Annotated in this window: 44 protein-coding genes (2 of these 44 running past the window's edge); 12 read left to right on the forward strand and 32 right to left on the reverse strand. The window is 69.9% G+C overall.

What is annotated here, in order from left to right; translation table 11 throughout:
- Window positions 1-420 carry the 3' portion of a response regulator gene (locus CP983_RS11415; RefSeq protein WP_030945089.1) on the forward strand. It extends 261 nt beyond the left edge of the window, so the window shows 420 of its 681 coding nt (coding positions 262-681); its start codon lies beyond the left edge, outside the window; it ends in the stop codon at window positions 418-420.
- Between the two features lie 183 nt (window positions 421-603).
- Here CP983_RS11415 and CP983_RS11420 read toward each other — a convergent pair whose 3' ends face one another.
- From CP983_RS11420 to CP983_RS11435, 3 genes are all read right to left on the reverse strand, one after another.
- Complete coding sequence (locus CP983_RS11420; protein WP_125528635.1) at window positions 604-2196, reverse strand: solute symporter family protein; 1593 nt, start codon at window positions 2194-2196, stop codon at window positions 604-606.
- Window positions 2193-2654, reverse strand: coding sequence for a DUF485 domain-containing protein (locus tag CP983_RS11425; protein WP_150499527.1), 462 nt, complete (start codon window positions 2652-2654; stop codon window positions 2193-2195). Before CP983_RS11425 ends, CP983_RS11420 begins: the two co-directional genes overlap by 4 nt.
- A 248-nt stretch (window positions 2655-2902) precedes the next feature.
- Window positions 2903-5026: a DNA gyrase/topoisomerase IV subunit B gene (locus CP983_RS11435; protein WP_107907480.1), complete on the reverse strand. Its 2124-nt coding sequence runs from the start codon at window positions 5024-5026 to the stop codon at window positions 2903-2905.
- A 445-nt stretch (window positions 5027-5471) separates the two neighbouring features.
- Between CP983_RS11435 and CP983_RS11440 the strand changes: the two genes are divergently transcribed.
- Complete coding sequence (locus CP983_RS11440; RefSeq protein ID WP_030945102.1) at window positions 5472-5702, forward strand: DUF7455 domain-containing protein; 231 nt, start codon at window positions 5472-5474, stop codon at window positions 5700-5702.
- Between the two features lie 114 nt (window positions 5703-5816).
- Here CP983_RS11440 and CP983_RS11445 read toward each other — a convergent pair whose 3' ends face one another.
- From CP983_RS11445 to CP983_RS11475, 7 genes are all read right to left on the reverse strand, one after another.
- The gene (locus tag CP983_RS11445) at window positions 5817-6674 is read right to left on the reverse strand and encodes a serine protease (RefSeq protein ID WP_150499528.1); all 858 of its coding nucleotides are present in this window, start codon (window positions 6672-6674) and stop codon (window positions 5817-5819) included.
- A gap of 142 nt (window positions 6675-6816) precedes the next feature.
- Window positions 6817-8361 carry an RNA polymerase sigma factor gene (locus CP983_RS11450; RefSeq protein ID WP_107908333.1) on the reverse strand — a complete coding sequence of 515 codons (1545 nt, stop codon included), beginning with the start codon at window positions 8359-8361 and terminating at the stop codon, window positions 6817-6819.
- A 426-nt stretch (window positions 8362-8787) separates the two neighbouring features.
- On the reverse strand, window positions 8788-9675 hold the full coding sequence (locus CP983_RS11455) for a FadR/GntR family transcriptional regulator (protein WP_107907478.1): 888 nt from the start codon (window positions 9673-9675) through the stop codon (window positions 8788-8790).
- Window positions 9676-9838: 163 nt separating this feature from the next.
- Window positions 9839-11824, reverse strand: coding sequence for an ABC transporter ATP-binding protein (locus CP983_RS11460; protein WP_150499529.1), 1986 nt, complete (start codon window positions 11822-11824; stop codon window positions 9839-9841).
- A gap of 166 nt (window positions 11825-11990) precedes the next feature.
- A complete protein-coding gene (locus CP983_RS11465; RefSeq protein WP_030950575.1) occupies window positions 11991-12749 on the reverse strand; it encodes an NUDIX hydrolase in 759 nt (252 codons plus the stop codon).
- Window positions 12750-13081: 332 nt separating this feature from the next.
- Window positions 13082-14992 carry a glycogen debranching N-terminal domain-containing protein gene (locus CP983_RS11470; protein ID WP_229914694.1) on the reverse strand — a complete coding sequence of 637 codons (1911 nt, stop codon included), beginning with the start codon at window positions 14990-14992 and terminating at the stop codon, window positions 13082-13084.
- 614 nt (window positions 14993-15606) lie between these two features.
- Window positions 15607-17391 (reverse strand): DUF4192 domain-containing protein, encoded by a 1785-nt coding sequence (locus CP983_RS11475; RefSeq protein WP_150499530.1) that lies wholly within the window; start codon window positions 17389-17391, stop codon window positions 15607-15609.
- A 143-nt stretch (window positions 17392-17534) separates the two neighbouring features.
- Between CP983_RS11475 and CP983_RS11480 the strand changes: the two genes are divergently transcribed.
- Together CP983_RS11480 and CP983_RS11485 are read left to right on the forward strand one after the other, a co-directional pair.
- The gene (locus tag CP983_RS11480; protein WP_150499531.1) at window positions 17535-19700 is read left to right on the forward strand and encodes a RecQ family ATP-dependent DNA helicase; all 2166 of its coding nucleotides are present in this window, start codon (window positions 17535-17537) and stop codon (window positions 19698-19700) included.
- Window positions 19701-20014: 314 nt separating this feature from the next.
- On the forward strand, window positions 20015-20650 hold the full coding sequence (locus CP983_RS11485) for a hypothetical protein (protein WP_125527928.1): 636 nt from the start codon (window positions 20015-20017) through the stop codon (window positions 20648-20650).
- Window positions 20651-20971: 321 nt separating this feature from the next.
- On the opposite strand, the gene CP983_RS11490 is transcribed toward CP983_RS11485, so the two are convergent.
- From CP983_RS11490 to CP983_RS11500, 3 genes are all read right to left on the reverse strand, one after another.
- Window positions 20972-21613, reverse strand: a complete 642-nt coding sequence (locus tag CP983_RS11490; protein WP_150499532.1) for a hypothetical protein — start codon at window positions 21611-21613, stop codon at window positions 20972-20974.
- A gap of 68 nt (window positions 21614-21681) precedes the next feature.
- Window positions 21682-22383 (reverse strand): ribonuclease HII, encoded by a 702-nt coding sequence (locus CP983_RS11495; RefSeq protein ID WP_150499533.1) that lies wholly within the window; start codon window positions 22381-22383, stop codon window positions 21682-21684.
- An 82-nt stretch (window positions 22384-22465) separates the two neighbouring features.
- Window positions 22466-23089 (reverse strand): TetR/AcrR family transcriptional regulator, encoded by a 624-nt coding sequence (locus CP983_RS11500; protein WP_150499534.1) that lies wholly within the window; start codon window positions 23087-23089, stop codon window positions 22466-22468.
- Between the two features lie 187 nt (window positions 23090-23276).
- Between CP983_RS11500 and CP983_RS11510 the strand changes: the two genes are divergently transcribed.
- On the forward strand, window positions 23277-24824 hold the full coding sequence (locus CP983_RS11510) for an MFS transporter (RefSeq protein WP_125527926.1): 1548 nt from the start codon (window positions 23277-23279) through the stop codon (window positions 24822-24824).
- Window positions 24825-25225: 401 nt separating this feature from the next.
- Here the strand turns inward: CP983_RS11510 and CP983_RS11515 are convergent, their stop codons facing one another.
- The 3 genes from CP983_RS11515 to CP983_RS11525 all read right to left on the reverse strand — a co-directional run bounded on the left by CP983_RS11515 (window position 25226) and on the right by CP983_RS11525 (window position 27544).
- Entirely contained in the window at window positions 25226-26137 is a 912-nt protein-coding gene (locus CP983_RS11515) for an ADP-ribosylglycohydrolase family protein (RefSeq protein ID WP_150499535.1), read from the reverse strand.
- Between the two features lie 12 nt (window positions 26138-26149).
- Window positions 26150-26809: a histidine phosphatase family protein gene (locus tag CP983_RS11520; RefSeq protein ID WP_030944720.1), complete on the reverse strand. Its 660-nt coding sequence runs from the start codon at window positions 26807-26809 to the stop codon at window positions 26150-26152.
- A gap of 129 nt (window positions 26810-26938) precedes the next feature.
- On the reverse strand, window positions 26939-27544 hold the full coding sequence (locus CP983_RS11525) for a YdbC family protein (protein ID WP_150499536.1): 606 nt from the start codon (window positions 27542-27544) through the stop codon (window positions 26939-26941).
- Window positions 27545-27700: 156 nt separating this feature from the next.
- Here CP983_RS11525 and CP983_RS11530 point away from each other — a divergent pair, with 156 nt between their 5' ends.
- Window positions 27701-28234, forward strand: a complete 534-nt coding sequence (locus CP983_RS11530; protein ID WP_150499537.1) for a TerD family protein — start codon at window positions 27701-27703, stop codon at window positions 28232-28234.
- A 155-nt stretch (window positions 28235-28389) separates the two neighbouring features.
- Here CP983_RS11530 and CP983_RS11535 read toward each other — a convergent pair whose 3' ends face one another.
- Both CP983_RS11535 and nrdR read right to left on the reverse strand, forming a co-directional pair.
- Window positions 28390-31284: a vitamin B12-dependent ribonucleotide reductase gene (locus tag CP983_RS11535; RefSeq protein ID WP_107907466.1), complete on the reverse strand. Its 2895-nt coding sequence runs from the start codon at window positions 31282-31284 to the stop codon at window positions 28390-28392.
- 163 nt (window positions 31285-31447) lie between these two features.
- Window positions 31448-32017: a transcriptional regulator NrdR gene (gene nrdR / locus CP983_RS11540; RefSeq protein WP_030944710.1), complete on the reverse strand. Its 570-nt coding sequence runs from the start codon at window positions 32015-32017 to the stop codon at window positions 31448-31450.
- Between the two features lie 564 nt (window positions 32018-32581).
- Between nrdR and lexA the strand changes: the two genes are divergently transcribed.
- Complete coding sequence (lexA, locus tag CP983_RS11545) at window positions 32582-33361, forward strand: transcriptional repressor LexA (protein ID WP_030944708.1); 780 nt, start codon at window positions 32582-32584, stop codon at window positions 33359-33361.
- A 203-nt stretch (window positions 33362-33564) separates the two neighbouring features.
- Here lexA and CP983_RS11550 read toward each other — a convergent pair whose 3' ends face one another.
- The 4 genes from CP983_RS11550 to CP983_RS11565 all read right to left on the reverse strand — a co-directional run bounded on the left by CP983_RS11550 (window position 33565) and on the right by CP983_RS11565 (window position 40992).
- Window positions 33565-35553 (reverse strand): ATP-dependent DNA helicase, encoded by a 1989-nt coding sequence (locus tag CP983_RS11550; RefSeq protein ID WP_107907464.1) that lies wholly within the window; start codon window positions 35551-35553, stop codon window positions 33565-33567.
- A gap of 440 nt (window positions 35554-35993) precedes the next feature.
- Window positions 35994-36914: a GNAT family N-acetyltransferase gene (locus CP983_RS11555; RefSeq protein ID WP_150499538.1), complete on the reverse strand. Its 921-nt coding sequence runs from the start codon at window positions 36912-36914 to the stop codon at window positions 35994-35996.
- A gap of 39 nt (window positions 36915-36953) precedes the next feature.
- Entirely contained in the window at window positions 36954-38969 is a 2016-nt protein-coding gene (locus CP983_RS11560; RefSeq protein ID WP_373309798.1) for an IucA/IucC family protein, read from the reverse strand.
- Between the two features lie 250 nt (window positions 38970-39219).
- Window positions 39220-40992 (reverse strand): diaminobutyrate--2-oxoglutarate transaminase family protein, encoded by a 1773-nt coding sequence (locus tag CP983_RS11565; protein ID WP_150499539.1) that lies wholly within the window; start codon window positions 40990-40992, stop codon window positions 39220-39222.
- Window positions 40993-41747: 755 nt separating this feature from the next.
- Between CP983_RS11565 and CP983_RS11570 the strand changes: the two genes are divergently transcribed.
- Together CP983_RS11570 and CP983_RS11575 are read left to right on the forward strand one after the other, a co-directional pair.
- Window positions 41748-42968, forward strand: coding sequence for a trypsin-like serine peptidase (locus tag CP983_RS11570; RefSeq protein WP_150499540.1), 1221 nt, complete (start codon window positions 41748-41750; stop codon window positions 42966-42968).
- Between the two features lie 288 nt (window positions 42969-43256).
- On the forward strand, window positions 43257-44486 hold the full coding sequence (locus CP983_RS11575) for a trypsin-like serine peptidase (RefSeq protein WP_150499541.1): 1230 nt from the start codon (window positions 43257-43259) through the stop codon (window positions 44484-44486).
- Between the two features lie 104 nt (window positions 44487-44590).
- On the opposite strand, the gene hflX is transcribed toward CP983_RS11575, so the two are convergent.
- From hflX to miaA, 6 genes are all read right to left on the reverse strand, one after another.
- Window positions 44591-46084 carry a GTPase HflX gene (hflX, locus tag CP983_RS11580; RefSeq protein WP_150499542.1) on the reverse strand — a complete coding sequence of 498 codons (1494 nt, stop codon included), beginning with the start codon at window positions 46082-46084 and terminating at the stop codon, window positions 44591-44593.
- 203 nt (window positions 46085-46287) lie between these two features.
- Window positions 46288-47868: a M1 family metallopeptidase gene (locus CP983_RS11585; protein ID WP_150499543.1), complete on the reverse strand. Its 1581-nt coding sequence runs from the start codon at window positions 47866-47868 to the stop codon at window positions 46288-46290.
- Window positions 47869-47984: 116 nt separating this feature from the next.
- On the reverse strand, window positions 47985-50156 hold the full coding sequence (locus tag CP983_RS11590) for a RelA/SpoT family protein (protein ID WP_150499544.1): 2172 nt from the start codon (window positions 50154-50156) through the stop codon (window positions 47985-47987).
- A gap of 297 nt (window positions 50157-50453) precedes the next feature.
- On the reverse strand, window positions 50454-51329 hold the full coding sequence (gene dapF, locus CP983_RS11595; protein WP_150499545.1) for a diaminopimelate epimerase: 876 nt from the start codon (window positions 51327-51329) through the stop codon (window positions 50454-50456).
- A 103-nt stretch (window positions 51330-51432) separates the two neighbouring features.
- On the reverse strand, window positions 51433-51936 hold the full coding sequence (locus tag CP983_RS11600; RefSeq protein ID WP_150506553.1) for a hypothetical protein: 504 nt from the start codon (window positions 51934-51936) through the stop codon (window positions 51433-51435).
- 108 nt (window positions 51937-52044) lie between these two features.
- Complete coding sequence (gene miaA, locus CP983_RS11605; protein ID WP_150499546.1) at window positions 52045-52983, reverse strand: tRNA (adenosine(37)-N6)-dimethylallyltransferase MiaA; 939 nt, start codon at window positions 52981-52983, stop codon at window positions 52045-52047.
- A gap of 182 nt (window positions 52984-53165) precedes the next feature.
- On the opposite strand from miaA, the gene CP983_RS11610 reads away from it, so the two are divergent.
- A complete protein-coding gene (locus CP983_RS11610) occupies window positions 53166-53435 on the forward strand; it encodes a hypothetical protein (protein WP_150499547.1) in 270 nt (89 codons plus the stop codon).
- A gap of 24 nt (window positions 53436-53459) precedes the next feature.
- Window positions 53460-53732 carry an antitoxin gene (locus tag CP983_RS11615; protein ID WP_107907455.1) on the forward strand — a complete coding sequence of 91 codons (273 nt, stop codon included), beginning with the start codon at window positions 53460-53462 and terminating at the stop codon, window positions 53730-53732.
- A gap of 103 nt (window positions 53733-53835) precedes the next feature.
- Here the strand turns inward: CP983_RS11615 and CP983_RS11620 are convergent, their stop codons facing one another.
- The 4 genes from CP983_RS11620 to CP983_RS11635 all read right to left on the reverse strand — a co-directional run bounded on the left by CP983_RS11620 (window position 53836) and on the right by CP983_RS11635 (window position 56981).
- Window positions 53836-54558, reverse strand: coding sequence for a class III extradiol dioxygenase subunit B-like domain-containing protein (locus CP983_RS11620; protein ID WP_150499548.1), 723 nt, complete (start codon window positions 54556-54558; stop codon window positions 53836-53838).
- 10 nt (window positions 54559-54568) lie between these two features.
- Window positions 54569-54859 (reverse strand): hypothetical protein, encoded by a 291-nt coding sequence (locus tag CP983_RS11625; protein ID WP_107907453.1) that lies wholly within the window; start codon window positions 54857-54859, stop codon window positions 54569-54571.
- Window positions 54860-54904: 45 nt separating this feature from the next.
- Entirely contained in the window at window positions 54905-56431 is a 1527-nt protein-coding gene (gene miaB, locus CP983_RS11630; protein WP_125527780.1) for a tRNA (N6-isopentenyl adenosine(37)-C2)-methylthiotransferase MiaB, read from the reverse strand.
- Between the two features lie 70 nt (window positions 56432-56501).
- Window positions 56502-56981 carry a MarR family winged helix-turn-helix transcriptional regulator gene (locus CP983_RS11635; protein WP_150499549.1) on the reverse strand — a complete coding sequence of 160 codons (480 nt, stop codon included), beginning with the start codon at window positions 56979-56981 and terminating at the stop codon, window positions 56502-56504.
- 165 nt (window positions 56982-57146) lie between these two features.
- On the opposite strand from CP983_RS11635, the gene CP983_RS11640 reads away from it, so the two are divergent.
- Window positions 57147-57671, forward strand: the 5' portion of a protein-coding gene (locus CP983_RS11640) for a GTP cyclohydrolase II (RefSeq protein WP_150499550.1). The gene runs 168 nt beyond the window's last position; the window shows 525 of its 693 coding nt (coding positions 1-525); it begins with the start codon at window positions 57147-57149; its stop codon lies off the right edge, out of view.

A 57671-nucleotide genomic window follows, 5' to 3' on the forward strand; every position in this document is an offset into this window, starting at 1 on the left:
ATCACGACCGTGCAGGCGGCGATGCGGCAGGGCGCGCTCCAGTACCTGGTCAAGCCGTTCGCCTTCGCCGGCCTGCGCGCCAAGCTGGAGGCGTACGCGGAGCTGCGCCGCACCCTCGACGGCGGCGGCGAGGCGGAACAGGCCGAGGTCGACAAGATCTTCGGCGCCCTGTCCGCCCCCACGGAGCCCGACCTGCCCAAGGGGCACTCCCCCACCACCGCGGAACTCGTACGGCAGGCCCTGATGAACTCCGAAGGCCCCCTGTCGGCCCAGGAGATCGCCGAACGGACCGGGGTGAGCCGACAGACCGCCCAGCGCTATCTCAAGCTCCTGGAACGCACCGGCCGCGCCCGTCTGACCCTGAAGTACGGGGACGCGGGTCGCCCGGAACACCGTTACGTGTGGGCGACCCGCGCCTGAGGCACGGCCCGTGGGGGCGGGGGAAGGAACCGTGCCACCTCTTCATACGGACGCCGACCGCCGAATCGTCAGCCGCCGGCCGGCCAGGCCGCGGAGGGCTTGGCCATACATGGGCGCCGGGGACAGCCGTACGACGACGGAGAGAGCCGTACAACGGCTACGGCGACGGAACATCGGCCCGCTCTAGACCGCCCCCGCCCCCGTCAGCGCCCGCACCTCGGTCTCCGCGTGCTTTGCCTCGTCGGGGACCTCCGCCGAGGTGACGGTGCCGAGCCAGCCCGCGACGAAGCCCAGGGGGATCGAGACGAGGCCGGGGTTCTGGAGGGGGAAGTACTGGAAGTCGACCGCGGGGAACAGCGATTCGGGGCTGCCGGACACCACCGGCGACAGCACCACGAGGACCACGGCCGGGATGAGCCCTCCGTACACGGACCAGACGGCTCCCCGTGTGGTGAAGCCCCGCCAGAACAGCGAGTACAGCAGCACCGGAAGGTTGGCGGACGCGGCGACGGCGAAGGCGAGGCCCACGAGGAACGCGACGTTCATGTCGCGGGCCAGCAGTCCGAGGCCGATCGCGACCACGCCGATGCCGACGGCTGCAACGCGGGCCACGGCCACCTCACTGCGGGGCTTGGAGTTCCGGCGGCGTAGCGAGGCGTACAGGTCGTGGGCCACGGAGGCCGATGACGAGAGTGTGATGCCGGCGACCACGGCGAGGATCGTGGCGAAGGCGATGGCGGCGACCACGGCGAACAGAACCGTTCCACCGGTGGAGTCCGCGCCGCCGCCGAGGTCGAGGGCGAGGAGCGGTACGGCCGTGTTCCCGGCCGCGTTCGACCCGCGTACCGCCTCGGGGCCGACGATCGCCGCCGCGCCGAACCCGAGGACGATCGTCATCAGGTAGAAGCCGCCGATGAGCCCGATCGCCCAGACCACCGAACGCCGGGCCGCACGGGCGGTGGGCACGGTGTAGAAGCGGGACAGGATGTGCGGCAGCCCGGCGGTGCCCAGCACGAGGGCGAGACCGAGGCTGATGAAGTCGAAGCGGGCGGTCCAGTCGCCGCCGTACTTCAGGCCGGGCGCGAGGAACGCGTCCCCGTGGCCGCTGCGTTCGGCCGCCGTGAGCAGCAGTTGGTCGAAGTCGCCGTGGAAGCGCAGCAGGACGAGCACGGTCAACGCGACGGTGCCGCCGAGCAGCAGGACCGATTTGACGATCTGGATCCAGGTGGTGGCCCGCATCCCTCCCAACGACACATAGATCACCATGAGCGCGCCGACGCCGATGACGGTCCAGGACTGCGCCGCCTCGCCCTTGCCCCCGAGCAGCAGCGCGACCAGCGTGCCCGCGCCCACCATCTGCGCCACCAGATACAGAACGGACACGGTGACCGAGGAAGTTCCCGCCGCGATCCGCACGGGCCGCTCGCTCATCCGAGAGGCGACCACGTCGGCGAGCGTGAACCGCCCGCAGTTGCGCACCAGTTCGGCGACGAGGAACAGCACGACGAGCCAGGCCACGAGGAAGCCCACCGAGTACAGCAGCCCGTCGTAGCCGAAGAGGGCGATGAGGCCGGAGATGCCGAGGAAGGAGGCGGCGGACATGTAGTCGCCGGCGATGGCAAAACCATTCTCCGCGGGCGTGAAGAGCCGGCCGCCCGCGTAGAACTCCTCGGCGGAGCCACGCCGGTTGCGGCTCACCCAGGTGGTGATCCCGAGCGTGATCGCGACGAACGCACTGAAGAGCAGCAGCGACAGCGTCTGATGGTCGACCGTCACGCGGCACCGCCCTTCGCGACGCGCGTCAACTCCTGGGTGTCCCAGCGCAATTCGAGCGCCGCGCGGTCCCGGCGCAGGCGCGCGTGACGGGCGTAGGCCCAGGTCAGCAGGAAGGTCGTGAGGAACTGCCCGAGCCCGGCGAGCATCGCGACGTTCACGGCGCCCATGACGGGGCGGGCCATCAGCCCCGGTGCGGTCGTGGCCGCCACCACGTACGCCACGTACCAGGAGAGGAACACGACGACCGCCGGCACCACGAACCGCCGGTAGCGGCTGCGCACTTCGCGGAAGGCGGCGCTGCGCTGCACCTCCAGGTACACATCACCGGCGGGAGGCGGGGCGGCTTCGGGGGCGCCCGGAGCGTCCGACTCCCCCCATCCGGAGGCGAGGGCGTCGTACCAGGGATCGTCGTACCGCGCACCTGTGGCTTCGCGGGGACGACCATCGCTTGAGTGCATGCCCAAGCATGGACAGAACGGAAAGATCGCCGACCCGGCTTCTCCGCCCGCTTCACCCCATCAGGTGATTCAAACCGGAAGGACCAGGCAAGTCGGTAAATGTTCCCTGCACCCGCCGACGACGGTCGACCCCCACAGGGGCCACCCGCACCCGCCGGCGAAAGCAGCACGGGCGGTGCGGGTGGGAACCCAAAAAACAGCCGAAGGCGAAGCCGAGGCCGAAACCCCGGCCCAAGCCGAGCGCAGCGCTACGCGTCGATACGCGACCGGTCCAGCGTCGCCGCCGAGCTGGAGATGAACTCCTTGCGCGGCGCCACGTCGTTGCCCATCAGCAGATCGAAGACCCGCTCAGCGGCCTCCAGATCGGTCAGACTGATCCGCCGCAGCGTCCGATGCCGCGGATCCATCGTCGTCTCGGCCAGCTGGTCGGCGTCCATCTCGCCCAGACCCTTGTAGCGCTGGATGGTGTCCTTGTAGCGCACACCCTTGCTCTGGAACTCCATGAGCTTGTCACGCAGCTCGCGGTCCGAGTACGTGTACACGTACTTGTCCTGCCCCTTCTTGGGCTGGACGAGCTCGATCCGGTGCAGCGGGGGCACGGCCGCGAACACCCGGCCCGCCTCGATCATCGGCCGCATGTAGCGCTGGAACAGCGTCAGCAGCAGCGTCCGGATGTGGGAGCCGTCGACGTCGGCGTCGGTCATCATGATGATCTTGCCGTAGCGGGCGGCGTCGATGTCGAAGGTCCGGCCGGACCCCGCTCCTATGACCTGGATGATCGCGCCGCACTCGGCGTTCTTGAGCATGTCGGTCACGGACGACTTCTGGACGTTGAGGATCTTGCCGCGGATCGGCAGCAGCGCCTGGAACTCGGAGTTCCGGGCGAGCTTGGCGGTGCCGAGCGCGGAGTCTCCCTCGACGATGAACAGCTCGCTGCGGTCGACGTCGTCGCTGCGGCAGTCGGCGAGCTTGGCGGGGAGCGACGAGGACTCCAGGGCCGTCTTGCGGCGCTGCGCGTCCTTGTGCTGGCGGGCGGCGATGCGCGTACGGGCCGCCGCGACGGCCTTTTCGAGCACCACGCGCGCCTGTGCCGCCGCGTCCCGCTTGGTGGACGTCAGGAACGCCTTGAGCTCCTTGGCGATCACCGTGTTCACGATGCGCCGGGCCGCCGAGGTGCCGAGGACCTCCTTGGTCTGGCCCTCGAACTGCGGCTCGGCGAGCCGGACGGTGACGACCGCGGTCAGGCCCTCCAGGGCGTCGTCCTTGACGATGTCGTCCTCGGCGACGCGCAGCATCTTCTTGGTGCGCAGGACCTCGTTCATGGTGGCGGCGACGGCCGTCTCGAAGCCCGCGACGTGGGTGCCGCCCTTGGGGGTGGCGATGATGTTCACGAACGACTTCAGGGTCGTGTCGTAGCCCGTGCCCCAGCGCATGGCGACGTCGACGACGAGCTCGCGGGTGACCTGGGTCGGCGTCATCTGGCCGTGCTCGTCCAGGACCGGGACCGTCTCCTTGAAGGTGCCCTGACCGGTGAAGCGGAGGACGTCGCAGACGGGCTTGTCGGTGGCCAGGTACTCGCAGAACTCGCTGATCCCGCCGTCGAAGCGGAAGGACTCCTCGCCCTTGCTGCCGCCGTCGCCGAGGCCGAATTCGTCGCGGACGACGATGGTCAGGCCGGGCACCAGGAACGCGGTCTGGCGGGCGCGCTGGTGGAGGTTCTCCAGGGAGAGCTTGGCGTCCTTGAGGAAGATCTGGCGGTCGGCCCAGTACCGCACGCGCGTGCCGTTGCGCGTCTTGGGGATCTTCTTGGTCTTGCGCAGGCCGCTCTTGGCCTCGAACTTCGCGTCGGGGCCGTCGGTGGCGAAGGCCCCGGGGACACCGCGCCGGAAGCTGATGGCGTGGGTGTGACCGCTGCGGTCCACCTCGACGTCCAGCCGCGCGGACAGGGCGTTCACCACGGAGGCGCCCACGCCGTGCAGACCGCCGGAGGCGGCGTAGGAGCCGCCGCCGAACTTGCCGCCGGCGTGCAGCTTGGTCATCACGACCTCGACGCCGGACATGCCGGTCTTGGGCTCGACGTCGACCGGGATGCCCCGGCCGTTGTCGCGGACCTCCACGGACCCGTCGTCGTGCAGGATCACCTCGATGTGATCGCAGTAGCCGCCGAGGGCCTCGTCGACGGAGTTGTCGATGATCTCCCACAGGCAGTGCATAAGACCGCGGCTGTCGGTCGACCCGATGTACATACCCGGGCGCTTGCGCACGGCCTCGAGGCCCTCGAGGACGAGCAGGTGCCGCGCGGTGTAGTTGGAACCGTCCCGGTCTGCTCCTGCCAGCAGCGCTGTGGACGGCACGGACGTCTCGGCGGTCACGCGGTTCGCTCCTCGCTGAATTTCAGGTTGCGCCCTGGTGGGTAAGGGCGCGGCTTCGGTCGCCGTCAAGAGGGTACCGAGGCCTGGTAGAGCCGTTGTAACGCCACCCTCGTACGAAACACAGACTAGTCCACGGTCGCATAGGTGTTCGATCCCTCTATGGGGTGAAGTACATATCACGTTCCCTTCCAGGCATGAACCATTTAGGCTCCGGGCACGTCCTCATGAACAAACCGGCAAGCCAGCCGGGTGGGACCGACCTTGACCAACAGCGCGAAACCGTAAGCAAGACACCGACGCAATACGGCACATTCGCCGCCAAGCCGGCAGCAGCCGGCCGCCTCCAAAAAATTTCTCTCTGGGTGAAGCCACGAGCGGGAACGTTTTGGGGCTGGTTGGATGTTGACCCTGGTACGACAGCTCGTCGAGCTAGAGAAGAGGCGACGTGACTACTGTTCTGACCCCCGCGAGCCCGCTGACGGCCGCTGACCGCTGCGACCGTTGCGGCGCCCAGGCGTACGTGCGCGTCGTCCTGCTCAGCGGCGGAGAGCTGCTCTTCTGCGCCCACCACGGTCGCAAGTTCGAGCCGGAACTCAAGAAGATCGCCGCTGAGATACAGGACGAGACGGAGCGGCTTACGTCCGTTCCCGCATCGGCGTCCGAAGAAGAGCGCTGACACCTCGCAACAAACGACGAGCCAGCTTCCGGCACAGGCCGGTCGACGGGCGGCCGCCCCTGACATCAGGGACGGCCGCCCGCGCTCATATCCCGCTCGTATCCCCGCGAGGCCTCAGCCGCCCGCCGCGGACTCCTGCGCCCCGGCCCGCGAGCCCATGGCCCGCACGATGTCGGACACCCGCGTGTAGACGCCGGGGCTGCCCGCACGGCCGCACCCGTTCCCCCAGGACACGAGCCCGATCAGCTTCCCCTGGGCGACCAGCGGCCCTCCGCTGTCCCCCTGGCAGGCGTCCCTGCCACCCGTCCGCTCCCCCGCGCAGAGCATGCTGCCGGCCATGTACCTGCCGTCACCACCGCCCGGATACGCCTGGCTGCACAGCGCGTCGGGCAGCACGTGCACCCGCGCCGCCCGCAGCCCCCGCGGATAGTCGCCCGCGCCCGTGACGTCCCCCCACCCGTAGACCAGCGCTGGCGTCCCCGGCACATAGGCAGGGTCGCCGGGACCGGCCATCCCGATCACCGCACTGGCGGGAAGGGCCTGCGACAGACTCACCACGGCGAAGTCGCCGCTGTTGCTGTCCTCGTCGTAGTCAGGGTTCACCCAGGCGCCCCGGACGGGAATCTCGTGCCCCGAGCCCGACAGCAGGTCCGAGCGACCGGTGATGACCTTGAAGTCGCGCACCTGTTCCGGCGCCGACCCGAGGACCCCCTCGCTCAGGCAGTGGGCCGCGGTCAGCACGGTGGTCCGGCCGACCGCCACACCTACGCAGAACTGACCGGCCCGCGTACCCCCGAACCGGTCACGGCTGGACAGCGCCACGGTCCAGGGGCTGTCGGACACATCGACCGGGAACCCACCTACGACGACGCTGTCGGCGGCCGCGGGGGCTGCGGTCGCCAGCGGTACGGCGGTCGCCACTGCCGCCATAACCAGCGGCCGGGCCAGCGCCCGGGCAAAGGGACGACGCATGGCGCTCCTCACTCTCGGGTGGTCATGGGAAACCCAGAGTGAGTCAGCCCGCCGCACCCCGCACCCGCGGGCAAACGCAAAGGCCCGGCCCCACTCGGGGACCGGGCCTTTCGCGTCGTGAAACGCGTGGTGCGTGTGCGACTTAGTCGAGGTAGTCGCGCAGCACCTGCGAGCGCGACGGGTGGCGCAGCTTCGACATGGTCTTCGACTCGATCTGGCGGATGCGCTCACGCGTCACGCCGTAGACCTTGCCGATCTCGTCGAGGGTCTTCGGCTGACCGTCGGTGAGGCCGAAGCGCATGGAGACCACGCCCGCCTCGCGCTCGGACAGGGTGTCGAGGACCGAGTGCAGCTGCTCCTGGAGGAGCGTGAAGCTGACGGCGTCGGCCGGGACGACGGCCTCGGAGTCCTCGATGAGGTCACCGAACTCGCTGTCGCCGTCCTCGCCCAGCGGGGTGTGCAGGGAGATGGGCTCGCGGCCGTACTTCTGGACCTCGATGACCTTCTCGGGGGTCATGTCGAGTTCCTTGGCCAGCTCCTCCGGGGTGGGCTCGCGGCCCAGGTCCTGGAGCATCTGGCGCTGCACGCGGGCGAGCTTGTTGATGACCTCGACCATGTGCACCGGGATACGGATGGTGCGGGCCTGGTCGGCCATGGCGCGGGTGATCGCCTGACGGATCCACCAGGTGGCGTACGTGGAGAACTTGTAGCCCTTGGTGTAGTCGAACTTCTCGACCGCGCGGATCAGACCGAGGTTGCCCTCCTGGATGAGGTCCAGGAAGAGCATGCCGCGGCCGGTGTAGCGCTTGGCCAGGGAGACCACGAGGCGGAGGTTGGCCTCCAGCAGGTGGTTCTTGGCGCGGCGGCCGTCCTCGGCGATGATCTCCAGCTCGCGCTTCAGCTTCGGGGCGAGCTTGTCGGCGTTGGCGAGCTTGTCCTCGGCGAACAGACCGGCCTCGATGCGCTTGGCGAGTTCGACCTCCTGCTCGGCGTTGAGCAGCGGGACCTTACCGATCTGCTTGAGGTAGTCCTTGACCGGGTCGGCGGTGGCACCGGCGGCGGCGACCTGCTGCGCGGGCGCGTCGTCCTCGTCCTCGTCGGAGAGCACGAAACCGGCGCTCTCGGCACCCTCGGGCTCGTCGCCGGCCTTGCCGCCGGGCGCCGCCTCTTCGAGACCCTCGTCCTCGGGAAGCTCGGCGTCGTCCTTCTTGGCGGTCGTCTTCTTGGCAGCGGTCTTCTTGGCTGCCGTCGTCTTCTTCGCCGCAGTCTTCTTGGCGGTCGTCTTCTTGGCGGCGGCCTTCTTCGCGGGGGCCTCGTCCTCGACGGCGGGTTCGGCGGTGGGCGCCGCGGGCGTGGCGGTGGCGGTGGCCTTCTTGGCGGTCACCGTCTTGGCCGCGACCGTCTTGGTGGCGGTGCGCTTGGCCGGACTCTTCGCTGCGACGCTCTTTCGGGTGCGCTTGGGCTCCGCGGCACTGACCATCAGCGTCACACCCTCTTCCTCGAGGATCTGGTTGAGGCTGCGCAGTACGTTCTTCCACTGAGTGGCCGGAATCTGGTCGGCTTCGAAGGCCCGACGCACATCGTCGCCGGCGATCTGCCCCTCAGCCTTTCCCCGCTCGATAAGAGCCATGACAGAGACGGACTCGGCGATCTCCGGCGGGAGCGTACGGGATGTGCTGGCCGACACGAACAACCTCTCGGAACGTTGGAAAACGGCTTCCGGCCCCGTCCACTACGGACAGGAGCCGACCACCGGCCTGGGGATTGGACCGACGGTGCGGGCGGGGGCCGGGAAGATTCACAGCGCCTGAAACGGCGTCCGTATTCCCTCCGCGGCTGTCACCTCTTAGGTCATCGCGCTGTTTCCCCGAGTGTTACGCCCAATCTGCGTGGCCCGAGTCACATCCCGTAACCGATCAAAAGCATGCAGACACGGACAGAACCGGTCGCCAGCTGCTTCGACCAAGCACTGTACGGCGTTTCCACCGCCCCTCGCACCGTCGGACCCGCAGGATCCGCGCGGGATCCTGCGGGTCCGACGGGAGGGGGCTGCGCAGACCGGGAGCGCCACAGGAGGGGGAGGCGCCCCTGGCCGCGTCACCCTGGCGCGCGGTCAGTGCTCGCGGGGTGCGGGCACCACGCGCTCCACCTCGGGATGGACCGTGAGCAGCTGACGCATGGCGTTCTCGGCCGCCGCCCCGTCGCCGGTGGCGAGGGCGTCGACGATCCTGCTGTGCAGTGTCAGCGAGGTCTCGTTCGGCCGGTCACAGCCGGTCACGGGGCCGCCGGAGACCTGGAGGGCGGCCGAGACGATCCCGGAGAGGTGCTCCAGCATGCGGTTGCCGGCGACCTGGATGAGCAGCGAGTGGAACTCGGTGTCGGCGCGGGAGAAGGTGAGGACGTCACCCTGCCCCATCGCATGGCTCATGATCTCGACCATGTCGGCGAGCCGCTGCTGAACGTCGTCGCGCCCGTGCCCGGCGGCGAGGCGGGCGGCGAGCGGCTCGATCGTCCAGCGCAGCTCGCTCAGCTCCCGGCGCTGGTCGTCGCGCTGCGGTCCGAAGGCCCGCCACTCGATGATGTCCGGGTCGAGGAGGTTCCAGTCACTGACGGGGCGCACGCGCGTGCCGACGTTCGGGCGCGCGCTGACCAGGCCCTTGGCCTCCAGTACGCGCAGCGACTCGCGGACGACGGTGCGGGAGACCTCGAAACGCTGGCCGATCTCCTCCGGGACCAGCGGGCGGTCGGCGCCCAGGTCTCCGGAGACGATCATCTGGCCGAGCTGTTGGACGAGTTGGCCGTGCAGCCCGCGTCCGCGGCTGCCCGCGGCGCGTCGGCCGACACGGCCCAGTTCCGGCTCAGCGCTGTCCCAGGCGGGGACTCCGACGCGGTCGGCGACGGAGGCCTCGGCGTAGGGGTAGCGGTCGAGATCGCCCGGGCCGGCAAGACCGGAGTCGGCGGCGCGGGCGGCGGTCATCATGGTGTGCGCAAGGGTACTCACGGTTCCTTTGTCGGCGGTCTCCTCAACTCCCTTGAGGTCTTTGGTGAAAAGCACACGAAAGGGTGATCGCTCACCCCGTCGCAATTGACGCCTTATCGGAAAGAAATGGGCTTTCCCCGGGGAGTTGCGAGCACGACAGGTCGGGGAACGCCACGGACGGTCGTCATCGGACCCTGCTCCTCAGGGTCGTGAACAGATAGGCGCAGAGCAGAGCGGCCAGCGACAACGTCATTGCGCCACCCACGGGTTGACTTACGACCCGCGCGACCGCCGCGAGATACCGCTCTCCTCCGAACGGCCACTGCGACAGGAGCACCTCCCGCAGCCGCAGCGGAAATCCAGCCGCCGTTCGCACAGATGGTCCCTCCAAGACCTTTTGTACGAGGGGTACGACGACAATGGGCACGGTGACCACCGCGGCGAGCCCGGCCGTGGTCGACCGGAAAAGGCCGGCGGCGAGCACCCCGGCCCAGGAACAGCCGACGACGAGTCCGATCCAACTCGCGCTCAGCGAAAGCCAGTCCGCGGGAACTTCCGCGAGCTCCCGTCCGTAGACGAGATAGAGCACCTCGATGTTGCAGCCCACGGTGAGGACGGCCAGCACCAGGGCGGTGGCCGAGGCGACGAGGAGTTTCGCAGCCAGCAGCCCCAGCCGACGGGGCACGGTGCCGCGATCCGCTGCCAGGGCGGGGTGGCGGAACTCGTCACCGAACGCGATCGCCCCGAGCAGCCCCGCACCGAGCGCCGCGGGCGGCAGCGGCAGCTCGCGCGGCCACGCTGCCAGCAGGCGCGCATGCGGCGTGTGCCCGATGCGGGCGAGCACCACGGCGGTGAGCGCGGACACCACGAGCACGACACCCGCGGTGACGAACCCTGTGCCGACGCCGAGTGCGCGACGGAGTTCGTAACGGAGGGGGCGGAGGGGGCTGGGGGCGGGGCGGACGGAGATGGGGGGCGGGAGATCGGGCAGATCATGGGCGGGGTGGTCGGAGGCGCGTGAGCCGTCGTCCCGCCCCGAAGGCTCGTCCCCGGTCCCTTGCGAGGTCTCGTGGGCCTCGACCCCGTCCTGCCCTTCGTCCGGCGCCTGCGACCTCTCGGGGGCAGACGCGAGATCCCCGGCCGGGGTCCGCCTCTCACCCCGCCTCGGCGCTGAGCCCCTGCGCCGCCGACTGCTGACTCCGGCATCGGCCTTGGTCGGCGCGGCATCCCCGTAGGCCGACCGCGACTCCTCGTCGACTCGCGACTCGATCCCGTCGGGATCCATGTCAGGCCCCGGCCCCATGTCCCCGATCTCGTCGGCGAGTTGGTGTACGAGGATGCCGTTGCGGAACGCGATCTCGCCGACGTCGGCGCAGCTACTGCCGTACACCGAGAGACGGTTGCCGCTCTCACGGACGACCTCGACGGAACGGTGGGCGGTACGCGCCTGCTTGCCGAGCAGGGTGGCCAGCCGCGAGGCGTGCGGGGTGCGCACGGCGACGCGAGGACGCAGCCTGGTGCGTGCGAACTCGGCGGCGTCCTGGTCGGCGACGAGCCTGCCTCGCTCCAACGTGACGACACGGTCTGCGGTGCGCGCGGCTTCCTTGGCGTCGGCCGTGGTCAGCAGGACCGTTCCGCCCTGGGCCGCGTGTGCGTGCAGCGCGCCGTGCAGCCAGCGGCGCTCGCGGGTGGTGAGCCCTTCCGCGGGGTCGTCGAGCACGAGCGTGTGCGGGTCGGCGAGAAGGGTGCAGGCCAGGCCGAGGCGGCGGTCCATGCCGCGCGAGAGGGTGCCGAGGCGTTCGTCGCGCAGGCTGACGAGGCCGACCACCTCCAGAACCTCGTCGGCACGCCGGGCCGGTACGCCCGCCGCGGCGCACAGCATGCGCAGATGACCGCGCACCGAGCGCGCCGGATGCCCGGGAACGTCGCCCAGAAGCACACCGACCTCGCGCGACGGATGCGCCATGCGATGCAGGGGGCGGCCTCTGAAGAAGGTGACTCCACGGCCCTGTTGGAGTTCGAGCATGAGTCTGAGCGCTGTGGTCTTGCCCGCTCCCGCCCCTCCGAGCAGCGCGGTGACACAGCCCGCCTGAGCCTCGAAGGACACGTCGTCGAGGGCGGGGGGAAACTCCTTGCGAGGGTTGCTGGTCAGTCCGATCGCCTGGATCACCCGCAGCAAGATAGCGCGCTATGTCCGTTTTTTCCGGTAGGGCAAGGCCCTCTCGCCCGACGGTATTCCGCCCGGTCAGCCATCTGCACGGCCGCTCGTTCGCCCGGCTCTCGGTCGGGCTGCGTCGGACCGCCTCCGGACCGGCGTCGCGCCTTCGCCTCGCGCGTCAGACTTCGGGGCGCAGCATCGGCGGGTTGAGCAGGGTCGCACCACCGGCCCGGAAGAGCTGGGCGGGCCTGCCTCCCTGGCGGGTGGTGGTTCCACCGGTGGGCACGAGGAAGCCGGGCGTACCGGTCACCTTGCGGTGAAAGTTGCGCGGGTCGAGCGCCACACCCCACACCGCCTCGTAGACCCGACGCAGCTCTCCGACCGTGAACTCGGTCGGGCAGAACGCCGTGGCCAACGACGAGTACTCGATCTTGGAGCGTGCCCTCTCCACACCGTCGGCCAGGATCTGCGCGTGGTCGAAGGCGAGCGGCGCGACCGGTTCGCCGTCCCGTCCGTATCCGCCCTGCTGCAACAGTTCGTCGACCGGGGCCCACCGGGCGTTGCTCGCGTCCCCGCCCGCGCGCGGCGCCGGCAGATCCGGGGCCAGCGCCAGGTGGGCAACGCTCACCACCCGCATCCGCGGATCCCGCTTGGGGTCACCGTAGGTCGCCAGCTGCTCGAGGTGAGCGCCGTTGTCCTGCACGGGGGCAGCGGGTTCGTGCGCCCGCAGCCCGGTCTCCTCGGCCAACTCGCGCGCGGCGGCCTGCGCCAGGTCCTCGTCCGCCCGCACGAACCCACCCGGCAGTGCCCAGCGCCCCTGGAACGGCGGTTCGCCCCTGCGCACCGCCAGCGCGCACAGGGCATGGCGGCGCACGGTCAGCACGACCAGGTCCACGGTTACGGCAAAGGGCGGGAAGGCTGACGGGTCGTAGGGCATGCGGCGATCATAGTCGTCTGCCTGACGATAAACACTCCCTTCGTCGAGCCCATCGACTGTTGATCCAATTCGGCCCGGCATGCGGCGTACCGGCCTCTGACGTGGCTCGTCCCGTCGTGCACGGCCGCGGCATGCGGTCGGTGGGGTCATGTGTGTGCGGCGAGTGAGGTCTGAGGTTGCCCGGCGTACGCGGCCGCGGTCGGTGTCGAATGAGGTCGCTTCGCTCGCCATGCGTCGTGCGAGGCCGCGTCGGGTGAGGTGCGAGGTCGTGACGGGCGAGGCACGAGGTCGTGACGGGCGAGGCGCGCGGTCGCCTCAGGCGCTGTGCGTGGTCATGCTCGCAACTGCAACCCGTCGGCCGCCTCCTCGACCATGGCGAGACCGAGTCGGCTGACCCGTACCGAGAAGGGGGCTCCGGCGACCCGAAGGCCGGTCAGAACGATCTCGCCCAGCGGCGCACCTCGCACGGGCCGCAGTGTGACCGTCCCGGCCGGGGCGTCCGGGCGTATGCCGGCGAGCGTGGTGAGGAGCAGCACCCCGGCTGCCGCGGACGTGGCCGCCGGGCGGCAGGCCGCCGGATGCGGGAGGGGAGCGCTTCCTTCGGTGCGTGCCTCCCCCGCGTACATGTCCGGGAGCCGGTGGCCGAAGGCCTCTGCGGCCGCCAGCACGCCATGCAGCAGTGCGCTGGCCTCCTTCTCGTAGTCGGCTGCGGCGAGACCGGCCACGGCGACGGCCGTCTCATGCACCCTCACGGCACCGCTGCGATGACCGAACGGGTTGTACCCCGCCTCCTTCGCGCTCAGCCCACGCAATCCCCAGCCCGAGTCCATGGCCGGGGCTCCGAGTAGCCGGGCGAGCTGCTCGGTCTGCACCTTGTCGAGCAGTCCGGGTGCCAGTTCTCCCCCGCCCAGCAGGCCGGTGTCGAGGAGGTGAGCGGCGGCCGCACCCAGATGCGGCACCGGGCGTCCGTCCGGGGTCCGGGCGGCAGCGGGCCTGCCGCCGCCCAGGTCGTCGATCCAGAAGTCGGTCCGGAACGCTGCCCGGAGCTCCCCGGCCCAGTGGCGCAGCTCGTCACCGCCAGATCTGCCGCAGGTGTCCAGCAGGTCTGCGCCGAGCAGTGCCGCACGGTGGGCGTGAGCCTGGGTCTCGCAGCGGACGGGGCCGCCGGGGTGCGGGTCCGGCAGGTACGCGCCGTCGCCGACGGTGGTCCGCAGCCAGCTCAGGCAGCGCTCGGCCGCCGGCAGGAGTTCCTCGACCTCTGGCTCTGGCAGCCCCCAGCGTCGGGCCTCCGCGAGCAGCGCGGGGAAGAGCAGTGTGGCCTCGGTGCCCGTGCAACCCGGCGGCAGATGCGTGCCGGCGTCACGTCTCGGTCCGGGGATCATGCCGGACTGTGGCCCCTTGTCCCGGAGTTGAGTGCGAGCGAGGGTGCGCAGCGTGCCCACGGCGAGACGGGTGCCCAGGGGCAGGGTCATCCGGGCGGCGGCGAGGGCATCGGCCGGCGCCATGCCGCAGCGCCAGGGTGCGCCGGCGGCAAGGTGGGTGTCGGAGGGGTAGGTAGGGTCGCGTAGGAGGAGGCCTTGGAGGTCGTCGATGCTCGTTCGTAGCAGCGCCTCGACCCTGGGATCGTCGCCGGCGGCGCGGGCCGGAGGCAGCGGGCTGGTCGCCGCCCGGCCTACCGCACGCATGGGTCCGGCTCCGTCCGACCGCACCCTCATCTCGATGTACGCGACACCTCCCGGCGGCAGCTCGAACTCCCAGCGCAACAGTCCTGCCGAGGCCAGCGCATCGGTCGGTGGCGGATCGGCCGTGACCGTCGAGCTTCCCCTGTCGGACGACCATCGCAGGCCGGAGTCGTGGACGGTGGCGGGGAGTTCGGGTCCTGCGTTGCCGCATGCGATGGAACCGAGGTCGGCCAGGTCGGTGGCCAGCGCGACTTCGACCGGCAGCCGAAGCGGGCGAACTGCCGCACTGCGCAAGGTGATTCGCTCCATGCCGTTCGCGTGACGGGTTCGCTCTACGACGACGTCCGGGTCGGGGCCGGCGTGCGGGGACGTACGCAGGGTGCCCACGAAGCGGACGCAGTCGGCTGTGGTCATCCAGGCCTGCACCGCGAGCGGTTCACGTCCGGCCACACGGAGCTGGCAGCGGGAGAGCACGCGTCGGCCCGCGCGGTAGAAGCCGTCGAGGCCTTGGCCGGTCAACTGGCCCTGATCCGTGGAGATCGCGAGGCCTGGGAGGGCCACGCAGATCAGGGCGTTGTGCGTGGGAGGTAAGGCGGCCGAGGTACGTGCGGGGCCGGTGTGGGGTGACGGTGTCGGGGTCGGGTTCGTTGGCCCTGTCGGACTGTGTGGCCTGGTCGGCTGTTGCGGGAGCCTGGTGTGTTGTCGCTGGTCCGTCTGCGGTGGAGGGGCCCAGCTCTTGGCGGTCGCGGACGGCCACTCGGTGGAGGTCGGCCAGGGTGATCCAAGGCCGGCCGGCTGGACGGTCCGAGGAGTGTCGCTCGGAACCCTGAGCGTGTGCTGCAGCCCAGCGCTCCCGCCGCGAGGCGGACCGGTGTCCTGCCGTTGGGAAGGCACCGGCCCGCCGGCTGTCGAACGGTCATCGGCGGCCGGCGAAGTCGGAATCGGCTGTGGCATGGTGCGGCTTCCTCTGCGCTCATCGCACCGCGGGCGAATGCGGCGCCGACCGGGGGATCCGGAGTGACAGGGGCGGTTCGGCGGCACGGCCGGTCCAGGCGTTCCGCCACTCAGGTGAACGGGGAGGGATCCCTCCAGGTCACGCCCAGCACGGGGTAACCCCGGCGCGTCGGAATCTCGTTCAGCTCGACAGTGCTCCTCAGTGCTCGGTCCACGCCGGTTCACGCCTCCCCCTCGACACCGGTGTTCTTGGGACTCGTGCCGTCAGGGCCGACCTCGCTCTGGCGTACGACTGGCTGCTTCGGGATGCGCGGAGCTGAGCCCTTCACCTCGCTCGGCGCAGAGTGCCGAGCCGTGCGTGGGGCAGTGGTCTTCCCTGCCCGCGTTGCAGAGTCACTCCCTGAACGCGGACTGGCGCCCTTCGCCGTACGCGACCCCGCGTCCTTCGATACTTCCGACGCGTTGCCGCGAGGCCGCGCAGCGCTCGGATGCGACCCTGCCGCCGTACGCGCACGCGAAGCACTCGCCGCTCGCTTTCGCACGACCGACCTCGCGACGCGGGAGAGACCTCCGGCCGAACGCATGGAATGCCGGGACCTGCGACGATCCCCCACATCGGACGTCGACGCGTGCTTCACCGCCTCGCCCCACTTCGAGCCATCAGCCGGCTCCTCGCCATCCCCGAGCACATCCTGCTGCCCCGCCTCGGCCGCCCCGTCACGCCCCGCGCGCTCAGTGCGTAGGCAGCGGCGAATCGACTCGGGGTCCAGCCCTTCGTTGCAGGCCTGGTGCAGCAGACGAGCGAAGAGATAGTCGGAGTCAGCGCCCAGTGCCATGGCAAAGGCCTCGCGGGCCTCCACCTCATCGCCGGTGGACCAGGCGACCCAACCGGCAAGAGTGAGGGGCGCCGCACCATGCTCCCGGTACGGCCCGACGCAGCGTCGGGCCAGTGCGCGCCAGAGCCGCAGGGCCGGTGGGGCCTCGTCGCCCTCCATCCACTCGGCCACGCGGTCGCGCGTCGCACGGTCCTGCAGACCCAGAATGAGCCTCGCGGCCTCTTCGTGATCGAGCAGTTCGTCGTCACGGAGATCCGCGGTGAGCGTTCCCGGCACGGCCGGGGCCGCCGCGAACCGGTTCCGAAGCAGCTCGGCGAGTTCCAGCGTCTCCTCCGCCACGCCTGCGCGTTGCTCGCCGTCAAGGATCCTGGGGACCAGTGCCATCGCGCCCCGGTCCAGGGCGATCTCCTGCTCCAGGGCTGCCGTGGTCTCCCAGGGCAGCAGCCTCGCCCGCAGCTCGCTCAGTGTGCCGCGGACCTGCACTCCGGCGTATGCGGCCGCAGCCGCCAGCACCGACGTACCGGGCAGGCCCATCGGTCGGCCCTCGGCCGGACAGCACTCGGTCCGGTCGCAGCAGTAGGACCAGTAGCGGCCGTCCGAGATGCACAGGGCCTCGACCACCGGCACGTCCAGGCCGCCGCACGCGAGGCGCATCTTCTGGGACAGCGGCCGCAGACGTTCCATGACCTGCCGGCCCGTCTCGCCCTGGGCCGGTTCCTGGCAGAGGAAGGCAACGATCTGTTCCGGTCGGGCGCCCCTGCGCTCGCTGCCCGTCACCAGGCCGTGGGCCAGCTGTGTGGCCGCGGCGTCCCAGTCGTCCGCGCTCGCGGGGATGCCGAGCCGTGCGCGGCCACCGAACCGACCTCGGCCGTCCCTGTCGTGCAGAGCGGCGAGCACCATGCTGTCCTCGGGGCGGTAGCCGAGGAGGTACGGCAGGGCGTCGGCCAGCTCCGCCGGGGTGCGCAAGGTGACCTGGTGCTCGGGCAGCCGGCCTTTGTACTCAGTGCAGTCGAGCGGGTTCTCGCGTCGCGCAGTTCCTGGACTCTCGCCGTGCCCGCCGCGCATGTCACGCGCCTCGTTCGGGTCAGTTGCCCGAGGGGCGAGAGGCTGCTCCTGGCCGGTGGTGCCGTCGTTTTCGTGGGATCCGGTGGCTTCGCTGTGGTTCGTCATGCGGAGACCATCTCGCGGATCTTGAGACTCCGCTTTGCCCTGTGGATAACTCCGACCAGGGACACGACAACACTGGATCTCCGACCTCGGATGCCTGACCCGTCCGACCCCGGATGTCAGTCCCGTCCTGTTGTATGGAACCCATGGAACACACGAGCAACGCGGATCTGCGGACGGCCGCCGACGCGGTCCTCGCCCGCCTCGTCGGGGATGACACCGGCACGGCCCGGCTGCGCGAGGACCAGTGGCGAGCGATCGAGGCACTGGTCGCCGACAGACGCCGCGCGCTCGTGGTCCAGCGGACGGGGTGGGGCAAGTCCGCGGTCTATTTCGTGGCCACGTCCCTGTTGCGGTCCCAGGGCAGCGGGCCCACCGTGATCGTTTCCCCGCTGCTCGCCCTCATGCGCAACCAGGTCGACGCGGCCGCCCGGGCCGGCATCCACGCACGCACCATCAACTCCTCCAACACCGAGGAGTGGGACACGATCCAGAGCGAGATCGCCGCTGGTGAAGTCGACGTGCTGCTCGTCTCGCCGGAACGCCTCAACAACCCCGACTTCCGCGACCAGGTACTGCCCAAGCTGGCCTCGGCGACCGGCCTGCTCGTGGTGGACGAGGCGCACTGCATCTCGGACTGGGGCCATGACTTCCGTCCGGACTACCGACGGCTGCGCACCATGCTCGCCGACCTCCCGCCCGGAGTGCCCGTGCTGGCGACGACCGCCACCGCCAACGCGCGCGTGACCGCCGACGTCGCCGAACAGCTCGGCACCGGGGGCACGTCGGACGCCCTGGTGCTGCGCGGCCCGCTGGACCGCGACAGTCTGAGCCTGAGTGTCCTGCGTCTACCGGACGCCGCGCACCGGATGGCCTGGCTCGCCGATCACCTCGACGACCTGCCTGGCTCGGGCATCATCTACACGCTCACGGTGGCCGCCGCCGAGGAGGTCACGGCCTTCCTGCGGCATCGCGGGCACACGGTTGCCTCCTATACCGGCAAGACGGAGAACGCCGACCGCCAGCAGGCCGAGGACGACCTGCTCGCCAACAGGGTCAAGGCCCTGGTCGCCACCTCCGCGCTCGGCATGGGCTTCGACAAGCCTGACCTGGGCTTCGTGGTGCACCTCGGTTCGCCCTCCTCCCCCATCGCCTACTACCAGCAGGTCGGTCGTGCCGGCCGCGGCGTCGAGCACGCCGAGGTGCTCCTGCTTCCCGGACAGGAGGACGAGGCGATCTGGCAGTACTTCGCCTCGCTCGCCTTCCCGTCGGAGGACCTGGTGCATCGCACGCTCGATGTCCTCGCCCGGTCGGACAGGCCGCTGTCGCTGCCCGCCCTGGAGCCCCTCGTCGAGCTGCGACGCTCCCGTCTGGAGACCATGCTCAAGGTCCTGGACGTGGACGGCGCGGTCCACCGGGTCAAGGGCGGCTGGATCGCCACCGGGCAGCCTTGGGTGTACGAGGCCGAGCGCTACGACTGGGTCGCCCGGCAACGCACGGCCGAGCAGCAGGCGATGCGCGAGTACGCCTCGACGACGGGCTGCCGCATGGAGTTCCTCCAGCGTCAGCTCGACGACGAGGGAGCCAAGCCCTGCGGCCGCTGCGACAACTGCGCGGGCGCGCGCTTCACCGCCGATATGTCGTCCGTCGCGCTGGACGCCGCGCGCGTCGACCTGGGCCGAGCGGGCGTCGAGGTGGAGCCGCGCCGCATGTGGCCGACCGGCCTCCCGGCGATCGGCGTCGACCTCAAGGGACGTATCCCTGCCGGTGAACAGGCTGCTCCGGGGAGGGCTTTGGGGCGGCTGTCGGACATCGGGTGGGGCAACCGTCTACGACCGATGTTCGCGCCCCACGCCCCTGACGGGCCCGTGCCCGACGACGTGGCGAAGGCAGTCGTGGGCGTCCTGGTCGACTGGGCCAAGGGGCCCGACGGCTGGGCTTCCGGGGCTCAGGACGCAGTACCGCGCCCGGTCGGCGTGGTCACCATCGCCTCGCGCACTCGGCCGCAGCTGATCAACTCCCTTGGCGCGCGTATCGCGGAGGTCGGCCGACTCCCGCTGCTCGGCTCCCTGGAGTACTCCGGTGAGGGCTCTTCGGTCTCCCGGAGCAACAGCGCACAGCGGCTGAAGGCGCTGGACGGCGCGTTGAACGTGCCTGGTGATCTGGCTTCGGCACTCTCCGAAAACCCGGGCCCCGTGCTGCTGGTGGACGACTTCACGGAGACGGGCTGGACTCTCGCTGTCGCCGCCCGCATGCTCCGGCGCGCGGGGGCACAGGGGGTCATGCCATTGGTTCTGGCCGTTCAGGGGTGATCGCGGCCGACTCGAACCATGGCCGCCAAGTCCGCGGCATCCAGGGCGTACACCCTCGCCGGATGGGTACGACCTAGTTGCGTACGGTCGCCCCATGCGTCTCACAGTCATGCACTGGGTAGGGATATAACCCGCGCACCGTCAGATATCGGTCGGTGGCCCCAATTGCTCGTTGCCGCATTCCGGTTCGGCAGGAAGAATTGGAGTCCGCTCCCCGTGCGGCTCGTCCGTGATTCGGATGGGCTCTGCTGCGGCGTGCGCTCCCCCGAATCCGATCTCGCCCGCAGTGTGGGCGCGTAGCCGAAGGGAGGACCGTGACCTTCGGATTCGCTCCGTCCTCCGCGGCATCCATGTCGACGTCAGCCGACCTGTCCGCCGCATCCGCCAACTCCCTGGCCCGCATGCTCGAACCCGCGGAGTGGGCCGCTGCGGGCATTCCCCTGCTGCGCAATCCACGCGAGATCGTCAGCGGTCTCCACTCACGGCACCGCCCCAGGCCGGCGACCGCGATCGTCGCCGTGCTCGACGCGGAGGAACGGCTGCGGGCGAGTGCTTCGTTCACCCGCCGAGCGGCCCCCGCCGACGGCTGGATGTTCCGCAACTCGCTGCTCTCGCAGTTGCGCCGGGTCATTCCGCACGACCTGCGGCGCCGCACTCCGGTGCGCACCGCCGTGCTGCTCTACTGCCGCGAGGGCGACGCCCGTTGGACGGAGGAGGACGGTGCATGGATGTGGGGCCTGAGGGACGCCTGCACCCTGCACGGCCTGCGCTGCGGGGCGTACATCACGCTGACGAATGACGGCTGGCAGGTCCTCGGCGAGGGACGCGGCGGCCGCCGCCCCAACGCCGACTCGTCACCCGAGCCTTTCGCGACGTCCGAGTCACCGGTCCCGCTGCCACGCACAGGCGGCGCGGCCTCGGAGGTCCTCCGTCGCGCAGCTGCTCGCTGAGCGCAGAAGACCGCGCAGCTGCCCGCTGAGCACACAGGACATCTGCGCCCCTCAGGAGCGGACGCTCCCTGAGGACACGTACCGAAGCTCTCAGCCGACAACTCGGTACGGCGAACACCGTCGCGGCCTAGGACGGCTCGGAAACCGGTCCACGACGACAACGTCGTACATGGACCCGCCCCCCGAACCCACGGGCCTGCGCACGACGAGTTCCCCACTCGTGCGTGCACTCCAAAGGCCCCACCGTGCGAAGACGCCGTCACAGCGGCGTTCCATCCCCCGGCGTGCTGCGGAACGTCCTTCGGACGAACCGGAACCGGATCAGACGCCCGCGCCCAGCACCGAGTTGATCCGCTGCGCGTCACCGCAGACGATCAGCAGGGCACCGGCCTTGCCAAGAGCCAGTGGCAGGACGTCGGCAGCTGCGGTGTCGGAACCGCCGTTGACGGCAACGACGATCACGGGGCGCGCCGTGGCGCGGCTCGCGACGGAGGCGTCGGCGTAGAAGACGTCGTCGCCGGCGTCGTGCTGCGCCCAGTAGGAGGTGTCACCGAAGGACAGCTCGTGGGTGGCCCACGGGTGCTGTTCGCCGGTGGTGATCACCAGTACCTCGCCGGGAGCGCGACCCGAGTCGAGCAGCAGGTCGACGGCTTCCTCGGCAGCGTCGAGCGCCCCCTCGGGCGAGGCCGGGATCAATTGGATCTGCGGGGTCGCCGACGCCGGAGCGGGGGCGACCGAAGCAGCGGGGCCCGACGGTCCGGGCTTGGCACCGGCCACATCACGCGGCGCACGTTGCACCGGCGGCGCGGGCCGCACGGGCCCGGGTCGGCCGGGACGCGACGGAGCCGCGGGACGCGGGCCGGGTACGGGACGGGGGGTCGGCGCGGTACGGCCAGTGGCCGGCGTGGCGCGGGGACCCTGGGCACTCTCGTGAATCTGAGGCTCCTCGGGAATGAGAGGCATGAGTTGATGTCTATCAAACGCTGGTACGGCTCGCGTCAGTGGGTGGCACATGAGTGCGAGCGGAATCGTCAGAAATCGAAGCCGAGCTGACCCTCGATCTCCGGAACGCTTCCGTCCACCCAGGTGCGCACCTTCTTGAGGTGCTGCCACTGAGGCAGCGCATCAAGATACGCCCACGACAACCGGTGGTACGGGGTGGGTCCCCGCTCCGCCAGTGCGGCCTTGTGCACGGGCGACGGATACCCGGCGTTGTCCGCAAAACCGAAGTCTGCATGGTCGATACCCAGTTCGGCCATCATTTTGTCGCGCTGGACCTTGGCGATCACCGAGGCCGCCGCGACCGCCACGCAGGACTGATCGCCCTTGATCACCGTACGGACCCTCCAGGGCGCCCCGAGATAGTCGTGCTTCCCGTCGAGGATCACGGCGTCGGGGCGGACCGGAAGGGCTTCCAGGGCGCGGCACGCTGCCAGTCGCAGCGCGGCCGTCATCCCGAGCTTGTCGATCTCCTCCGGAGAGGCGTGCCCGAGGGCGTACGACGTCACCCACGTCCGCAGCACGACGGCGAGTTCATTGCGGCGCTTGACGGTGAGCAGCTTGGAGTCGGTGAGTCCTTCGGGGGGCCGGCGCAGTCCGGTGACCGCCGCGCAGACGGTGACGGGTCCGGCCCAGGCACCGCGCCCCACCTCGTCGACACCGGCAATGATCTTCGCTCCGGTCGTGGCTCGGAGGGAGCGCTCGACGGTGTGAGTAGGCGGTTCGTACGGCATGGCGCCCTTAGCCTACGCCGCCCCGAACCCGCTTCGACACCCTGGTTCCCCGAAGTGATCTCCGGACCGGTGCAGCGATGCGTCAGTCAGCTGTCGGGCGGAGCAGCGGGACCATGAGCTGGTCGATCATCTCCTCCAGATCCCCGTCTTCCCATTCGCTCCCGCACATCTTTGACCGGTACATCATCATCGCCGGGATGGCGTCGAAGACGTAGCTGTTCGCCGCGTCCTCCCGCACCTCTCCCCGCTCAATTCCACGGGTGATGGCCTCGCGCAGCAACGCGATCGTCGGCTCCACGACACCCTCGAAGATCACACCGTGAAACCGCTCCGCCTGGAGGGTGTCGCATTCGTGAATCACCGACCGCAGGGCGAAACCGGGGCGCGAGTACATCGCCTCACGCGCCTGCCGGCACAGCGCCAGCAGGTCCTCGCGCACGCTGCCGAGGTCGGGGGCCGACTCGAAGTTCGGCAGTCCGGCCCGCAGCGCGTCGGCGACGAGGTCCTCCTTGGACGGCCAGCGACGGTAGACGGCGGCTTTGCCCGTCTGCGCACCGGCGGCGACGCCCTCCATGGTGAGGCCGTTCCAGCCGACGGTACTGAGTTGCTCCAGTGCGGCTTCGAGGATCGCGCGTTCGAGCACAGCGCCGCGCCGACGGAGGGAGGCCGCTTGAGCGGGGGCGGACGTCCAGCGCGAGGTAACCATCTGAGCGTCTCCAACAAACAGGGGAAGCGGGGATTCCGGGGACATGGAACTCACCACGCGGCAACTAGGGGGGACATGCCGCGCGACGACAATACGAGTGAACGCTTGCGTTCACTACCGGGGACTCACTACGGTTGTCGCGACAGTGAACGCGAGCGTTCACTAAGGCACTTGTGGGGGACCCATAGTGACAACCTCTCAGTTGATCAAAGATCAGATACCAGGTGCGGCACGCCGGCAGGGACATCCCGGCATCGCGCTCACCGTCATCGCGGCCTGCCAACTCATGGTGGTACTCGACGCGACGATTGTGAACATCGCACTCCCGCACATTCAAGACGCGCTCAAGTTCAGCACGACCGACCTCACCTGGGTCGTCAGCTCCTACACGCTCACCTTCGGCGGCCTGCTGCTTCTGGGCGGCCGCGCCGGTGACATCCTGGGCCGCCGCCGGGTCTTCATGACCGGCATCCTGCTGTTCACGCTCGCCTCGCTGCTCGGTGGACTGGCCCAGGAACCCTGGCAGTTGCTGGCCGCGCGTGTGCTCCAGGGCATGGGTGGCGCGATCGCGTCGCCCACCTCGTTGGCGCTCATCACCACCACATTCCCCGAGGGCCCGGAACGCAACCGGGCCTTCGGCGTCTTCGCGGCCGTATCCGCGGGTGGTGGAGCGATCGGTCTGCTCGCGGGCGGCATGCTCACCGAGTGGCTCGACTGGCGCTGGGTGCTCTTCGTCAACGTGCCCATAGGCATCGTGATAGCCGTGCTCGCGCCGCTGTACATCAACGAGTCCGAACGGCACAGCGGCCGTTTCGACATAGCGGGCGCGGTGACCTCGACGGCCGGTATGGCCTCCCTGGTCTACGGCTTCATCCGTGCGGCAGACGAGGGCTGGCGGGACAGCCTGACCATCGGATCCTTCGCCGCCGCGGTGGTCCTGCTGCTGGCCTTCGCGTTCATCGAATCGCGGGCCAAGGAGCCCATCACCCCGCTGAAGATGTTCGCCGACCGCAACCGCTCGGGCACGTACGTGATCATGCTCAGCCTCGCCGCGGCGATGTTCGGCATGTTCTTCTACATCGTCCTGTTCGTACAGAACGTGCTCCAGTACAGCCCGATCGAGGCCGGTCTCGCCTTCCTGCCCGTGACGGTCGTGATCGCGCTCGGAGCCGGCCTGTCGCAGCGTTTCCTTCCGGTGCTCGGCCCCAAGCCGTTCATGCTCGCCGGCTCGGCGCTCGCGGCGATCGGGCTCGCCTGGCAGACCCTCATCACCGCGGACAGCTCGTATGCCGGCGGAGTGCTCGGTCCGATGCTCGTATTCGGCTTCGGCATGGGTCTGAACTTCGTGACACTGACGATCACCGCGGTGTCCGGTGTCGCCCAGCACGAGGCCGGTGCCGCGTCCGGGCTTCTCAACGCCACGCAGCAGGTGGGCGGTTCGCTCGGCCTGTCCATCCTGACGACGGTCTTCGGCACCGCCAGCAAGGACGAGGCGGAGAAGCAACTGCCGAAGTTCATGGCGGAAGGGTCGGCCGAGCAGAAGGCGGAGTTCGCCAAGACGCACCAGCTGCCCGGCTCCTGGGGCCACGAAGTGCTCACGCAGGGCATCTCTACCGGCTTCGTGGCGGCCGCCTCGATGGCCGTCATCGCCCTGGCCACCGCGTGGTTGGTGATCCGGGTCCGCAAGAGCGACCTGGACGCCCTCTCCGGGACGGCGGGCCCGATGGCCGGCTGATCCGGCCGGGCCCGCGAAGGGCCGCGGATGGCCGGATCCGGTCCGGGGGACCGAAGGCGAGGGCGCCGATCCGGCCATCCGCACCGCTGTCGCGGCTGCCGCCATCCGCACCACGGTCACAGGTACCGCGATCGGCACGGCTGCCACAGCTACAGCCTCGGGGCGAGTCGTATTGGGGCGGGCAAGCCACAGCCCGCCCCAAACGGCAGCCGCCACGACGAACAGCACGCCGAGCACCGACGCGAACGCCATGACCCCACCCCCTGTGCCCTCGCGTGTCACCAGCGCGTGCGGCCCCACCGGTCGCACACCCACTGCCACGACAACGGACCAGCGGTCACGCAGAGTTCCCGGGATGCACAGAAAGTTATCGAGTGCTCCGGCAGGACGACCGAACCGCCCTAGGCGGTCATCGCCGTCGGCGCCCACTCGGGCAGAGCCTCGGTCCGCTCGAGCCACTGGGCTGGCGCCGATCCGGCCTTCCCAGAGCCGATCACACCGCCCACGATGGCGCACGTGGTGTCGACGTCACCGCCGACCTGCGCGGTCGTCCAGAAGGCCCGCTCGTAGTCGCCCAGGGCCCGCGCGGCGGACCAGAGGGCGAAGGGCACCGTGTCGTGGGCCGTCGTACGCCGTCCGCAACCCAGGACGGCCGCGACGGTGCCAGCGTCGCCGTAGTCGAGCATGTCCCGTGCACGTCGTAGACCTGCCCCGACCGCGCTCTTCGAGACCAGAGCGATGACGTCATCCAGGAGCGATTCCGGGCTGGGCGGCCCGCCAGGGGCCGCGGCCAGCGCGGCAGCCGCGGCGACGGCCATGGCGCCGACCACGGCCTCGCGGTGCTGATGCGTCGGGTAGGCGGAGATCTCGGCTTGGTGGGTCGCCTGCTCGGGATCGTCCGCGTACCAGGCCCCGAGAGGTGCGATCCGCATCGCGGCGCCGTTACCCCAGGAGCCCCGCCCGTTGAAGAGCGCGGCCGACAGCTCGCGCCAGTCCCCGCCCTCCCTGACCAGGCGCAGCAGCCGGTTGACCGCGGGCCCGTAGCCGCGGTCGAAGTCGTGGTGCTCGGCGAAGGAGCCGGCGAGGGCGTCCTGGTCGATGCGGTGGTGGGCAGCCAGGACGGCGACCACGGAGCAGGCCATTTCCGTGTCGTCCGTCCACTGCCAGGGACCGGGCGGGAGCTCGCGCCGCTTCAGCAGCGGATAGTTCACCGGCACGAAGAACTGCGAGCCGAGGGCGTCCCCCACCGCGAGTCCGCGCAGGCTGGTGAGGGCGCGGTCCAGGCGCCCTTCGGGGGAGGAGTCAGCGGTCATCGCCCTGCCACTCTATCCGGTGATCCCGTACGGTTCCGGGTCACGCCAGCGTTCGAACGGCCGGTCAAGCGTGTACTTGCCGTCGTCCCCGAGAACGAGCATCCGCATCTCCGCGTTCCCGGGGTTCGACAGCGACTCGAAGTCGGCGACCGTCCAGTGGAACCAGCGCATGCAGAACAGCCGCATGGCCAGTCCATGGGTCACGAGCAGCACGTTCGGCGGATGATCGGGCGCCTCGAAGCTGCGGTACAGGCTCTCCAGGAAGTTGCCGACCCGGTCGTACACGTCGGCGCCGGACTCGCCCTGGGCGAAGCGGTAGAAAAAGTGGCCGTAGGCGTCCCGGTAGGACTTCTGGAGGCGTACGTCGTCGCGGTCCTGCCAGTTCCCCCAGTCCTGCTCGCGCAGGCGGGGCTCCTCGCGCACCCGTATGAGCTCGGGGTCCAGGTGGAAGGCGCGCAGGGTCTCGTGGGTACGGCGGTAGGGCGAGACGTACACGCTGACTCGCTCGCGGCCGAAAACCTCCCTCAGGCGTTTACCCGTCTCCTCCGCCTGCCGCCAGCCCCGCTCGGTCAGGGCCAGCGCGTGGTCGGGCTCACGCTCGTAAACGGTGTCATCAACATTGCCCGTTGACTCCCCGTGTCGGACAAGGACGATGCGCCGTGGTCGTGCCATGCCAAAACCCTAGATCGGCCGACGGCCGATCGAGCACTCATACGGGCTCCATACGGCGTAGGTCACACATTTCCTGTATCACCGGCCACATCAAGACACCGATACATCGCGTTTGGATTTCAAACCGAGTCAGACCGTCCAGGTCGCCTCGAGCTCCACGATGTCACCCGTAAGGGCCGCGACATCCGCCTCGATCTGGGCGCGCAGCGCCAGTCGCTCCACGCGCTCGGTCCGGTACTTGCCGTGCTCGGCGGCCGAGTGCCACATCGACAGCACGAGGAACTCGGGGCCCGGTGCCTCACCGAACAGTCCGCGGATCATGCCCGGGGAGCCGGCCATGGCGGGGTTCCAGACCTTCTCCTGCATGAGCGTGAAGTGCTCCGCGCGTTCCTCGTGGACACGGCAGTGGGCCACCCGGACGAGGTCGGCGTCGGTGAAGCGCGGCTCGAAGCCGGTCTTCACGTCGAAGCGGTAGTCGAACAGTTTGACCTGCATGTCCTTGAACGTGCCGGACTGGGCCGCGGCCAGCCGGTCATGGGAGCGGGCCATGAAGGAGTCGTAGAAGGAACGGCTCTCCCAGAACGAGAAGATGTGCGCCACTCCCTGCCGCCCCCGGCTCCAGCCACCACCCTGCCCCCGAAATCCCGGCTCCCCCAGAAGCCCCGCCCATTTTCGCTGCCCCCGCTCGAAGCCGCGGCGGTCCACCACGGTGCAGCGAATCCACTTGACCAGCACCGCGCCATGGTAAGGCCACTCAGCGTGGCGTCGGTCACGGTCGGCGCCACTGGTCCCCCACGCGTGATCCCGCGCGCGTGGCAGGATGGACAACCGGCCTTGTCCGCAGGGCAGTTCAGGCTGGGAGCATTCGCATCACGGGGAAGGGGAAGCCTGGTGAACGCCATCAACAAGGGAACCCGGAAAGTCGAGATCTCGCTCAAGTGGGATCCCAGTCCGGCCGGGCAGCCGCCCACCGATCTGGACATAGTGGCTGCGACCTATCTGACGAGCGATCCTTACGGTGATCCCGCCTACGTGGTGCACTTCGACAGCCGCTCTCCCGACGGCACCATCTATCTCAACCGGGACAGCAAGGACGGCAAGGGCTTCGGCTGGGACGAGGTGCTGACCGTGGAGCTCGACCGGCTCGACAGGCGGTACGCGCGCGTGCTGGTCGGCGTCGTGATCCAGCAGCGCCCGGCGGAGCGCACCTTCGTCAGTGTCATCAAGCCGGCCCTGCGCATCCGCGAGGGCTACACCGTCATGGCCGAGGACGACTTCGGCGGGGTACTCGGATCGACAGCGGCCACGGTCGCGGAGTTCGTGCGCGAAGGATCGAGCACATGGGAGTTCCGCGCGGGTATCCGCGGCTTCGAGGACGACCCGGCGACGTTCACGGCGGTCATGGGCAGGGCCGGCCAGCCCTGAGAGTCGCTCGCACACGCGCGTGACGTAATCGCCCACGCGCGGGCCGTACAACGAAGAGGGGCGCCGACATGTCGTCGGCGCCCCTCTTTGTGAGCTACCTGCCGTCAGAGCCCCTCAGGGGCTGTCCGACGGCCGGGGCCGAGCCCCGGGCGGTGTCAGCTGCAACCGCTGGTCGAGCCGCAGCCCTCGCAGATGTAGCAGGAACCGGCGCGCTGCATCTTCGTGCCGCAGGAGAAGCAGAGCGGGGCGTCGGCCTGGATGCCCAGCTGCATCTCCACCAGCTCGGCGCTGGTGTGGGCCTGCTGCGGAGCGGGCTTGGCCACCGAGGCCTCGGCCTTCGGCGCGGCGACGGCCTTCAGCTCCTGGGCGCGGGGCGCCGACTGGGCCAGACCCTCGACGTCGACCTCGTCCTCGTTGGGCTCGTAGGAACCCGTCTCGAGGTGACGCTGACGCTCCTCGGCGGAGTGGATGCCGAGCGCGGAGCGCGTCTCGAAGGGCAGGAAGTCCAGCGCCAGGCGACGGAAGATGTAGTCGACGATCGACTGCGCCATCCGCACGTCCGGGTCGTCCGTCATGCCGGCCGGCTCGAAGCGCATGTTCGTGAACTTCGAGACGTACGTCTCCAGCGGCACGCCGTACTGGAGGCCGACGGAGACCGCGATCGAGAAGGCGTCCATCATGCCTGCGAGCGTCGAGCCCTGCTTGGACATCTTCAGGAAGACCTCGCCGAGACCGTCGTCCGGGTAGGAGTTGGCGGTCATGTAGCCCTCGGCGCCGCCGACCGTGAAGGACGTGGTGATGCCGGGACGGCCCTTCGGGAGACGCTTGCGGACCGGGCGGTACTCGACGACCTTCTCGACCGTCTCACGGATGGTGGCCTCGGCCTTCTCCGTGATCTCGGCCTTCTCCTTCTCCTTGGTCTTCGCGGAGAGGGGCTGACCGACCTTGCAGTTGTCGCGGTAGATCGCGAGCGCCTTGACGCCCATCTTCCAGGCCTCGAAGTAGATCTCCTCGACCTCCTCGACGGTCGCCGACTCCGGCATGTTGACCGTCTTGGACAGGGCGCCGGAGATCCACGGCTGGATCGCGGCCATCATCCGGACGTGGCCCATCGCAGAGATGGAGCGCTCGCCCATGGCGCAGTCGAACACCTCGTAGTGCTCGTGCTTGAGGCCCGGGGCGTCGACGACATTGCCGTGGTCGGCGATGTGGGCGACGATCGCCTCGATCTGCTCCTCCTGGTAACCCAGGCGGCGCAGGGCCTGCGGGACGGTGCCGTTGACGATCTGCATCGAGCCGCCACCGACCAGCTTCTTGAACTTGACCAGCGCGAGGTCGGGCTCAAGACCGGTGGTGTCGCAGGACATCGCCAGACCGATGGTGCCGGTCGGGGCGATGACGGACGCCTGGGAGTTACGGAAACCGTTCTTCTCACCGAGACGCTGCACGTCCTGCCAGGCCTCCGTGGCGGCGGCCCAGATCGGCGTGTCGAGGTCGTCCATGCGGACGGCCTTGCCGTTGGCGTCGGCGTGCTGCTTCATGACGCGCAGGTGCGGCGTCGCGTTGCGGGCGTAGCCGTCGTACGGGCCGACGACCGCGGCGAGTTCGGCGGAACGGCGGTACGACGTGCCGGTCATCAGGGAGGTGATGGCACCGGCGAGGGCACGGCCGCCGTCGGAGTCGTACGCGTGGCCGGTCGCCATCAGCAGGGCGCCGAGGTTGGCGTAGCCGATGCCGAGCTGGCGGAACGCGCGCGTGTTCTCACCGATCTTCTGCGTCGGGAAGTCTGCGAAGCAGATGGAGATGTCCATCGCGGTGATCACGAGCTCGACGACCTTCGCGAAGCGCTCGACGTCGAAGGACTGGCTGCCCTTGCCGTCGTCCTTCAGGAACTTCATCAGGTTCAGCGAGGCGAGGTTGCAGGACGTGTTGTCCAGGTGCATGTACTCGCTGCACGGGTTCGAGCCGTTGATACGGCCGGACTCCGGGCACGTGTGCCAGTGGTTGATGGTGTCGTCGTACTGGATGCCGGGGTCGGCGCAGGCCCAGGCGGCCTCGGCCATCTTGCGGAACAGGGCCTTGGCGTCGACCTCTTCGATGACCTCGCCGGTCATACGGGAGGTCAGGCCGAACTTGCCGCCCGACTCGACCGCCTTCATGAACGTGTCGTTCACGCGGACCGAGTTGTTGGCGTTCTGGTACTGGACGGACGTGATGTCGTCGCCGCCCAGGTCCATGTCGAAGCCCGCGTCCCGCAGGGCGCGGATCTTCTCCTCTTCCTTCACCTTGGTCTCGATGAAGTCCTCGATGTCGGGGTGGTCGACGTCGAGGATGACCATCTTGGCCGCGCGGCGGGTGGCGCCGCCCGACTTGATCGTTCCTGCGGAGGCGTCGGCACCGCGCATGAAGGAGACCGGGCCCGAGGCGTTGCCGCCGGAGGACAGCAGTTCCTTGGAGGAGCGGATGCGGGAGAGGTTCAGGCCGGCGCCGGAGCCGCCCTTGAAGATCATGCCCTCTTCCTTGTACCAGTCGAGGATCGACTCCATGGAGTCGTCGACGGACAGGATGAAGCAGGCGGAGACCTGCTGCGGCTGGGGCGTGCCGACGTTGAACCAGACAGGGCTGTTGAAGCTGAAGATCTGGTGCAGGAGGGCGTACGCCAGCTCGTGCTCGAAGATCTCCGCGTCGGCGGGCGAGGCGAAGTACTTGTAGTCCTCGCCGGCCTTCCGATACGTCTTCACGATGCGGTCGATGAGCTGCTTGAGGCTCACCTCGCGCTGCGGGGTGCCGACGGCACCGCGGAAGTACTTGCTGGTGACGATGTTGACCGCGTTCACCGACCAGAAGCCGGGGAACTCGACGCCGCGCTGCTCGAAGTTCACCGAGCCGTCGCGCCAGTTGGTCATGACGACGTCACGGCGCTCCCAGGCCACCTCGTCGTACGGGTGCACGCCGGGGGTGGTGTGGATGCGCTCGATACGCAGTCCCTTGGTCGCCTTGGTGCCCTTGGCGCGGGAACTCCGTGCCGGACCGCTCGCCGTCTCTGTCATGCCGCCTCCCTGTACGGGCTAAAACGCCCTGAAGTGCCCCGATGTTCCCCGTGGCACGTGTTGTGTCTGGTGCTGCGAGCACCCTCTGATCGCCGCCCGCAGCAGGTCTTCTGTCGCCGCTCTCTCGGCCGGATCCCGGTCTGATGTCCGGATCCGGCCCGCCCTAGTCGGCGGCGTTGGCGGGCACGGGGACTTGTGCAGTCCCTCCGGACCCGCGGTGGTCTTCCTGGCCCCCCGTGACTGCGCCCACGTCGTCCTCGCGGTCGTCCTCGTCCGCGGCGGGGCGTCCCGTCGGTTCCCTCAGCTCTGCGATCGCGGCCTCGAAGTCCTCGAGCGAGTCGAAAGCCCGGTAGACGGAGGCGAATCGCAGGAAGGCGACGAGGTCGAGTTCCTGCAACGGGCCCAGTATGGCCAGCCCCACGTCGTGGGTGGTCAGCTCGGCGCTTCCGGTGGCCCGCACCGCCTCCTCGACCCGTTGGCCGAGCTGAGCGAGCGCGTCCTCGGTGACAGGTCGTCCCTGGCATGCCTTGCGCACGCCGTTGATGACCTTGGTACGGCTGAACGGTTCGGTGACTCCGGACCGCTTGATCACCATCAGCGAGCATGTCTCCACGGTCGTGAAACGACGGGAGCAGTCAGGACACTGGCGGCGCCTGCGGATCGACGTGCCGTCGTCGGTCGTACGGCTGTCGACGACACGGCTGTCGGGGTGCCTGCAGAAGGGGCAGTGCATAACTCCAACCCTCCTTCACAGCAGACTCAATAGCCTCGCTGGACCTCATGGGCCCCGCGAAGCAGCCCCAAGCATAGGCGATCTCCGAGGGTCCGAAGACCGGGGGGACCACAACTTCTGGGCTGCTGCTGCAATCCAACCACTAGATGTGGGGATTGGCTCATACATCCAGGCCGTATGCGCGTGTCGCACGGACATGGGCAGGTGGCGCACTGCCACGCCCGTCCGCCAGACACTCCGATGCACAGCCGTATCCCTGCGGCACATACGGAGATACCGTGAGCGCCACACGGAGGCGACGTGGGACTCCCGCACAGATGGGGGTCGCTTCCCAGCTGAGCTGATCCCGGATGGCAGACTGGGGCAACAACCCACGAGGTCGTCAGCCCGGCGGTGAAGAGTACAACAATGGACCCTTTTGCCCGCCGGACAGCTCGTTAGCCATACACCCCGACACGCGATCACGTAAGCCGATTCGCGATTTTTCACTCGAACGTGTGTTTGGCGCAACCTTTCGAAAGCAACTACCGTTGTGCAGCAGGGAGACCATCGAGAGGGGCCGACGTGACCACCACCGCAGACAGTGCCACCATCACTGCCCAGGACCGCTCCCAGGGCCGACTCGAGCCGGTGCATGCGATGAACGAAGCCATGAATCCCGAGGGACAAAAGCGTTCCCTTCCGGGTCGACCTCCCGGCATCCGGGCGGACAGCTCAGGGCTCACCGACCGCCAGCGCCGTGTCATCGAGGTCATCAGGGATTCCGTGCAGCGTCGTGGCTACCCGCCGTCGATGCGGGAGATCGGCCAGGCGGTCGGCCTGTCCAGCACGTCCTCGGTGGCGCACCAGCTGATGGCACTGGAACGCAAGGGCTTCCTCCGTCGGGACCCGCACCGCCCGCGCGCGTACGAGGTGCGCGGCTCCGACCAGGCCGCATCCGTGCAGCCCACGGACACCGCCGGCAAGCCCGCAGCGTCGTACGTCCCGCTGGTCGGCCGCATCGCCGCCGGTGGCCCCATCCTCGCCGAGGAGTCGGTCGAGGACGTCTTCCCCCTCCCCCGGCAGCTGGTCGGCGACGGCGAGCTGTTCGTGCTCAAGGTCGTCGGTGACTCGATGATCGAGGCCGCGATCTGCGACGGCGACTGGGTCACGGTCCGTCGTCAGCCGGTCGCCGAGAACGGCGACATCGTGGCCGCGATGCTCGACGGCGAGGCCACCGTCAAGCGCTTCAAGCGCGAGGACGGCCACGTCTGGCTCCTCCCTCACAACTCCGCGTACGAGCCGATCCCCGGCGACGACGCGACCATCCTGGGCAAGGTGGTGGCAGTGCTGCGGCGCGTGTGACGGCTGCGGCGGGCGAACCGATAGGCGTCGCCCCTTGACCGGGCCCCGGGACCTCTGCGCCGGTTCCGGGGCCCTGTGCTGTTCGGGTGCGCGGGACCGACGGCATGACCGTCCGGTACTGGGACCGGACCCGGTGTCCGCGGCTTTTGGACCAGTGGTTAGCCTGTCGCGGTGCCGCGACAGGCTAACCACGGTGGTCTCGGCTACTTCGCCGCTGCTTCGGCCTCCGCCTGTGTCGCTGACGCATCGATAGCGGCCAGCGATTTCCTGACCTGATTACGGTCCGTCGTGTACCAGAAGTCGGGCAGTGACGCCTTCAGATAGCTCCCGTACCGGGCTGTGGCCAGCCGCTGGTCCAGTACGGCCACCACGCCCTTGTCCCCCGATGCCCGTACGAGGCGCCCGGCGCCCTGGGCCATGAGCAGTGCGGCGTGGGTGGCGGCGACCGCCATGAAGCCGTTGCCGCCGGCGTCCTCCACCGCCTTCTGGCGGGCGCTCATCAGTGGGTCGTCGGGGCGTGGGAACGGGATCTTGTCCATGACGACCAGCTGGCAGCTGGGGCCGGGTACATCGACGCCCTGCCAGAGGGAGAGCGTGCCGAACAGGCAGGTCTTCGGGTCGGCGGCAAAGTTCTTGATCAGCTCACCGAGCGTCTCCTCGCCCTGGAGGAGGATCGGGAACTCCGGAATGCGGGAGCGGAGCTCCTCGGCCGCCAGCTGGGCTCCTCGCATCGAGGAGAACAGGCCGAGCGTGCGGCCGCCGGCCGCCTGGATCAGCTCGGTCAGTTCATCGAGCATGTCGGCGCGGTCGCCGTCCCGCGCGGGGCGCGACAGGTGCTTGGCGACGTACAGGATGCCCTGCTTGCGGTACTCGAACGGTGAGCCGACATCCACGCCCTTCCACTGCGGGAGGTCATCGCCCTCCGTGCCCTCCGGAGCGAGTCCAAGTGAGGCGCCGACACCGTTGAAATCGCCGCCCAGCTTCAAGGTCGCGGAGGTCAGAGTGACGGAGCGGTCGGCGAAGAGCTTCTCCCTCAGCAGACCCGACACCGACATCGGCGCCACGCGGAGGGACGCGCCGAAGCGGTCGTGTCGCTCGTACCAGACGACGTCCCACTCCGAACCGTTGGTGATCCGCTCCGCCACGTCGTGCACCGACTCGACGGAGGCGAGCGCCTGCTTGCGGACCGCGTCCTCGTCCTGCACCGACTTGTCGCGGGTCGCGCCGATTCCGGAGATCACGGTGCGGCAGGCGTCGCGCAGCGCCATGAGCGCGTAGGCGAGGTCTTCCGGGATCTCCTCCAGGCGGCCGGGCAGCGCCAGCTCCATCAGCCGTTCGAAGCCCTCGGCGGCTGTCTGGAGCTGGTCGGCGGCCTTCTCGTTCACGAGCTTCGCTGCGCGGCGCACCGCGCGGTTTACCTGGCCCGGCGTGAGCTCGCCAGTGGCGACTCCAGTGACGCGGGAGACCAGTTCGTGCGCCTCGTCGACGATCAGGACCTCGTGCTGTGGAAGGACCGGTGCGCCCTCGATGGCATCGATCGCGAGCAGCGCGTGGTTGGTGACGACGACCTCCGAGAGCTTGGCCCGCTCCCGGGCCATCTCGGCGAAGCACTCCGCGCCGTAGGCGCACTTCGTGGCGCCGAGGCACTCCCGCGACGACACCGACACCTGTGCCCAGGCGCGGTCGGACACACCGGGCGTCAGGTTGTCGCGGTCGCCCGTCTCCGTCTCGTCCGCCCAGTCGCGCATCCGGAGCAGGTCCTGGCCCAGCTTGCTGGTGGGTGCGGCTGCCTCGAACTGGTCGAAGAGGCCCTCCTCCTCGTCCTGCGGGACACCCTCGTGCAGGCGGTGCAGACACAGGTAGTTCGACCTGCCCTTGAGCATCGCGAACTCCGGACGCCGGCGCAGCAGCGGGTGCAGTGCGTCGACGGTGCGCGGCAGGTCCCGCTCCACGAGCTGGCGCTGAAGCGCCAGGGTGGCCGTCGCCACGACGACGCGCTCCCCGTGCGCGAGCGCGGGCACGAGGTAGCCGAGCGACTTTCCGGTGCCGGTGCCGGCCTGGACGAGCAGGTGGGTGCCGCCGTCGATCGCCTCCGCGACGGATTCGGCCATAGTCACCTGGCCAGGGCGCTCCGTGCCGCCAACAGCAGTGACAGCGGCATGCAGGAGTTCGGGGAGTGAGGGCTTTTCCATAGAGCGACCACCCTACGACTCGGCACTGACAAACGAGCGCCCACGGTCGAGCCCGGGGGCTGTATCAAGACCGGGTGATCGGCTGGTGAGGATCGGACCGGTTCGGGTGGCGGTGGGATCGGGTCGAGTGGGTGCGGGATCTGTTCGGTCGTGGTCAGGGAAGGTTCGGGTGGGTGTCGGGTGCGGTCGCTGCGGTCGGTTGCGCGCCGAATGTGATCAAGATCGGTCGACTTTGGCCGGGGTGATTTCGGGGTCGGGGCTGGGTGGTTCGGTGCGGTCATAGGGCTGGGGAGCTTTGAGCGCTAGCGAAGCCGATCGGTTGAGGCTCCGGTCGCGGTGGGTCCACGCAGAGATCGACTCGGCCTGAATTCGGTTCGTCGGGAGTGGGAACCGGATCGGCGTGGGCGGTGTACCAAAAGTGACGACGTTGCGACGCGCCGTCACAGCAGGTGACGCAGGCTCCGGTCTCTGATCATGAGGGCGGCCCGCTTGGCGGGCAGGTCGATCTCGGCGGCGAACCGGAAGCCGGCGGTCAAGAAGGCGGCGACGGAAGGGGTGTTGCGAATGTCCGGTTCGGCGACGACGCGAGCGCAGGCGGGCCGCTTGTCGAGTGCGAGATCGGCGACGGCTCGGAGAAGAGTTCCGCCGAGTCCTCGCCCTCGATCACCCATGCCACCGATAAGGAGATGGACTCCGGTGTCGTGGGGCCTGGCCGGGTAGTGGCGGGCCAGCGGGTCGAGATCGGCTCGGTAGATCTCCCAGTAGCTCATCGGCGTGCCTTCCAGCAGGCCCATGCACGGGACGCTGCGTCCGTCGCCGGCGAGCTGGGATCGCAGGTGCTCCTCGATGGCGTTGTCCGGTCCCGCAAGGCCCCAGAACGCTGTGACGGCAGGGTCGTTCATCCAGCGGCTGATGATCGGGAGGTCTCGCTCGATCCGTACGGGTACTAGGTGCAGTGCCCCTGCCGGGGTGCTGAGCGGGCCCCAGTCTGCGACGCCGCCGAGGAGATCGTCGGGGTTCGGGGTGGTGGAAGCGGGCGGGGCCTCAGAGGCACACGTGGTTGTGCCTGCGCCTGCGCCGGCACGCTCGGCGGTGGCAGCGCTTGTGGCTGACGCGCTGGCTGGCCCTGCCGTTGTGGTTGCCGTTGCGGCTTCGCCAAGGCTTCGGCTCCCGTCGGCGCCGGTGTCCTCCGCGAAGAGCGCGACGAATTCGTCGGGCAGATGCAGGTCCAACGTGTCCTCGCTGTCTGCGCCCGCGTCGGCAGCCGGGCCGATACGGCTCTCAGGAGCGGTCGGACTCGTGGGGCCGGTGTCGGTGACCGGGGCGGTACCTGCGTTGGCACTCGCGTCGGTGGGAGGCACGGGGACGCTCCTCTCAGGAAGCGGGATGGGGCATGTTCCTCAGGAATGGAGGGGGTTGGCGATCGTGACGTAGACGGACTGGGTGTCGACCGGGCCCACGAGTTCGTCGAGGCCGTGGATTCGGGTCAGGAGGTTGGCTTTGCAGCGCAGGACGGGGGAGTCGAGCAGGTGTGCCGGCAGTGAGGTGCCGAGCCGGCTTGGCCCAGCGGCCACTTCGCCGAGGAAGCGACGAAACGCGGCGAGCAGCAACTGTTCGTCGACGAGACGCTGGGAACCGAATGCGCCGATGAGACCGAGCACGTTGTTGATCGCGAGGTAGTAGGCGAACCGTTCGTCGGTGACCTCGTCCGAGACGAAGGTGTCGCTGTGCTCGCCGATGCCGGGCAGTCGGGCATCCAGCTCCGCGCGCCGGGACTCGCGGAAGTAGTAGCCCTGGTTGTCGCGGTACCGGCCGCCGGAGGGCCAGCCGTCGCCGTCCAGCAGGAGCAGCGTGTTCTGCTGGTGCGCCTCCAGGGCGACGCCGGCCTCGGCGTCCAGCCACAGCACGGGGCGAACGACGTGTTCGAGGTAACGCAGGAACCACTCCGCGGCCACGGCTCCCCGGGGGCGGCCGGTTCGTGTGGCGAGACGCGTGATCAGCTCGGCCAGCCGGGACCGCAGCGGCTCCCTGTCCGACCGGCGTCGGGCTGCGGTGACGTCGGTTTGTGGGTGAGGAAGGGGTGAGACGAGTCCGGCCACGCAGGACACATCGTCGGAAGGACGGAAGGGGTTGTGTCGGATCATGACGTCGAGGCCCGGGATGGGGACTCCGCCAGGCCCGTCGACGGCGAGCCAGGCCGGGTCGCGGACGATGTCGAATCCCGGGTGCGCGGCCTGCCACTGCGTCGCAAGTCCGCTGCGAAGGAGTCGGTGCACCTCAACGCCGCGGTGCAGTTCCTTGCGGAGGTTCTCACGGCGGGAATTGGTGATGCGCAGGCCCAGCGAGAGCTTGAGCATGGCCGGAGCGCCGGACCGATGGACGGTGCGTACCGAGGAGGTCGGATGCCACCGTTCGCCGTGGTCACCGAGGTCGGCAAGCAGGCTGGCATCGAACAGGTCGGCGGTCTCGGGGCGATGCCGAACTTCGCGCATTTGCCAGGGATGGAGTGGCAGGGCCGTGTAGCCGTCGGGAAGGGCCAGGTCAGGGCTGGCAAGTCGAGCGGTGAGCTGGGACGCGGGGACGGCACGGCCACGTTCGGTCCACGCCGAGTCGGTGGCGAGTACGGAAGGGGAGACGGCCAGCCAGTGCAAGGGGAAGGAGCCGCGCAGCTCGGGTGAGTACAGCCGGGCTTCGGTCTCGGAGAGGCTTTCGCGACTCTTCGGTGTCGGGTGGTGCGGGTGTCCGAGGAGGAGCGCCTGCTCGGCGGCGAGGAAGAGGTCAGCGCTGTCGGCCGGACTGTCCCGACGCTCGCTGATGAAACGGGCGGTTCGCTGGGCGGAGTCGGCGACGCGGGCGACCAGGTCCGTGGCGGCCGCCATCGCGGTGAGCGCCACGGGTGCGGACGACGGTACTGAGGAGGTCTCGGATGCATCGGGGGTTCGGTACAGCGCCTCCCTGGTGAGTAGGGCGGCGAGGGTGACCGAGTCGATGAGCGAGGACTGATCGGTAGCGGCGGCCAGGTACGGAAGGCCGAAGCGGTGCCATCCCGTCGGGGACCAGTAGTGGACCGGGGCTACCAGGGCCGTGCCGGTGGCGGGCAGCAGGATGCGGAGAAGCCCGTCGTGGGGTGCCGGGACGTTGGTCTCGCGTACCCAGCAGCGGAGCAGGTTCTCCACGGCGGCGGCCTGGGCTGCGGTGTGCGGGTCGGGGTGCTCCAGCAGGTCGGGGGTTTCGCTGCGCAGCCGTTCAGCGTCCGGGACGTCTGCCTGGGGCGGTGTGCGGACCGGTCCCTGCGCCGCGGGTGCTGCGTGGGCGGAAACGGAAGCTGCCCTGTCTGCCGGGGCGGTTCCCTGCGGTGCGTCTCCTCGCTCCGGTGGGGTGGAACGGCGGCCGGCAGTTGTGGGGGTGCTGTTCAAGGTTGGTCCTCGGGGGGGGTGGTTCCGACTCGCGCGGCAGTGCAGCCGTACTGCGGTGTGGGGGCGGCTGGCGTGCAGCGTGCGGAAGGTACATGTGGAGGGGGTGTGTCAGTTGGAGGCGAGGTTGTGGAGGGGCGGGATGCTTCGCGAGGGGGTAGGCCGTCGGCTGGGGCGGGCACAACGGACGGACGGCGAAGCCAGGGCACAGCTCGGGGAACACACCGGCACGCCCCTGCTGTCGACTGCCGCGCTACCCCGCCTCGTCGGCGCGATCGGCGCGGTCGCCTCGGCCTTCGTGATCGGCACGGTCCGTACTCTGGGCTCGGTCGGCACGTCGCTGCTGTCCAGGTTGCGGGCGTTGCAGTCGGTCGTGACCGGGGTGGTTGCGGGATACCGCAGCCACCGCGTCCGCGAGTCGGTCGAGCACAGCGGTCGCCTGCTCGTCGCTGATGGTCAGGGGTGGGAGGAGCCGTACGACGCTGGAGTGGCGGCCGCCGAGTTCGACGATCAGGCCGCGTCGCAGGCACTCGCGCTGGATGGCGACCGCGAGCTCCGGGGCTGCCGGTCGAGGGTGGTGGTCCCGGCTGCTCTGCATCGCCGCCGCTGCCGCGCCTGCCGCCCGGTCGGCAGGGGTGACGCCCGTCGGCCGGCCGCCCGGCGTCCGGGCGGAGTCGGGGTCCACCAGCCGGCCGACCTCGACGCCAGTGCCGCGGAGCCTCCCAGGGCCAGCCGAATCTCCCGGCACCGCCAGGTCAGTTACTCCCCCACGCCAGTCCGGATCGGCCAGCACCCCGCCCTCACCCGCCAGGCCCGCCAACCGCTCCCGCTCCCGCTCCCGCTCCCGCTCCCGCTCCCGCTCCCGCAAGGGTTCAGCTTCCGGCTCCACCACCTCGACCCCGATCATCAACCCCCTCCCCCGCACATCCCCGATGCAGTCGAACTCAGCTGCAAGGCCTCGGAGTTGGTCCAACATCCGGGTGCCAAGGTCGGCCGCGCGCTCGGCGAGGCGGTTCTCGCGGACGTAGGCGAGGGTTGCCATGCCGGCGGCCATGGCGAGTTGGTTGCCGCGGAAGGTGCCGGCGTGGGCGCCGGGTTGCCAGGCGTCGAGGTCGTCGCGGTAGACGATGACCGCCAGCGGCAGGCTGCCTCCGATGGCCTTGGAGAGGACCATCACGTCGGGGGTGACGCCGCTGTGCTCCACCGCCCAGAAGGAGCCGGTTCGGCCGACACCCGTCTGAACCTCGTCGGCGATCAGAGGGATGGACCGGTCGGCCGTGATCTGGCGCATGCGGCGCATCCACTCGTCCGGGGCGGGGATCACTCCGCCTTCGCCCTGGACGGGTTCGAGGATCATCCCGGCGGGGTGTCGGACGCCTGACTTGGGGTCGTCGAGGACGGACTCGGTCCAGCGGGCGGCGAGTTCGGCGCCGTGTTCACCGCCGACGCCGAAGGGGCAGCGGTAGTCCTGCGGGTAGGGCAGGCGCGCGACCCGGACGTCGTAGGCGCCTCCGGATGCCTCGAGGGCTCCGGCGGTCATGCCGTGGTAGGCGCCGCTGAAGGCGAGGATGCCGCTGCGTCCGGTCGCGGCCCGGACGAGTTTGAAGGCGGCTTCCACGGCGTCGGTGCCGGCGGGCCCGCAGAACTGCACGCGTGCGTTGTCGGCGAGCCCGGGCGGCAGGGTGCGGAACAGCTCGGTGATGAAGGCGTCCTTGACGGGGGTCGCGAGGTCGAGGACGTGGAGAGGGGCGCCCGAGTCGAGGACCTTGCGGATGGCCTCCAGGACCACGGGGTGGTTGTGTCCGAGTGCCAGTGTCCCGGCGCCAGAGAGGCAGTCCAGGTAGCGGCTGCCATCCGCGCCCTCGATGGTCAGCCCACGTGCTCGCACCGGCACGATGGGCAGGGCGCGCGCGTAGGTGCGCGCCGCGGACTCGCGCGCCGACTGCCGTCGCAGGATCCCCTCATGCGCGGCGCCGGTCCCTGCCGACTCGGACGTATCCCCGCGCACAGATTCGGTCACGGCCATGGCTCCCTGTCCTCCCGCTGTCCAGGGGCGAGCAGGTCTTTCGCATCCTCGCCCGCCCCGACATACGAAGCCCCGCGAGCGTCCACTCGAAACTCCGGGGAACTGGGCACAAGGGGCCGCTCACGGGCGGCGGACCCCCACGGCTACCAACCGTGGACCGTTCACCGGGTTACGGGTTGCTTCAAGATCCTTGCCGAGACGAAACCGTCGACGGGCGGGACCGCACGCGTCACGGCAGCAGCCTCCGACGGCCGCCGTGGCCTGGCAGTCCACTCCCCGCGCCCCCTCGGACCCGTTGCAAAGCCCGGCCGCCCTCGACGCCCTCGAGCTCGGAGCCAACGTGCACGGCAACGCATCGACGCTTGGCACTGGCAGCCAGCCCCCGCCCACACCACCGCTCCACACCGCACCGCACCGTCACAAACCACACTGCGACATCCGCCGCACAAGACACCCCACCCAACATCACCCCACCCGACAACACCGTGCCCGACAACACCGTGCCCGACAAAACCGGACCCGGGATACTTCAAATCGGCGCCCCTCGCGACAAGTTGCCTGTTCAGACGGCCCGTAGCGAAACCGTTGCCGTTCTGTCGGAACGCACCCACAGCGACCGCATAGTGTGTGAGGCCGTCCCAACGCGCCGTGAAAGCAAGCAGGACCAGCGAGCGATCAGCAAGGGATCGGCAAGCGATCGGCGAATGCGTCACGGCTGCGGCACCACGAACCGTCACCTCAGGGGGAGACAGATCATGCGATCGATACGGCCGTCGTTCACCGCCCGTCGGGGGAGGAGTGCGCGCCGCAGAACCTCCCCGCTGCCCCTGGTCGCGCTCGCCGCGGCACTGACGCTCACCGTCACCGCCTGCGAGTCGGGCGACGCCGATGCGAGTGGCGAGCCCAGTGCGTCCGCCGCGGCCGGTGGCGAGGGCAAGATCACGATCCCGGACGACATCAAGGACAAGCTCAAGGAACACGGGATCGATCTCGACAAGTGGAAGGACGGGGCCTGGAAGAACTGGGACCGGGACGACTGGTTGCGCGAGGCCAAGGACTACATCAACCCGATCATCGAGGGCCTGTGGGACCCGGACCGTATGCGCGACGCCGAGGACCCGGACCGGGGTGTCGACGACAGTGACCTCTCCGGTGACCAGGGCGTGACCGACCCGACGCCGCAGCCCGTGGACGCGCAGGCCGTGGCGCCCACGTACCACGCCAACGCCCCCGAGGCGGGCAAGGTGTTCTTCGACTCCCCCGAAGGCACGATGGTCTGCTCGGCGACGGTCGTACAGGACCCGGCCAACCCCGGTAAGTCCAACATGGTGTGGACGGCGGGCCACTGCGTGCACGCGGGCAAGAGCGGCGGCTGGTACCGCAACATCGCGTTCGTGCCGTCGTACAACGACAAGGCCATGGGTACGGCCGCGATGGAGAACGCCACGAAGGAGCAGGCGGCCCCGTACGGCGTCTGGTGGGCGGACTGGGTGCAGACCTCGGACCAGTGGATCGCTGATGGCGGTCCGACGGGCGGGGACGGCGCGCCGTACGACTTCGCCGTGCTGCATGTGAAGCCGGAGGCGGGCGGCAGCGGCAAGTCCCTGGAGGAGACGGTCGGTTCGGCCCTGCCCGTGAACTTCAACGCGCCGGCCGTCCCCGACGTGGACAGCATCAAGGCCGTCGGTTACCCGGCTGCCAAGCCGTACGACGGCCAGAAGCTGTACCAGTGCCAGGACCAGCCGGGCCGGCTGTCGCTGAGGGCGTCCGACCCGACCATGTACCGCATCGGCTGCACAATGACGGGCGGTTCGTCCGGTGGCGGTTGGATCGCCACGGGCTCGAACGGCAAGCCGGCGCTGGTGTCGAACACCTCGATCGGTCCGGTGGACGCGGGCTGGCTGGCGGGTCCGCGGCTGGGCAAGGAGGCCAAGGCCGTGTTCGACGGGGTGAGCGAGAAGTTCACCGGTCAGTGACGCGCGCCGAAGCACGGAGTTGACAGCGACGGCGGCGGTGGGACGGTGAAGGGATCCTCACCGGGAGGGGGACCCATAGCAGGGGGAACCCGGTATCGGGGCGGAACCGTCACAGGGGGAAACCTTCACCGCCTCACCGCCGTTCGCTCTCAACTCCACGGGCATAGTGGGATGTCGCGTCCGGGGGGCCGCGCAGAGATGGCAGTCGGCCCCTGAGAGGGACGAGTAAGCAACAGCCATCACGGCGCCCATTCGCAGCACCATGCTTCAACGGGGGTTTACCGCACCATGCGTTCCACGCGTTCCGCTCCATCGTCCGCAGTTCGATATCGCAGGCGGCGTTCCGTTCTCGCCGCCACCGGCCTCGTCGCCGCGCTGGCGTTGACCGCGACCGCCTGTGGCGGCTCGGCCGACGACCCGGCGAGCGACAAGGCCGACGCCGCCGCCTCGCAGGCCGCAGGGGCCGGTGACTCCGGCAACACCGGCGACGGCATCCAGATCCCGTCCGAGATCGCGGACAAGCTCAAGGAGCACGGGATCGACGTCGACCAGTGGAAGGACGGCGCCTGGAAGGACTGGGACCAGGACAAGTGGCTCAGCGAGGCCGAGGACTTCGTCAACCCGGTCATCGAGGGCCTGTGGAAGCCTGAGCGGATGCAGTCCGCGAAGGAGGCCAACAAGACGGTCACCACGCAGGACGCCTCCGCCGACCAGGGCGTGAGCGATCCGGAGCCTGCCCCCGTCCAGGCCACGGCCGAGAAGACGCCGTACCACGACAACGCGGCGCCCGTCGGCAAGGTCTTCTTCGACACCCCCGACGGCCCGGCCGTCTGTTCCGGCACGGTCGTCAAGGACGTCAACCACCCCGGCAAGTCCAACCTCGTCTGGACGGCGGGCCACTGCGTGCACGCGGGACAGGGCGGCGGTTGGTACCGCAACATCGCCTTCGTCCCCGCGTACAACGACCTCGGCAAGTCCGAGGCGGAGCTGGGCAATGCCACGCCCACGGAGATCGCCCCCTACGGCAACTGGTGGGCCGACTGGGTCTCGACGTCCAACGAGTGGATCCAGGGCGGCTCGGAGACAGGCGGCGCGGGTGCCACGTACGACTACGCGGTGCTGCACGTGCAGCCGGAGTCCGGCGCGAAGTCCCTGGAGGAGACCACCGGCGCTCTGGACGTCGACTTCACTGCCCCGTCCGCGACAGAGGTCGACACGATGGGCGCCTGGGGTTACCCGGCGGCACCGCCGTTCAACGGCCTGAAGATGTTCAAGTGCGTCGACCGTCCGGGCCGTCTCTCGCTGAGCCCGGCGCTGCCGACGATGTACCGCATCGGCTGCACGATGACCGGCGGCTCGTCGGGCGGCGGCTGGTTCCGGGTCGTCAACGGCGACACCAAGCTGGTGTCGAACACCTCGATCGGACCGGAGGACAACACCTGGCTCGCCGGCCCGCAGCTCGGCCGGGGGGCCGAGTCGCTGTACCAGAACATGAGCAGGACCTACGGCGGCCGGTGATCCACAAGCGGCACTGAGCACGAGCAGCACCGAGGACAGGCAGAAGGCCCGCTCCCCTGCGACAGGGGAGCGGGCCTTCGTCAGTTCCGGCCGTTACGGTCGGCTCAGGCGGTCGGCGCCGGGACGTACGGCGCGAGATCCGCCGCCAGCTCCTCGTGCACCCGCACCTTGAGCAGCGTGCCCTCCGGGGTGTGCTCCTCGGAGATCACCTCGCCCTCGGTGTGGGCGCGGGCGACGAGCCTGCCGAGGGTGTACGGCACCAGGGCCTCGATCTCGACGGACGGCCGCGGCAGCTCGTTGTCGATCAGGGCGAGCAGTTCGTCGATGCCCTTGCCGGTGCGCGCCGAGACCGCGATGGAGCGGGTCTCGATCCGCATCAGCCGCTGAAGCGTCAGCGGGTCGGCCGCGTCCGCCTTGTTGATCACGACGATCTCCGGTACGTCGATCGCACCGACGTCCCTGATCACCTCGCGAACGGCGGCCAGCTGCTCCTCCGGGTTCGGGTGCGAGCCGTCCACCACGTGCAGGATCAGGTCGGACTCGCCGACCTCCTCCATGGTGGAGCGGAACGCCTCGACGAGGTGGTGCGGCAGGTGCCGTACAAAGCCGACCGTGTCGGCCAGCGTGTACAGACGACCACTCGGGGTCTCGGCCCGGCGCACGGTCGGGTCCAGGGTCGCGAACAGGGCGTTCTCGACCAGGACGCCGGCGCCGGTGAGGCGGTTGAGCAGGGACGACTTGCCGGCGTTGGTGTATCCGGCGATGGCGACCGAGGGCACCTTGTGGCGCTTGCGCTCCTGGCGCTTGATCTCACGGCCGGTCTTCATGTCCGCGATCTCCCGGCGCATCTTCGCCATCTTCTCGCGGATCCGTCGCCGGTCCGTCTCGATCTTGGTCTCACCGGGACCACGGGTGGCGAGGCCGCCGCCCTTGCCGCCGCCCATCTGCCGGGACAGCGACTGACCCCAGCCGCGGAGCCTCGGCAGCATGTACTGCATCTGCGCGAGCGCGACCTGAGCCTTGCCCTCTCGGGACTTGGCGTGCTGGGCGAAGATGTCGAGGATCAGGGCCGTACGGTCGATGACCTTGACCTTGACGACGTCCTCGAGGGCGATGAGCTGGCCCGGGCTGAGCTCGCCGTCACAGATGACGGTGTCGGCGCCGGACTCGACGACGATGTCGCGCAGCTCGATGGCCTTGCCCGAGCCGATGAAGGTGGCCGCGTCGGGCTTGTCGCGGCGCTGGATCACGCCGTCGAGCACGAGCGCGCCCGCGGTCTCCGCGAGGGCTGCGAGTTCCGTCAGTGAGTTCTCCGCGTCCTGCGCGGTCCCCGAGGTCCAGACACCGACGAGCACGACCCGCTCCAGTCGGAGCTGGCGGTACTCGACCTCGGTGACGTCCTCGAGCTCGGTGGAGAGGCCCGCCACACGGCGCAGAGCCGCACGCTCGGAGCGGTCGAACTGATCGCCGTCCCGTTCTCCGTCGATCTCGTGGCTCCAGGCGACGTCCTCTTCCATCAGGGCATCGGCCCGACGGCCGTCGGCATAGGTCTGCACGAAACGCTGCGTGTCCTGGGAAAAGGAAGAAGAGGAGGTCATTGGGTCCTTACGTCGATCGGGAATCCGGTTACGGCGACGGTGGCAGCGGCGCCGCGGAACGAATCCGTGGCATCCGGAACCTGTTCCGTCACTGCACATAACGCACGAGCGCCCCGGGAGATTCCCGCGGGCCGTGCCGCGCCGACCCGATGATGGTCGCACGGCACGGCCCGTCTCGTCACCGCCTTATTTCCCGACCGGTCCTACTTCCCGGCCGCCCTGCCGACGGCCTTGCCACCGGTCCTGCCGGCGGACTTGCCCCCGGTCTTCCCGGCCGCCTTGTGCGCCTTCTTGACCGTCTTCGCCGGGTCCACGGACTTCCACTCCGGCTCACCGGGCATCGGCGGGGTCTTCGCGCCGTACAGCCACGGGTTCATGAACCCGTCGAGCTGTCGTCCGGAGACCTCCTCCGCGAGGGCGACGAAGTCCGCGGTCGAGGCGGATGCGTCGCGGTAGCGGCTCACCCAGAGGCGCTCCAGCTTCTGGAAGGCCGGTGCGCCGATCTCCTGGCGCAGGGCGTACAGCACCAGGGCCGCGCCGTCGTAGACGTTGGGCCGGAAGATCCCGTTCTTCTTGCCGGGCGCGGGTGCCTTGGGCGCCGCGGGCGGTCCGCCGGCGGCGCGCCAGCGGTCGGACGCGGCGTACGCGGCCTTCATCCGTGTCTCGAACGGCCGGTCCGCTTTCTCCGCCGCGTACAGGGCCTCGTACCAGGTGGCGTGCCCCTCGCTGAGCCACAGGTCGGACCAGGTCCGCGGGCTGACGCTGTCGCCGAACCACTGGTGCGCCAGCTCATGCACCATGATCGACTCGACGTACCACTGCGGGAACGCGGACTGCGTGAAGAGTTCCCGCTCGAAGAGGGACAGGGTCTGCGTCTCCAGCTCGAAGCCCGTGGTGGCGTGCGCCATGAGCAGGCCGTACGTCTCGAACGGGTACCGCCCGACCTTCTTCTCCATCCAGGCGATGTGGCCGGGGGTCTTCTTCAGCCAGGGCTCGAGGCGCTCGCGGTCCGCGGTGGCCACGACGTCCCGTACGGGCAGGCCATGCGGTCCCTCGCGGTGCACGACCTTGGAGCGGCCGATGGAGACCTGGGCGAGCTCGGTGGCCATGGGGTGCCGGGTCCGGTACGTCCAGGTCGTCGAGCCGCCCGCGCGGTCCACGTCGGTCGGCAGGCCGTTGGCGACGGCGGTGTAGCCGTTGGGCGCGGTGACCCGGAAGGTGAACAGGGCCTTGTCGGAGGGGTGGTCGTTGCACGGGAACACCACGTGCGCGGCGTCGGCCTGGTTGGCCATGGCCAGCCCGTCCGCGGTCCGCACCCAGCCGCCCTCGCGCTCCTTGCCGTAGACGGGGTCGCTGGTGTGCCGCACGGTGATCCGCATCCAGCTGCCGTCGGGCAGCGGCTGCCCGGGCGTGACCACGAGGTCCTCACCGGCGCTGCGGAACGACGCGGGCTCCCCGTCGACCTCGACGGAGTCGACCTTGCCGTGGGCGAAGTCCAGATTGACCCGCTCCAGGTCCTCGGTCGTCCAGGCGTCGATGGTGGTGACGGCCTGGAGGGGCTTGTCGTTGGTGCCGGGGTAGGTGAAGGACAGGTCGTACGACGCCACGTCGTAGCCGGGGTTGCCCAGATGCGGGTAGAGGCGGTCACCGACGCCCAGGGGCGTGGCGGGTGCACTGGCGGCGAGCAGGCAGAGGGAGACAGCGCCGGCGAGCATCGCGGGCACCTTGAGACGCCGGCGTGGACGGGCAGCGCGCTGAGCCTTGTTGCGGGGGTTGAGCAGCATGGACCAGGGCTATCAGCGCACAAGCAGAGGACGTCGACGACGCGCGACCGCCACACTCGAACGGGTAGGTCAGGTGGGTGCACGCGCGGACGCGGATATCGGCCCCTCGCCCGCCTTCACGCTCCCTGTGTCTGCGGCTGGGCCCTGCTGACGTCGTACACGCCGCCCACATTGCGCATGGCCCGCATGAGGCCCGGAAGCAGTGCGGCGTCCGGCAGTTGGACCGTGTAGGTGTGACGCACCCGCTGCTGCGAAGGGGGCTCGACCGTCGCCGAGACGATTTCCGCGCCCTCCTGGGCCATCGCTTCGGTGAGGTCGGCCAGGAGATGCGGGCGAACGAACGATTCGGCGACCAGCGTGACCCGGCACTCGGCGGTCTCTCCCCAGCGCACGTCGATCTCCGCACGCCCCGTGCCCTTCATGCGCGCCACCGCGGCGCACTCGACGCGATGCACCGTCACCGCTCCCCCGCGCACGGAGAACGCGGTGATCTCGTCGGGCGGCACGGGCGTACAGCAGCCGGCGAGCCGCACGCTCGCGCCGGGCCGGTCGACCAGGACGTTGGCGGCGGAACGGCCGGCCGGGCGCACGACCGTGCCCTCCCCGGCGTATGCCGCGCTCGCAGGCCCGTCCGACTCGCCCCGGAAGGCCACTTCGGCGTCCTTGGGCTCCGCGGCCGTGTGCGTGGGATGCGCGGCCAGCCACCGCTGGATGGCGATCCGCGCGGCGGGCGTGTGCGCGTGCTCCAGCCACTCCCTGGAGGGCTCCGAGGCCGGATCCTGCCCCATGAGCAGCTGAACGGTGTCGCCGTCGCGCAGCACGGTGCTGAGGGTCGCCAGCCGCCCGTTGACCCGGGCACCGATGCACGCGTGCGCGTCCTCGCCGTACTGGGCGTACGCGGCGTCCACACAGGTCGCGCCCTCGGGCAGTCCGAGGGTGCCGCCGTCGGGCCGGAAGACGGTGATCTCGCGGTCCTGGGCGAGGTCCTCGCGCAGCGTGGACCAGAAGGTGTCCGGGTCCGGCGCCGCCTCCTGCCAGTCGAGGAGCCGGGACAGCCAGCCGGGCCGTGTCGGGTCGGCGCGCTCACCGTCGCCTGCGACGGCCTGCTCCTCCGCGGAGGGCGCGTAGGGATTGCCGAGCGCGACGACCCCGGCCTCGGCGACCTTGTGCATCTGGTGCGTGCGGATGAGGACTTCGGTGACCTGCCCGTCCTCGCGGGCCACGGCGGTGTGCAGCGACTGGTACAGGTTGAACTTGGGGACCGCGATGAAGTCCTTGAACTCCGAGACGACGGGCGTCAGACAGGTGTGCAGTTCGCCCAGTACGCCGTAGCAGTCGGCGTCCTCGCCCACCAGCACCAGCAGTCGCCCGAAGTCGGCCCCGCGCAGCCGTCCGCGCTTGCGGGACACCCGGTGCACGGAGACGAAGTGCCGGGGCCGGATGAGGACTTCCGCCTGGATGTCGGCCTCGCGCAGGACGGCCCGCATCCGCTCGGCCATCTCCGCGAGCGGATCGTCCTTGCGGGAGGCGTTCTCGACGATCAGCTCCCTGGTGTGCTCGTACTCCTCGGGATGCAGGATCGCGAAGACGAGGTCTTCCAGTTCCGTCTTGAGCGCCTGGACGCCGAGCCGTTCGGCGAGCGGGATGAGCACGTCACGGGTGACCTTGGCGATGCGCGCCTGTTTCTCGGGGCGCATCACGCCGAGCGTGCGCATGTTGTGCAGCCGGTCGGCGAGTTTGATCGACATCACGCGGACGTCGTTGCCGGTGGCGACGAGCATCTTGCGGAAGGTCTCGGGCTCGGCGGCGGCGCCGTAGTCGACCTTCTCCAGCTTGGTGACGCCGTCGACGAGGAAGCGCACCTCCGCGCCGAACTCCTCGCCGACCTGATCGAGGGTCACATCGGTGTCCTCGACGGTGTCGTGGAGCAGAGAGGCCGTCAAGGTGGTGGTCTCGGCACCGAGTTCGGCGAGGATCAGGGTCACCGCGAGGGGGTGCGTGATGTACGGCTCGCCACTCTTGCGCATCTGGCCCCGGTGCGAGGACTCGGCCAGCACATAGGCGCGGCGCAGCGGTTCGAGGGCCGCGTCGGCGTGGTGCGCCCGGTGGGCGTCGACGACATGGCCGATCGCGTCGGGCAGCCGGTCGCGTGAGGCTGGGCCGAGCAACGCCGCCCGGCCGAGGCGGCGCAGGTCGAGGCGGGCGCGGGCCTTCCTGCGTGGCACGGCAGGCGGGACAGGGCCTGCTACCGGGCCTGGCGTCGCGGAATTCGTTGCCTCCGCACTCATGGGCACCTCCGGCTGCGTTAACCGGCGGACGGGGTACCCCATGGCGGACACGGCTCAGGGGATGGCGGCTTGTCCCCCGTCCGGGCCGGTGCTTGATGCTACCGAGCCCACCACGTGCGACTGACCGCCTCTCGCCGAGCGTGAAACGGATCACCCATTCGAGCGAGGGTTTGCAGGTTTACGATTTTGCGCCACGCGACCAGCCGGAGTTCGCGTTTTCCAATCCTTTCGGGGCGCCAGAACCGCTACTCCCAAACCACAGGCGCCCCACAGCCCGGGATCCCAGACCCCGAGCACTCAACGAACGACGGTTTCCAGCCAGTCCGCCTCGAGCTCGCCCTCGGCCACGATCACCGCGGGACCGGTCATCTCGATCTCGCCGTCGGGCCGCTCGGTGATCACCAGGGTGCCGCCGGGCACGTCGACGGTGTACGTCACGGGGGCGCCGGTCACCGCCGGGTCGGTGCCGTCCCGGCGCGCGGTGGCCACGGCGACGGCGCACGCGCCCGTGCCGCACGACCGGGTCTCGCCGGAGCCGCGCTCGTGCACGCGCAGGGCGACATGCCGGGGTCCGCGGTCGACCACGAACTCGACGTTGACGCCGTCCGGGTAGGCCGAGGCCGGGCTGAACGGCGGCGGGGAGTACAGGTCGCCGGCGTGCGCGAGGTCGTCCACGAAGGCGACCGCGTGCGGGTTGCCCATGTTCACGTTGCGCGCGGGCCAGCTGCGCTCGCCGACGCCCACCTTCACGTCCCCTTCGGGGAGCCGGGCCTTGCCCATGCCTACGGTGACGTCGCCGTCCTTGGCGATGTGCACGGTCTTCACGCCGCCGCGCGTGGCGATCGCGAGGTCGCCCTCGGTGGTGTGACCGGCGTGCTGGAGGTAGCGGGCGAAGACGCGCACGCCGTTGCCGCACATCTCCGCGATCGAGCCGTCGCCGTTGCGGTAGTCCATGAACCACTCGGCCTCGGCCGCCATGTCCTTGGCCTCGGGGTGCGCCGCGGAGCGCACGACGTGCAGGAGTCCGTCACCGCCGATGCCGGCGCGGCGGTCGCACAGGGCGGCGACGGCGGCCGGCGACAGGTCGATGACGTTGTCCGGGTCCGGGACGATCACGAAGTCGTTCTCGGTGCCGTGACCCTTGAGGAAGGCGATCGGCGTGCGCGTGCTCATGCACCGATCGTAAGTGAAGCGAGTTATTTGCCGCGGGCCGGTGGCTGCCGGTCGGCGCTCACACTGCGGAGCCACACGGCCCCACGCCGCTATCAGGGGCGCTTCAGCGGAGCCTTGCGACGCGCCACACGGCGAGGACCACGACCGCGGCGACGACCAGGACGTACCCCAGCACCACGCGCCAGTCGGGCCTGCGCGCGGAGCCGCGCTGCGGCAGCCCGGGCCAGGTGTAGCCGACCCTGCGGGCGGCCATCATGCCCCAGCCGGCCGCGCAGGAGCAGATCAGGAGCCCCAGCATGGCGATCACGGCCCCACTGTCGCCGAAGTCGAAGGCCAGCGGGAAGGCGAACATCAGGGAGCCGACCGCGGCGAGGGCCACGATGGGCGCCAGCTGCCAGATGCGGAGTCGGCGCTGCGGGCGCAGCTCGACCTCGACCTCGGGACCGCCGGCGTACATCTCCTCGGGCTCGGGACCGTCGTCGGTGACGCCACCCTCGGTCTCGTCGGGCCCGTCCGGGCTCAGGCGGTCGCCGTCCGGTTCCCGCTCACCCGTGTCGGTGGTGACGTTCTCGGTGCTTTGTGCGGTGTCGCGAGGGCCGGCCTCCATCGCCACGCGCCCTCCCAACTCGGACTCCACTTGGTCGATCGAAGCTCGATGATGGCATGGCGCCGGAGGCCGGGACGGCGGCCGGAGCGTCCCGATGCCATCACGTGATCAGGCTGTAACCGGTCGTTCGACCAACGCCAGTGCGAGATGCGGAAGTTCTGTGAGATCTGCCGCAGCCCCACTGAGCCAGTGCACCCGCGGGTCGCGCCTGAACCATGAATCCTGACGGCGCGCGAAGCGCTTGGTGGCCCGGACGGTCTCGGCCCGCGCCGCTTCGAGGGTGCAGTCACCGGCGAACGCGGCGAGCACCTGCTGGTAGCCGAGCGCGCGCGAGGCAGTACGCCCCTCTCGCAACCCTTGCGCCTCCAGTGCGCGCACTTCCTCCACAAGTCCGGCGTCCCACATCCGGTCGACCCGGCGCGCGATGCGCTCGTCCAGCTCGGGGCGGGCCACGTCGACGCCGATCTGAACGGTGTCGTAGACCGAGTCGTGGCCGGGGAGGTTGGCGGTGAAGGGCTGGCCGGTGATCTCGATCACTTCGAGGGCCCGCACGATACGGCGGCCGTTGCTGGGCAGGATCGCGTGCGCGGCCTCGGGGTCGGCGGCGGCCAGCCGGGCGTGCAGCGCCCCGGAGCCGCGCAGCGCGAGCTCCTCCTCCAGGCGGGCCCTGACCTCGGGGTCGGTGCCGGGGAACTCCAGGTTGTCGACGGCCCCCCGGACGTACAGCCCCGAGCCGCCGACCAGGATCGGCCAGCGCCCTTCGGCGAGCAGGGCGTCGATCCGCTCCCGGGCGAGGCGCTGGTACTCGGCGACGGACGCCGTGACCGTGACGTCCCAGATGTCCAGGAGGTGGTGCGGGACTCCCTCGCGTTCCTCGGGCGTCAGTTTGGCGGTGCCGATATCCATCCCTCGGTAGAGCTGCATGGAGTCGGCGTTGACGACTTCGCCGCCGAGTTGCCGGGCCAGGAAAACGCCCAGATCGGACTTTCCGGCTGCGGTGGGGCCGACTACGGCGATGACGCGCGGGGCGGGGGGTGCACTGCTCACCGCCCCAGTCTCGCAAACCTCGCGGGGTGGCCTCGAACGAGTTACGTGACGGCACACGCGCGGGGTCGTTGCGTGTTGCGAGGTTGCCGCCGCCGGTTTCACGGAGGCGGCCGGCCGGGGGCGCGATGTGACGCACCGGGCGACGCGGGATTTCGCCCGCACGAGTAACGTATGGAGTGGATATGGGCGTTTTCGCACGACTTTTCCGGCGGTCGAAGGCCACGGAAGAGGCGTCAACCGTCGAGGTTCAGGCCGACACACCAACGGCGGAGCAGGCGGCGGAGGAACCGGCGGAGGCGAAGGGGTCGGCTGAGGCCCAGGCCGAGGAAGCGGCCCGGCCGACCGCGTCGGAGGCCGTCGCGTCGGACGGTGACGACGGGGTCGAGATCCCCAAGCAGCAGTCCGCCGACGAGGCCGCCGACAGCGAGGCCGGTGAGGGCGCCCGCACGTAACTGCCCCGCGCGGGAAGGTGAACGATGGGTCTGATGGACAATTTGAAAGCCAAACTCGCCCCGGCCAAGGACAAGGTCTCCGACTTCGCGCAGCGGCACGAGGAGCAGGTCCACCACGGTCTCGACCGGGCCGCCAGGGCCGTCGACGAGCGGACCAAGGGCAAGTACAGCGAGAAGATCCACACGGGCACGGGCAAGGCCAAGGGCGCCATGGGCCGTGTCGCGCATCACAAGGGCGACGACCCGGCTGCCGGTGGCGGCACGCCGCCTCAGGATTCACCCCCGCCGACCACCTGAAACGGCACTTCGACGGACGGCCGCGGAGCTTGACGGCTCCCGGCCGTCCGCCGTTTGCGTCCCGGAGTCGCCCCGCGTCTCCCTCGGCTGGGCCGCCCCGCGCCTACGACCAGGTCGCGACCAGGTACCCGACCCCGTACGGCGCGTCCTCGTACAGCAGGGCGCCGGACAGTCCCACTTCCTCGGCGGCGCCCGCGAGGACCTGCCAGGGAGCCCGGCCCGAGACCTTCAGTTCGTGTGCGAGCTCGGTGTCCAGCGTCTTGAGCGCAGCCAGGTCCGCCTTGCCCAGCGCATGCGCGACGGACGCGTCGAATGGCGCCGCCCGCTCGTCCAGATAGCCGGGAGCCTTGAGCGTGCGGCAGGCGCTGGCGTCGCCCATCACCAGCAGCGCCACCCGCTCGGCCCGGACGGCGACGTCCCTTCCGATTTCAATACACCGCTCGGGCGTCAGAGGTTCCCCCACCACGAGTCCCTCGATCGGGGCATCCGCCCAAGCGGTCCGCTCCAGCAGCCACGCGGCGACGGCCAGCGAGGTCGGGAGCGGGCGTTGCGGCGGCTCGGGGTCGTCGGCCCCGAGCCGCCCCAGCGTTACGTCGATGTCCACGCCGAAGCCGCGGAAGGTGCCCCGCGTCCCCCCGGCGTACCCGCCGTGCTCGCTCTCGTCGCCGGGTCCCACCACCACGAGCCGGTCCGGCCGGGCCGCGGCCAGCAGGCCCAGCGCGTCCGTGCAGGCGGCACGCGCGGAGTCCAGCTCGGGTGCGGCACCGGCGGCGACGCCGGGCACCAGGAGCGGGGGGCAGGGGCAGACTGCGGCGGCGACGAGCATGATCGGGAGCCTACTCCCAGGTCTTGGGCTCCGAGTCGGTGCTCCATACCCGCTCGGCCAGCTGGAACAGGACGCGATGGGTGGTCATCATGCCCTCGACGACCGCGTAGTACGCGTCCCCGTCACCGACCCGGAACACCTCGCGGTGTTTCTGCCGCAGCCCGCTGCGGTGCTTGTAGGTGCAGGCGATCTCGTAGAGGCGGGCGCGGGCCTGTTCCGGGGTGCCCTCGAAGCGGGCGGCCTCGTCGCACTGGTACTGATCGCCGTAACCGGACTGCACCACTACGGCCCACTGCGCCATGTCCCGCCCCCTTTTCCCGACCACCCCTGGTCGAGTCGTGTGTTCTCAGTGTGCCGCGCAGCCGCCCGTCGCCGCCGGCAGTGGCTCAGGAACGCCGATTTTCGGGAGGCCGAGCAGGACACCGGCCGGCTTGGCGGCCTCGGCGGTGTTCCGCTTCTCCCAGGCGTCGCCCGCGCGCGTGCGGCGCACGTCGAGGACGGCGCCCTCGGCGAGCAGGTGATGCGGGGCGGCGTAGGTGATCTCGACCGTGACGACGTCGCCGGGACGGACCTCCTGGTCCGGCTTGGTGAAGTGGACCAGGCGGTTGTCGGGGGCGCGGCCGGACAGGCGGTGCGTGGCGCCGTCCTTGCGGCCCTCGCCCTCGGCGACCATCAGCTCCATGGTGCGGCCGACCTGCGCCTTGTTCTCGTCCCAGGAGATCTGCTCCTGGAGGGCGACGAGACGCTCGTAGCGTGCCTGGACGACCTGCTTGGGGATCTGGCCGTCCATGGTCGCGGCCGGGGTGCCGGGGCGCTTGGAGTACTGGAAGGTGAAGGCCTGAGCGAAGCGGGCCTCGCGCACGACGTCCAGCGTCTGCTCGAAGTCCTCCTCGGTCTCGCCCGGGAAGCCGACGATGATGTCGGTGGTGATCGCCGCGTGCGGGATGGCCGCGCGGACCTTCTCGATGATCCCCAGGTAGCGCTCCTGGCGGTAGGAGCGGCGCATCGCCTTCAGGACGGTGTCCGAGCCGGACTGGAGCGGCATGTGCAGCTGCGGCATGACGTTCGGCGTCTCGGCCATGGCGGCGATGACGTCGTCGGTGAAGTCGCGCGGGTGCGGCGAGGTGAAGCGGACGCGCTCCAGGCCGTCGATCTTCCCGCAGGCCCGCAGCAGCTTGCTGAACGCCTCACGGTCGCCGATGTCGGAGCCGTAGGCGTTGACGTTCTGGCCGAGCAGCGTGATCTCGCTGACGCCCTCGGCGACCAGGGCCTCGATCTCGGCGAGGATGTCGCCGGTGCGGCGGTCCTTCTCCTTGCCGCGCAGGGCCGGGACGATGCAGAAGGTGCAGGTGTTGTTGCAGCCGACGGAGATCGACACCCAGGCCGCGTAGGCGCTCTCGCGCCGGGTCGGCAGCGTGGAGGGGAACGCCTCCAGCGACTCGGCGATCTCGACCTGCGCCTCCTCGGCCACCCGGGCGCGCTCCAGCAGCACCGGCAGCTTGCCGATGTTGTGCGTGCCGAAGACGACGTCCACCCAGGGCGCCCTCTTCACGATGGTGTCGCGGTCCTTCTGCGCGAGACAGCCGCCGACCGCGATCTGCATCCCGGGCCGGCTCGCCTTCTTCGGGGCGAGGTGGCCGAGGTTGCCGTACAGCTTGTTGTCGGCGTTCTCGCGGACCGCGCAGGTGTTGAAGACGACGACGTCGGCGTCGCCGTCGGAGCCCTCGGGCGCGCGCACGTAACCGGCGTCCTCGAGCAGGCCGGACAACCGCTCGGAATCGTGGACGTTCATCTGACACCCGTAGGTGCGAACCTCATAGGTGAGATTTCCGCGGGGTTCCACTGCCGGGCTCCGGTCACTGCTGCTGGTCATGCGTTCAAGGGTAGGCGGTCGTCGGAGGCGCCTTGCCCCGAACTCCGGTTCGACGCCGAGGACCGCGTGATCACTGCCGAGCGGTCCCGGCCTCGCCGTCCTGCATGCGCTGCACGACCTCCCCTAGACCGTCGGCGACGGTGGCGAGCTGCCGGGGCGTCAGGACGTCGATGAGCAGCTTGCGCACGAGGGCGACATGGCCCGGCGCGGCCCGCTCCAGCATCCCGCGGCCGGCTTCGGTGAGGACGGCGTAGACCGCGCGCACGTCGCTCGGGCAGGAGCGCCGGGTGACGAGGCCGGCCTTCTCCAGCTGCGTGATCTGGTACGTCAGGCCGCTCTTGGTGTTGAGGAGCGCGTCGGCGAGGCCGCTCATGCGCATCTCGCGGTTCTGGGCGGCGGCGAGGCGCACCAGGATCTCGTACTGGAGGTGCGTGATCCCGACGTCGTCCTTGAGCTGCTGGTCGAGCCGGCGATTGACGAGCGACCCCGCGGCCACGAAGGCCTGCCAGGCGCGCATCTCTTCCTCGTTCAACCACTGGGGTTCGGCCATGCGTCCACGTTAGCGCGATGGTTCAAATTCGAACCGCGGGTCGGGTGCGGCCGTCGGATGTGACCGGTGCAACACCGAACAGGTTGCTCAAAATTTGAAACTTCACGCTAGGGTCGAGGCATCGAGGTTCAAATTTGAACCTGGCCGACCCTCGAAGGAGCACCCATGGACGCCGCCCCCGCAGCAGGTCACCCCCGCTCCTCGGGCCCCTCCCCCGCTGCCTCGATTCGCACCCGCGTGACCATCCCGCTCCGCTTCCCCGACGGCTACGAGGTCACCGCCGACGCGGTCACCTTCCACGGCCTGGCGGACGGCGAGGAGCATGTCGCGCTGGTCCTCGGCGACCCCACGACGGCGCCCGCGCCGCTGGTTCGGCTGCACTCGGAGTGCCTGACCGGGGACGTGTTCGGCTCGGCCCGCTGCGACTGCGGTCCGCAGTTGCGCGAGGCCGTGGAACGCATCGCGGCCACGGGCGGCGTCCTGCTCTACCTCCGCCAGGAGGGCCGCGGCATCGGCCTCTACAACAAGCTGGACGCGTACGCCCTTCAGGACGCCGGTCTGGACACCTACGACGCCAACACCGCGCTGGGCCTGCCCGAGGACGGCCGCGACTACACCGCCGCCGCCCAGATGCTCACCGCCCTGGGCATCGGCGAGCTCGACCTGCTCACCAACAACCCCGACAAGGCG

This window comes from Streptomyces chartreusis (genome assembly GCF_008704715.1).
GTDB classification, from domain to species: domain Bacteria; phylum Actinomycetota; class Actinomycetes; order Streptomycetales; family Streptomycetaceae; genus Streptomyces; species Streptomyces chartreusis.

Bases quoted from the DNA above. Each gene is read 5' to 3' on its own strand.
- CP983_RS11445 (WP_150499528.1), bottom strand. From the start codon at position 6,674: ATGCGTCGTCCCTTTGCCCGGGCGCTGGCCCGGCCGCTGGTTATGGCG.
- CP983_RS11575 (WP_150499541.1), top strand. From the start codon at position 43,257: ATGCGTTCCACGCGTTCCGCTCCATCGTCCGCAGTTCGATATCGCAGG.
- dapF (WP_150499545.1), bottom strand. From the start codon at position 51,329: ATGAGCACGCGCACGCCGATCGCCTTCCTCAAGGGTCACGGCACCGAG.
- CP983_RS11490 (WP_150499532.1), bottom strand. From the start codon at position 21,613: ATGCCTCTCATTCCCGAGGAGCCTCAGATTCACGAGAGTGCCCAGGGT.
- CP983_RS11585 (WP_150499543.1), bottom strand. From the start codon at position 47,868: ATGCTGCTCAACCCCCGCAACAAGGCTCAGCGCGCTGCCCGTCCACGC.
- CP983_RS11550 (WP_107907464.1), bottom strand. From the start codon at position 35,553: ATGGAAAAGCCCTCACTCCCCGAACTCCTGCATGCCGCTGTCACTGCT.
- CP983_RS11520 (WP_030944720.1), bottom strand. From the start codon at position 26,809: ATGGCACGACCACGGCGCATCGTCCTTGTCCGACACGGGGAGTCAACG.
- CP983_RS11565 (WP_150499539.1), bottom strand. From the start codon at position 40,992: ATGGCCGTGACCGAATCTGTGCGCGGGGATACGTCCGAGTCGGCAGGG.
- CP983_RS11625 (WP_107907453.1), bottom strand. From the start codon at position 54,859: ATGGCGCAGTGGGCCGTAGTGGTGCAGTCCGGTTACGGCGATCAGTAC.
- CP983_RS11620 (WP_150499548.1), bottom strand. From the start codon at position 54,558: ATGCTCGTCGCCGCCGCAGTCTGCCCCTGCCCCCCGCTCCTGGTGCCC.
- CP983_RS11635 (WP_150499549.1), bottom strand. From the start codon at position 56,981: ATGGCCGAACCCCAGTGGTTGAACGAGGAAGAGATGCGCGCCTGGCAG.
- CP983_RS11500 (WP_150499534.1), bottom strand. From the start codon at position 23,089: ATGGTTACCTCGCGCTGGACGTCCGCCCCCGCTCAAGCGGCCTCCCTC.
- CP983_RS11465 (WP_030950575.1), bottom strand. From the start codon at position 12,749: ATGCCCTACGACCCGTCAGCCTTCCCGCCCTTTGCCGTAACCGTGGAC.
- CP983_RS11425 (WP_150499527.1), bottom strand. From the start codon at position 2,654: ATGCACTCAAGCGATGGTCGTCCCCGCGAAGCCACAGGTGCGCGGTAC.
- CP983_RS11535 (WP_107907466.1), bottom strand. From the start codon at position 31,284: ATGACAGAGACGGCGAGCGGTCCGGCACGGAGTTCCCGCGCCAAGGGC.
- CP983_RS11495 (WP_150499533.1), bottom strand. From the start codon at position 22,383: ATGCCGTACGAACCGCCTACTCACACCGTCGAGCGCTCCCTCCGAGCC.
- CP983_RS11480 (WP_150499531.1), top strand. From the start codon at position 17,535: ATGGAACACACGAGCAACGCGGATCTGCGGACGGCCGCCGACGCGGTC.
- CP983_RS11615 (WP_107907455.1), top strand. From the start codon at position 53,460: ATGGGTCTGATGGACAATTTGAAAGCCAAACTCGCCCCGGCCAAGGAC.
- CP983_RS11590 (WP_150499544.1), bottom strand. From the start codon at position 50,156: ATGAGTGCGGAGGCAACGAATTCCGCGACGCCAGGCCCGGTAGCAGGC.
- CP983_RS11600 (WP_150506553.1), bottom strand. From the start codon at position 51,936: ATGGAGGCCGGCCCTCGCGACACCGCACAAAGCACCGAGAACGTCACC.
- CP983_RS11570 (WP_150499540.1), top strand. From the start codon at position 41,748: ATGCGATCGATACGGCCGTCGTTCACCGCCCGTCGGGGGAGGAGTGCG.
- nrdR (WP_030944710.1), bottom strand. From the start codon at position 32,017: ATGCACTGCCCCTTCTGCAGGCACCCCGACAGCCGTGTCGTCGACAGC.
- CP983_RS11475 (WP_150499530.1), bottom strand. From the start codon at position 17,391: ATGACGAACCACAGCGAAGCCACCGGATCCCACGAAAACGACGGCACC.
- miaB (WP_125527780.1), bottom strand. From the start codon at position 56,431: ATGACCAGCAGCAGTGACCGGAGCCCGGCAGTGGAACCCCGCGGAAAT.
- CP983_RS11515 (WP_150499535.1), bottom strand. From the start codon at position 26,137: ATGACCGCTGACTCCTCCCCCGAAGGGCGCCTGGACCGCGCCCTCACC.
- hflX (WP_150499542.1), bottom strand. From the start codon at position 46,084: ATGACCTCCTCTTCTTCCTTTTCCCAGGACACGCAGCGTTTCGTGCAG.
- CP983_RS11610 (WP_150499547.1), top strand. From the start codon at position 53,166: ATGGGCGTTTTCGCACGACTTTTCCGGCGGTCGAAGGCCACGGAAGAG.